General features: G+C 35.4%; 53 protein-coding genes and 1 pseudogene (2 of these 54 cut by a window edge). 17 read left to right on the top strand and 37 right to left on the bottom strand.

Going from position 1 to position 57,671, the window contains the following annotated elements; translation table 11 throughout:
- The 6 genes from LKACC16343_RS10175 to LKACC16343_RS10150 all read right to left on the bottom strand — a co-directional run.
- A protein-coding gene (locus tag LKACC16343_RS10175; protein ID WP_056953386.1) for a PTS sugar transporter subunit IIB crosses the window boundary here: on the bottom strand, positions 1 to 194 show its start. It extends 301 nt beyond the left edge of the window; the window shows 194 of its 495 coding nt (coding positions 1-194); its start codon is at positions 192 to 194; its stop codon lies off the left edge, out of view.
- Between the two features lie 15 nt (positions 195 to 209).
- Complete coding sequence (locus tag LKACC16343_RS10170) at positions 210 to 623, bottom strand: PTS sugar transporter subunit IIA (protein ID WP_056953384.1); 414 nt, start codon at positions 621 to 623, stop codon at positions 210 to 212.
- 132 nt (positions 624 to 755) lie between these two features.
- The gene (locus tag LKACC16343_RS10165; RefSeq protein WP_056953382.1) at positions 756 to 3,329 is read right to left on the bottom strand and encodes a sigma 54-interacting transcriptional regulator; all 2,574 of its coding nucleotides are present in this window, start codon (positions 3,327 to 3,329) and stop codon (positions 756 to 758) included.
- A gap of 138 nt (positions 3,330 to 3,467) precedes the next feature.
- Positions 3,468 to 4,895, bottom strand: a complete 1,428-nt coding sequence (locus LKACC16343_RS10160; RefSeq protein WP_056953380.1) for a hypothetical protein — start codon at positions 4,893 to 4,895, stop codon at positions 3,468 to 3,470.
- Positions 4,896 to 5,252: 357 nt separating this feature from the next.
- Positions 5,253 to 5,465, bottom strand: a complete 213-nt coding sequence (locus LKACC16343_RS10155; protein ID WP_025085390.1) for a DUF2922 domain-containing protein — start codon at positions 5,463 to 5,465, stop codon at positions 5,253 to 5,255.
- An 11-nt stretch (positions 5,466 to 5,476) separates the two neighbouring features.
- Complete coding sequence (locus LKACC16343_RS10150) at positions 5,477 to 5,680, bottom strand: hypothetical protein (RefSeq protein WP_056953378.1); 204 nt, start codon at positions 5,678 to 5,680, stop codon at positions 5,477 to 5,479.
- Positions 5,681 to 5,840: 160 nt separating this feature from the next.
- On the opposite strand from LKACC16343_RS10150, the gene LKACC16343_RS10145 reads away from it, so the two are divergent.
- From LKACC16343_RS10145 to LKACC16343_RS10135, 3 genes are all read left to right on the top strand, one after another.
- A complete protein-coding gene (locus LKACC16343_RS10145) occupies positions 5,841 to 6,743 on the top strand; it encodes a hypothetical protein (protein ID WP_056953377.1) in 903 nt (300 codons plus the stop codon).
- Between the two features lie 248 nt (positions 6,744 to 6,991).
- Positions 6,992 to 7,867, top strand: a complete 876-nt coding sequence (locus LKACC16343_RS10140) for an SLAP domain-containing protein (RefSeq protein ID WP_025086344.1) — start codon at positions 6,992 to 6,994, stop codon at positions 7,865 to 7,867.
- 477 nt (positions 7,868 to 8,344) lie between these two features.
- Entirely contained in the window at positions 8,345 to 8,983 is a 639-nt protein-coding gene (locus tag LKACC16343_RS10135; RefSeq protein ID WP_056953375.1) for a hypothetical protein, read from the top strand.
- A gap of 32 nt (positions 8,984 to 9,015) precedes the next feature.
- On the opposite strand, the gene LKACC16343_RS10130 is transcribed toward LKACC16343_RS10135, so the two are convergent.
- The gene (locus tag LKACC16343_RS10130) at positions 9,016 to 9,327 is read right to left on the bottom strand and encodes a helix-turn-helix domain-containing protein (protein WP_054643565.1); all 312 of its coding nucleotides are present in this window, start codon (positions 9,325 to 9,327) and stop codon (positions 9,016 to 9,018) included.
- Positions 9,328 to 10,074: 747 nt separating this feature from the next.
- On the opposite strand from LKACC16343_RS10130, the gene LKACC16343_RS10125 reads away from it, so the two are divergent.
- From LKACC16343_RS10125 to LKACC16343_RS10115, 3 genes are all read left to right on the top strand, one after another.
- Positions 10,075 to 10,857: a helix-turn-helix domain-containing protein gene (locus LKACC16343_RS10125; protein ID WP_158106626.1), complete on the top strand. Its 783-nt coding sequence runs from the start codon at positions 10,075 to 10,077 to the stop codon at positions 10,855 to 10,857.
- Between the two features lie 121 nt (positions 10,858 to 10,978).
- Entirely contained in the window at positions 10,979 to 11,380 is a 402-nt protein-coding gene (locus LKACC16343_RS10120; RefSeq protein WP_056953371.1) for a hypothetical protein, read from the top strand.
- Positions 11,381 to 11,569: 189 nt separating this feature from the next.
- Positions 11,570 to 12,886, top strand: coding sequence for a hypothetical protein (locus LKACC16343_RS10115; protein WP_056953369.1), 1,317 nt, complete (start codon positions 11,570 to 11,572; stop codon positions 12,884 to 12,886).
- Positions 12,887 to 13,027: 141 nt separating this feature from the next.
- Here LKACC16343_RS10115 and LKACC16343_RS10110 read toward each other — a convergent pair whose 3' ends face one another.
- Both LKACC16343_RS10110 and LKACC16343_RS10105 read right to left on the bottom strand, forming a co-directional pair.
- The gene (locus tag LKACC16343_RS10110; RefSeq protein WP_025086369.1) at positions 13,028 to 13,276 is read right to left on the bottom strand and encodes a P8 family protein; all 249 of its coding nucleotides are present in this window, start codon (positions 13,274 to 13,276) and stop codon (positions 13,028 to 13,030) included.
- A 305-nt stretch (positions 13,277 to 13,581) separates the two neighbouring features.
- Positions 13,582 to 15,042, bottom strand: a complete 1,461-nt coding sequence (locus tag LKACC16343_RS10105; protein WP_056953367.1) for an APC family permease — start codon at positions 15,040 to 15,042, stop codon at positions 13,582 to 13,584.
- Between the two features lie 394 nt (positions 15,043 to 15,436).
- On the opposite strand from LKACC16343_RS10105, the gene LKACC16343_RS10100 reads away from it, so the two are divergent.
- Entirely contained in the window at positions 15,437 to 21,433 is a 5,997-nt protein-coding gene (locus tag LKACC16343_RS10100; RefSeq protein ID WP_087721289.1) for a beta strand repeat-containing protein, read from the top strand.
- A 62-nt stretch (positions 21,434 to 21,495) separates the two neighbouring features.
- On the opposite strand, the gene LKACC16343_RS10095 is transcribed toward LKACC16343_RS10100, so the two are convergent.
- A complete protein-coding gene (locus tag LKACC16343_RS10095; protein WP_056953364.1) occupies positions 21,496 to 23,220 on the bottom strand; it encodes a pyruvate oxidase in 1,725 nt (574 codons plus the stop codon).
- A gap of 193 nt (positions 23,221 to 23,413) precedes the next feature.
- Between LKACC16343_RS10095 and LKACC16343_RS10090 the strand changes: the two genes are divergently transcribed.
- On the top strand, positions 23,414 to 23,935 hold the full coding sequence (locus tag LKACC16343_RS10090) for a DUF308 domain-containing protein (protein WP_056953362.1): 522 nt from the start codon (positions 23,414 to 23,416) through the stop codon (positions 23,933 to 23,935).
- Between the two features lies 1 nt (position 23,936).
- On the opposite strand, the gene LKACC16343_RS10085 is transcribed toward LKACC16343_RS10090, so the two are convergent.
- Positions 23,937 to 24,305, bottom strand: coding sequence for a PaaI family thioesterase (locus LKACC16343_RS10085; protein WP_054643558.1), 369 nt, complete (start codon positions 24,303 to 24,305; stop codon positions 23,937 to 23,939).
- A gap of 113 nt (positions 24,306 to 24,418) precedes the next feature.
- Here LKACC16343_RS10085 and LKACC16343_RS10080 point away from each other — a divergent pair, with 113 nt between their 5' ends.
- The 3 genes and pseudogenes from LKACC16343_RS10080 (at position 24,419) to LKACC16343_RS10070 (ending at position 27,875) form a co-directional block, all read left to right on the top strand.
- The gene (locus LKACC16343_RS10080; RefSeq protein ID WP_056953359.1) at positions 24,419 to 25,873 is read left to right on the top strand and encodes an AMP-binding protein; all 1,455 of its coding nucleotides are present in this window, start codon (positions 24,419 to 24,421) and stop codon (positions 25,871 to 25,873) included.
- Positions 25,874 to 26,062: 189 nt separating this feature from the next.
- Positions 26,063 to 26,488: a MarR family winged helix-turn-helix transcriptional regulator gene (locus LKACC16343_RS10075; RefSeq protein WP_056953357.1), complete on the top strand. Its 426-nt coding sequence runs from the start codon at positions 26,063 to 26,065 to the stop codon at positions 26,486 to 26,488.
- Positions 26,488 to 27,875 (top strand): annotated as a pseudogene (locus LKACC16343_RS10070) (MDR family MFS transporter). The gene LKACC16343_RS10075 and the pseudogene LKACC16343_RS10070 overlap by 1 nt, the downstream one beginning before the upstream one ends.
- On the opposite strand, the gene LKACC16343_RS10065 reads toward LKACC16343_RS10070, so the two are convergent.
- The 3 genes from LKACC16343_RS10065 to LKACC16343_RS10055 all read right to left on the bottom strand — a co-directional run bounded on the left by LKACC16343_RS10065 (position 27,863) and on the right by LKACC16343_RS10055 (position 30,415).
- Complete coding sequence (locus LKACC16343_RS10065; protein ID WP_056953355.1) at positions 27,863 to 28,615, bottom strand: alpha/beta fold hydrolase; 753 nt, start codon at positions 28,613 to 28,615, stop codon at positions 27,863 to 27,865. The pseudogene LKACC16343_RS10070 and the gene LKACC16343_RS10065 sit on opposite strands and share 13 nt — an antisense overlap.
- A 75-nt stretch (positions 28,616 to 28,690) precedes the next feature.
- The gene (locus LKACC16343_RS10060; protein WP_143444241.1) at positions 28,691 to 28,966 is read right to left on the bottom strand and encodes a hypothetical protein; all 276 of its coding nucleotides are present in this window, start codon (positions 28,964 to 28,966) and stop codon (positions 28,691 to 28,693) included.
- Positions 28,967 to 30,136: 1,170 nt separating this feature from the next.
- The gene (locus LKACC16343_RS10055) at positions 30,137 to 30,415 is read right to left on the bottom strand and encodes a hypothetical protein (protein ID WP_054643555.1); all 279 of its coding nucleotides are present in this window, start codon (positions 30,413 to 30,415) and stop codon (positions 30,137 to 30,139) included.
- A 102-nt stretch (positions 30,416 to 30,517) separates the two neighbouring features.
- Between LKACC16343_RS10055 and proB the strand changes: the two genes are divergently transcribed.
- From proB to LKACC16343_RS10035, 4 genes are all read left to right on the top strand, one after another.
- Positions 30,518 to 31,330, top strand: a complete 813-nt coding sequence (gene proB / locus LKACC16343_RS10050) for a glutamate 5-kinase (RefSeq protein ID WP_056953352.1) — start codon at positions 30,518 to 30,520, stop codon at positions 31,328 to 31,330.
- 16 nt (positions 31,331 to 31,346) lie between these two features.
- Positions 31,347 to 31,772, top strand: coding sequence for a MarR family winged helix-turn-helix transcriptional regulator (locus LKACC16343_RS10045; protein WP_056953350.1), 426 nt, complete (start codon positions 31,347 to 31,349; stop codon positions 31,770 to 31,772).
- A 184-nt stretch (positions 31,773 to 31,956) separates the two neighbouring features.
- On the top strand, positions 31,957 to 33,204 hold the full coding sequence (locus tag LKACC16343_RS10040; RefSeq protein ID WP_056953348.1) for a glutamate-5-semialdehyde dehydrogenase: 1,248 nt from the start codon (positions 31,957 to 31,959) through the stop codon (positions 33,202 to 33,204).
- Positions 33,185 to 33,655, top strand: a complete 471-nt coding sequence (locus LKACC16343_RS10035) for a GNAT family N-acetyltransferase (RefSeq protein WP_056953346.1) — start codon at positions 33,185 to 33,187, stop codon at positions 33,653 to 33,655. Before LKACC16343_RS10040 ends, LKACC16343_RS10035 begins: the two co-directional genes overlap by 20 nt.
- Positions 33,656 to 33,671: 16 nt before the next feature.
- On the opposite strand, the gene LKACC16343_RS10030 is transcribed toward LKACC16343_RS10035, so the two are convergent.
- From LKACC16343_RS10030 to LKACC16343_RS10020, 4 genes are all read right to left on the bottom strand, one after another.
- Positions 33,672 to 34,652, bottom strand: coding sequence for a hypothetical protein (locus tag LKACC16343_RS10030; RefSeq protein ID WP_156638763.1), 981 nt, complete (start codon positions 34,650 to 34,652; stop codon positions 33,672 to 33,674).
- A gap of 32 nt (positions 34,653 to 34,684) precedes the next feature.
- On the bottom strand, positions 34,685 to 34,822 hold the full coding sequence (locus tag LKACC16343_RS14340) for a hypothetical protein (RefSeq protein WP_156638762.1): 138 nt from the start codon (positions 34,820 to 34,822) through the stop codon (positions 34,685 to 34,687).
- A 105-nt stretch (positions 34,823 to 34,927) separates the two neighbouring features.
- Positions 34,928 to 35,350, bottom strand: a complete 423-nt coding sequence (locus LKACC16343_RS10025; protein WP_056953341.1) for a hypothetical protein — start codon at positions 35,348 to 35,350, stop codon at positions 34,928 to 34,930.
- Between the two features lie 70 nt (positions 35,351 to 35,420).
- A complete protein-coding gene (locus LKACC16343_RS10020; RefSeq protein ID WP_056953339.1) occupies positions 35,421 to 36,365 on the bottom strand; it encodes a D-2-hydroxyacid dehydrogenase in 945 nt (314 codons plus the stop codon).
- A gap of 329 nt (positions 36,366 to 36,694) precedes the next feature.
- Here LKACC16343_RS10020 and LKACC16343_RS10015 point away from each other — a divergent pair, with 329 nt between their 5' ends.
- Positions 36,695 to 37,414, top strand: coding sequence for an MIP/aquaporin family protein (locus LKACC16343_RS10015; RefSeq protein WP_025084767.1), 720 nt, complete (start codon positions 36,695 to 36,697; stop codon positions 37,412 to 37,414).
- A 334-nt stretch (positions 37,415 to 37,748) separates the two neighbouring features.
- On the opposite strand, the gene LKACC16343_RS10010 is transcribed toward LKACC16343_RS10015, so the two are convergent.
- Both LKACC16343_RS10010 and LKACC16343_RS10005 read right to left on the bottom strand, forming a co-directional pair.
- Entirely contained in the window at positions 37,749 to 38,969 is a 1,221-nt protein-coding gene (locus LKACC16343_RS10010; protein ID WP_056953337.1) for an ABC transporter permease, read from the bottom strand.
- Positions 38,962 to 39,858, bottom strand: a complete 897-nt coding sequence (locus tag LKACC16343_RS10005; RefSeq protein WP_056953335.1) for an ABC transporter ATP-binding protein — start codon at positions 39,856 to 39,858, stop codon at positions 38,962 to 38,964. Before LKACC16343_RS10005 ends, LKACC16343_RS10010 begins: the two co-directional genes overlap by 8 nt.
- 131 nt (positions 39,859 to 39,989) lie before the next feature.
- On the opposite strand from LKACC16343_RS10005, the gene LKACC16343_RS10000 reads away from it, so the two are divergent.
- Entirely contained in the window at positions 39,990 to 40,910 is a 921-nt protein-coding gene (locus tag LKACC16343_RS10000; RefSeq protein WP_056953333.1) for a DMT family transporter, read from the top strand.
- A gap of 46 nt (positions 40,911 to 40,956) precedes the next feature.
- On the opposite strand, the gene LKACC16343_RS09995 is transcribed toward LKACC16343_RS10000, so the two are convergent.
- The 17 genes from LKACC16343_RS09995 to LKACC16343_RS09915 form a co-directional block, all read right to left on the bottom strand.
- Complete coding sequence (locus LKACC16343_RS09995) at positions 40,957 to 42,315, bottom strand: ABC transporter substrate-binding protein (RefSeq protein ID WP_056953331.1); 1,359 nt, start codon at positions 42,313 to 42,315, stop codon at positions 40,957 to 40,959.
- A gap of 30 nt (positions 42,316 to 42,345) precedes the next feature.
- The gene (locus LKACC16343_RS09990; RefSeq protein ID WP_056953323.1) at positions 42,346 to 43,701 is read right to left on the bottom strand and encodes an ABC transporter substrate-binding protein; all 1,356 of its coding nucleotides are present in this window, start codon (positions 43,699 to 43,701) and stop codon (positions 42,346 to 42,348) included.
- On the bottom strand, positions 43,701 to 44,531 hold the full coding sequence (locus LKACC16343_RS09985) for a carbohydrate ABC transporter permease (protein ID WP_056953316.1): 831 nt from the start codon (positions 44,529 to 44,531) through the stop codon (positions 43,701 to 43,703). Before LKACC16343_RS09985 ends, LKACC16343_RS09990 begins: the two co-directional genes overlap by 1 nt.
- Positions 44,531 to 45,472: a carbohydrate ABC transporter permease gene (locus LKACC16343_RS09980; protein WP_056953310.1), complete on the bottom strand. Its 942-nt coding sequence runs from the start codon at positions 45,470 to 45,472 to the stop codon at positions 44,531 to 44,533. The genes LKACC16343_RS09985 and LKACC16343_RS09980 overlap by 1 nt, the downstream gene beginning before the upstream one ends.
- On the bottom strand, positions 45,465 to 46,547 hold the full coding sequence (locus tag LKACC16343_RS09975) for an ABC transporter ATP-binding protein (protein WP_056953304.1): 1,083 nt from the start codon (positions 46,545 to 46,547) through the stop codon (positions 45,465 to 45,467). Before LKACC16343_RS09975 ends, LKACC16343_RS09980 begins: the two co-directional genes overlap by 8 nt.
- Positions 46,548 to 46,679: 132 nt before the next feature.
- Positions 46,680 to 47,090 (bottom strand): cupin domain-containing protein, encoded by a 411-nt coding sequence (locus LKACC16343_RS09970; RefSeq protein ID WP_056953300.1) that lies wholly within the window; start codon positions 47,088 to 47,090, stop codon positions 46,680 to 46,682.
- A gap of 2 nt (positions 47,091 to 47,092) precedes the next feature.
- Positions 47,093 to 47,416 (bottom strand): carboxymuconolactone decarboxylase family protein, encoded by a 324-nt coding sequence (locus LKACC16343_RS09965; protein ID WP_025084757.1) that lies wholly within the window; start codon positions 47,414 to 47,416, stop codon positions 47,093 to 47,095.
- A gap of 218 nt (positions 47,417 to 47,634) precedes the next feature.
- The gene (locus tag LKACC16343_RS09960; protein WP_056953291.1) at positions 47,635 to 48,492 is read right to left on the bottom strand and encodes a 5-bromo-4-chloroindolyl phosphate hydrolysis family protein; all 858 of its coding nucleotides are present in this window, start codon (positions 48,490 to 48,492) and stop codon (positions 47,635 to 47,637) included.
- The gene (locus LKACC16343_RS09955; protein ID WP_056953282.1) at positions 48,482 to 49,060 is read right to left on the bottom strand and encodes a hypothetical protein; all 579 of its coding nucleotides are present in this window, start codon (positions 49,058 to 49,060) and stop codon (positions 48,482 to 48,484) included. Before LKACC16343_RS09955 ends, LKACC16343_RS09960 begins: the two co-directional genes overlap by 11 nt.
- Positions 49,057 to 50,238, bottom strand: a complete 1,182-nt coding sequence (locus LKACC16343_RS09950; RefSeq protein WP_056953277.1) for a hypothetical protein — start codon at positions 50,236 to 50,238, stop codon at positions 49,057 to 49,059. Before LKACC16343_RS09950 ends, LKACC16343_RS09955 begins: the two co-directional genes overlap by 4 nt.
- Complete coding sequence (locus LKACC16343_RS09945; RefSeq protein WP_056953269.1) at positions 50,238 to 51,086, bottom strand: 5-bromo-4-chloroindolyl phosphate hydrolysis family protein; 849 nt, start codon at positions 51,084 to 51,086, stop codon at positions 50,238 to 50,240. The genes LKACC16343_RS09950 and LKACC16343_RS09945 overlap by 1 nt, the downstream gene beginning before the upstream one ends.
- Positions 51,087 to 51,095: 9 nt before the next feature.
- Entirely contained in the window at positions 51,096 to 51,671 is a 576-nt protein-coding gene (locus LKACC16343_RS09940; protein ID WP_056953265.1) for a hypothetical protein, read from the bottom strand.
- A complete protein-coding gene (locus LKACC16343_RS09935) occupies positions 51,671 to 52,834 on the bottom strand; it encodes a G protein-coupled receptor family protein (RefSeq protein ID WP_056953263.1) in 1,164 nt (387 codons plus the stop codon). The genes LKACC16343_RS09940 and LKACC16343_RS09935 overlap by 1 nt, the downstream gene beginning before the upstream one ends.
- A gap of 67 nt (positions 52,835 to 52,901) precedes the next feature.
- Positions 52,902 to 54,014, bottom strand: a complete 1,113-nt coding sequence (locus tag LKACC16343_RS09930; protein WP_056953261.1) for a toxic anion resistance protein — start codon at positions 54,012 to 54,014, stop codon at positions 52,902 to 52,904.
- 222 nt (positions 54,015 to 54,236) lie between these two features.
- The gene (locus LKACC16343_RS09925; RefSeq protein ID WP_056953259.1) at positions 54,237 to 54,692 is read right to left on the bottom strand and encodes a MerR family transcriptional regulator; all 456 of its coding nucleotides are present in this window, start codon (positions 54,690 to 54,692) and stop codon (positions 54,237 to 54,239) included.
- Positions 54,693 to 54,735: 43 nt separating this feature from the next.
- Positions 54,736 to 55,440: an SDR family oxidoreductase gene (locus LKACC16343_RS09920; RefSeq protein WP_056953257.1), complete on the bottom strand. Its 705-nt coding sequence runs from the start codon at positions 55,438 to 55,440 to the stop codon at positions 54,736 to 54,738.
- Positions 55,441 to 55,454: 14 nt separating this feature from the next.
- Positions 55,455 to 57,671: the 3' portion of an ABC transporter permease gene (locus LKACC16343_RS09915; protein WP_056953255.1), read on the bottom strand. 306 nt of this gene lie beyond the right edge of the window; the window shows 2,217 of its 2,523 coding nt (coding positions 307-2,523); the start codon falls outside the window, past its right edge — the gene reads right to left on this strand; its stop codon occupies positions 55,455 to 55,457.

Raw genomic sequence — 57,671 nt, 5'->3', positions numbered from 1 at the left:
ATGGCATCATCAACTGATCTAATCAAAAGTTTTTTACCTGTTGGTGTAGCCATCTTCAAAGTCATTTGAACCATTTCGTTACTAGCTGCATTGTCGTTAGCAACGACGATTCCTGGTGTATCCAATTCTTTAGTCCAAACTAGGGCTACCTGTCCGTGAATTAAACGATCATCTACTCTTAATTGTGCAATCATAATTTCTTCCTCCAATTATTCTAAAAAACTGTCATCTGATAAATCTGTATCATCTTTTGGTTCTTCAACTAACTGTACTTGGCTAGCTGCAATCAATTCTTCCAGTTTTGTTTTGGTTATTGCCTCATTTTCCAAAACGACTGACAAAACAATTGGTAAATTTGTGCCAGTAATCACAAAAACATTTTCGTGGTCAGCAACTTCAAGCATGACCTTTTGATTTACACTTCCTCCAAATAAATCAGTGAAAATAATTCCCGTTTGACCATCTAGCCCGTCAATGAACTTTTTAATATCTGGTACATAGTCATGATCATCAACATAAGCATCGATTACTGTGACCTTATTTCCCATACCTGTTAATATTTCCAATGAACTCTGAACGCCACTGGCTAAATGACCATGACTCGCGATTAAAATTTTATTCATATCCCCTTACTCCTTGCATTGTCTTCACCTTTATATAAGCAAGTTTCATGCCAACTTTTAAAAAGCCTATTCTGACGACAAAAAGAGAGCTAGTGTTTAACGTTAAACACTAGCTCTCTTTTATTTTGAACACTAAAACAGTTGCTTGAACACTTCATACATCAGTGATAATTCATAGTCATTAACTTCCACATTGTACTTTAATTCCAAAGGTTGGAAGATACTCTTGGAAATCGAAATAAACTCTTGTTCATCTTCAGTTGGTTTAATCTCTGGCATTTTTTGTGATTTACGAATCATTAAACGTTCGATCATCAAAGCAATATGCATATAAAGATTAAGTTTAACTTTCCCATCCAATTTAAGATTGTAGTAACTCTCATACTTATAAATTACTGTTTCAACTTCTTTGATGATGATCTTAGGATTCAAGAAACTCAAACGCTCACTGACTCCTTCAATCGAGAAGAAACGTAATAACTCCTGATTCAAATCATCAATCGCATCGGCTTTTAAATAAGGCGTCAATAATTTAGTCAACTTCTGTTCACCTTTAGCATCCAACAAATCATAAATATTGATATTAGGAATAATGAAATCATCCGGCAAACTAGTCGTTGTCAAAACAAACAGAGTCGTATCAAAATAATGATTGTCATTTTGATGGATATTCTTCTTCAAATCGTAGTAATCAAGCGTATTGATTTGAATGTCCTTGGGAAAATAAGGCAACATTGTCTCTTTGATTTTCTCCGATATTCCCAAACCAGAGATACAAGAAATGATAATGTTCTTCTTATTCGAATAGCCAGAATAATACTGACTATGAATCTCGTATTCATTTTCAGCGGCGGCCGCGATTGCTTTAAATTTTTCCTTACTTTGAATTTTCAAAGCCACATCCAAAGCTGTTGCTGTGGTTAGATTATCAACCACCAATAAATCACCATTAAGATGATTCTTAATTTCCGAATAAAGCTGATTGAGTGAACCCATATCAACAATCATCACTGTACCGTTCGAAGTATCGTAAGAATCGAACAACGTCTTAGTTTTCTGAACAATATCAGCCAATCCCGTATCGATTGGCATATCGATTGCATCAAAAATATAATTGCCACAGAGCTGATTGACTACTGCTTGAATACTAGTAGCAGTATATTCCCCATGCGCCAATAACAAGCCTCTCAACTTTATCGATTCGTCAACGTGATCACTCAACAAAATTGACAATACAATACCTAATGAATGATACTTTGTCGTTAACCGATAATGAAGACTTCTAAAGAAACAATCAGCTACATGAACTGAACGTGGGCAAAGACTCTGTAATTTTTTATCAAGTTTATCCAAGTTTTCCACAGGCAAAGTAAAATTAGAACGATACAGCTTGAAAATAATTGAACTGATATCAGCAATCTCCTTAATACCAAAGCGACGTCCAATTACCTTCTCCATTTGTTTTTGAAATTTCAGAAAAGTTGGTTGATCCAATTCATTTATTTTCACCGACTGTTCCAGCTTTTCAATATCGTGAATGGCATTCTTACTTTGAAATTGGAATGAATTAACGTCTGAAGAACTCAAATCGTTGATAATCTTCTCTATTTTCTTCTGATACGAATCACCAATCGAAACTTCGGAAAAATTATATTGATGTGTTGGATCTATATCTACGAAATTACCTGTATCGGAGGATTTCTGTTTAAGAATAACCGAATCAGATTGAATCTTAATTTCATCGTTAAGCTTTTGATCTTTATAGGCATTGGCACAACTAACTCGGATAATATTCTTCAATCTTCCAATATTTCCATCTGACTTCAAATTGATCAGTGACTCAATTACCCCATCATCAATTCTTAATGGCTTTTGCATCTTTTGTGCTTCATGATAAAAAATAGAATAGATTAAACTTAAACGTTCATTTCTTGGTCGATTATGGTAATCCGGTAAATGAACCGCAATTGAAATTCGTCGACGGAAAGTTTCCAGTAAAACGTCGTCTGTTTTTTCCGTAGTGGCAAACAAGAAACGAACCTTTGAAGTCTTAGTCTGCTTATTTTCACCCATTCGCATGAAAGAACCACTATCGATAAAACTGAAAAGTTTCTCCTGGTTCTCACTTGATAAGCGATGGACTTCATCGAGGAAGAGATAACCACCATCAGCTTGTTCCAACAAACCACTTTTGTCATCATTAGCACCTGTGAAGGCTCCTCGGACATATCCAAATAGAATACTCGAAAGTAATTCCGGATTATTAGCATAATCAGCACAATTCAAAGTTAGAAATGGTGCATTGCTAGAGATTGATTTTGAAGTAACTGCATAATTATAGATTTGTTTGGCTAAGAAACTCTTTCCGACACCACTATTTCCCGTAATGATAATGCTCAATCCATTGGGCGGATAATTTACCGCTGCCTCACATTGAGAAACAACATTTTTCAAACTACCATTCGATCCGATAAAATCATTGAACGGTAAAATTTTTTTATTATTTTTCGATTCAGTTAAATTCCACAAAACCGGCCGACCTTCTAGTTTAACTACCAATCCATCTTCTAGTAATTGATTCAAGTAATGACTAGTAACCGAACGACTAAGATTAACCTGTTGAGATAGATCACTAGTATTAATTGGCAACGAGTGACTGTAATTCAAATCATTTAATTTCGTTAATACCTCATATTTCGATTCCACAATTATGCCCCCCATTGTCGATAAAATTGTTAATATATTAATTTTATAATACTGAGGAGTACATGCAACCGTTTTCTAAAAATGGCATAAAAAAAGAACTCGCATATGCGAGTTCTCTTAATATTCAATAATTAAAAATTATTTGAATGAAACGCCTTCACCGGCTTGTAGCCATTCGCTAGTAGCAACACGGTAGTAAGTATTACCATCGGCACCCTTAGCAGTTCTGTCTACTCTCCATGCTGAAGGTGAGCCAAGATATTTGTTATCATAAGCCTTTCCTTCATCGTTGAACAATGCCATGAAGTAACCCTTGGCTTTTGTCAAAGTAGCAACACCTGAAACAGTCTTGATATCTGTCAAGCCTGAACCATTGTTACTGTTGTTGTTGTCACCGTTTGAGTAAACAACATTGTCAGCATCGATCCATTCGCCAGTAGCAACACGGTATTGTTTTACACCGTCTTGGTTTGTACGAACTTTGTCAGTTCTCCAAGGTGTGTTTGCACCTAAAGCACGGTTAGCAATTGTAGCATTGTCATCGTTCTTTAGTGTGTAGTACTTGCTTGCAGATTTTGTTGTAACAACACCTGTAGTATCTGTTGTTGTCCAGTTATCAGTTGTGTTTGAAACGTTGATTGCACGAACAAATGTAAGTGTTGTGTTGTCAGTACTTGCCTTGAAGTCATAACCAGCTGATGCTTTAGCACCATTTACATATACAGTGTATGATGATGGGTCTTGTGTATAGTTACTAATAAATGTAGCTAATGATGAACCATTACCAGCAGTAAATGAAATTGCTTGGTAATATGTTCCAGCCTTAGTAAACTTGTTGTTTACAACAGTATTAGTAGCTGAAGTAGTGTTACCATTCATAGCATCTGCATATGTGTTGTAATAGTTAGTATCTGCCTTAACAGTACCTGCAACAACACCATCACCATTTTGGTCTGTCAAATGAATGTCAGTTGTAGCTGTCAATTGTGTACTTGTTGTTGTTGAGTCCAAAGCAACTGAAACAGGTGTTGTGAACTTAGCATTAACTGTCTTCAATTCGTTAGCATTGTTGTCAGTTGTTGTTCTAGTAGCTTTAACAGTATATGTCTTTGAAACAGCTTGATCATTCAAGTTGTTGTAGTTCAAAGTAATTGTAAATTCAACTGCTGGATATGTTTCATCAGCCAAGATCTTTGTAAGATCAGCTTGGTTAATTGATGTTGAACCATACTTAGCAGAAACAGTAACAGTAGCACCGCTACCAATTAGATCGTTCATATTTTCAAGAGTAGCAGCAGTCTTAATCAAATCAGCATTGTTAGTAGCAAAGTCTGATAACTTTTGTGAACCAAGAGTAATACTCTTGCCACCGTCAACGATACTCTTAGCAGTAACGTCAGCAAATTGGTTACCAAATGCTGTAACAGCATCATTTTGTTTTGATTGGTCTGTAGCAACTGATGTAACAGCAGCTTGTGCAGTAGTTGAAACAACAGGAGCAGCAACTGGTGCAACAGCTAGAAGTGTAGCAGCAGCGATTCCTGCATATTTAATAGATTTTTTCAATGTTAATCCTCCCCTGGACTACAAGAATTTATTATTTTTAATTGTCGTGGGCTATCCCACTGACAACCATTATATGAAACTCCGGCTTGTGAATCAACTGAAATTTAAAAAGTCACTGTTTTTGTAACATTTCTGTATTAAATATCACGATTTTGTAACATTCCATACACATTTACAGTCAAAATCAAATTTTTTCCAAGAAAAAAACTCTAATTGTCATGTAATTAACGTTTAAACAATGACTAGATTAATTTTGTTAACCCAAAAGAGCCTACTTTTATTCTATTCTAAATAAGACGTAGGCTCAAGGTTTATACCTTAAATATTTTAATAATTTTTACTAAAATCTGAAAAGGCTTAGAATACTTTGTTTTCAACACGTTCAACATATTTGGCACCAGTGATTTCTTGATAAAGTTGAATAGCACCTTTTTCAAATAGCTTACTGGCACTAATTTTGTCCATCGCTGTCTTGACTGTTTCTGGATCTAAATCAGCTTTAACATAACTCAAAACTAAATTCTTACTGTGGCCATCTGCTGTTTTAAATTTCAATTGTAATCTTTTCATAATTTACGCCCCTATTCTGCATCCATTGTATTGTGTTTAATTACTTCTGTTCCATAAAGTGCATCGCCATCTGATAGTAGAACTAGTCCTTGCGTGAGGAGATCAATTTGTTCTTGAGTTGGGTTTTCTACTATATTATTAAAGTTAATTGCTCTCTTACCTTTTGGATACTTTTCGTTTGCCATTGTTACGACGATTGCTGTTTTCTTCCACATTATTAATTACCTCTTTTTTATATTTTGTAAGAACTAATCGGCCGGTTTAAGTAACTTACACAGATAGTAACGGTTGAAAGTATCCAAAGCGGAAATTTTTTTTGAAATTTTTCTCAACATGTTATAATTCAACCAGCACTTATATGGAGGAATTTCAAAAATGAAAAAAGCTTTATTACTAGCAACAACAGGGGTAGCACTATTGCTAGCTGGCTGCAGTAACGGCAACTCTTCAGCATCTAAGTCTAATAATAGTAGTGATACTTACAAGACAGAAATGACTAAAGGTAACGATGCCGTAGACGATAAAGAATATTCAAAGGCCGCTGATCACTTTGATTCAGCAATTAAGGCGAAAAAAACTGACAAAGCACATGACTCAAAGATCCAAGCTCAAAACTTGGTCAAGGCGAAGAGATTTATGAACCAACGTAAGTTTGATTCTGCCAGATCAGCTTTGAATAAGGTTACGGATCAAGATAACGGAAACAAGAAGATGGTTTCCAGAGCTAAGAAATTGACTAAACAAGTAAAGAAGATTCAATTCAATCGTAGTAACTTCAAGGCTGATATCAAAAACGCTAAAGAATTAATCAAACAAGGTGCTAATGATCAAGCTAAAGCTTTACTAGAACAAATCACAACATTCAAGGGTATTAAGGGTAAGTATTATTCAGATCTTTACACACAAGCCAATACTCTGCTTAAGTCATTACCTACTGATACTAAAGATAGTACCGATACTGACAGTAATACTAATAATGATAGTTCTACAACAACTACAACTGACAACAACAATTCTACTGATAATAGTAGTGCTGACTCATCAAGCGACCAAAGCAATAATCCAGCTGCTAAAGGTGGCGACTTCGATGTTGAAAAGAAAGAAGTCGATGGTAAAACCATTACTGATTCCGACATCGCCAAAGCTAGACAACAATTAACTGACTCTGGTGTTAAGAACGTTGATGCCTGGAGTGACAATGATATTGTTCGTGCTATTAAGAACGCTGCTAAAGATGGACGTTCAACCGTTAAAGAATCTGATGGTAAGATTCAATAAAAAAGTTCTAGCACATTGATTTCCAAGAAATATGGTTATAAAAAAGGAGTGACACCGATATATCAAGTCGGCATCACTCTTTTTTTCTATATATAAATTCATTTATTTCAAATATATTACAAAAATATTGAGCTAATTCTAAAGAAAACGTAACGTTTCTCTTAACAGTTTTTTAAACGTATTGATTAAAATCTGATTGCATTATAGGTTTACTATGAACCGCAAAATAAGACGAGGAGGTTTAAAAGATGAAAAAGAATAAAGTTCTACTCGGCTCAGCACTGGCATTATTAATTGCCCCAACTGTTCTGTCTAATTTGTCGCCTCAAGACGTGAGTGCGGCAGAAACATCAACAGAAAGCGGATTGATTGGTACTGTTCGTCGTGGTAGCGGTATTCTGGTTAACAACCAGGGTCAAACTATTACAAGTACTTATCTTCCTAACTTCAGCTCTTGGAAACTTGGTCCTTCAACTCAAATCAATGGCATTACTTATTATCAAGTTGCTACTAACGAGTGGATTGCTGCTGATAGCATTGATATCAGTAATTCATCCCATCAAGTAACTAATCTTAGTTCAGACACTAGCAACCAAATTGATGTTAACGCCACTAAAGTTGGAACGACAAAGTGGGCTTCTGCTGTAGTTAACAGTCAAGGCCAAGCTATTACTGGGGTAACTTTACCAGCTGGAACTAATTGGAAACTTGGTGCATCCATAAATGTTAATGGAAATGTTTATTTGCAAGTTGCTACTAATGAATGGGTCGCTGCTAATGACTTGAACATTCAAGTGACTGAACCTAATCAAAGTTACACTACAAATAACGCTACAACCAATGCTGCTTCAACTACCACACAACAACAGCAACCAGTAGTTGGTACTGTTGTTAATGGTCCCGCTGATTTATATGATACTTCAATGGACTCTTTCTCAGACCGTCAATTACCTGAAGGATCTAACTGGAAAATTGGCCAAATGGTTCAAAATAAATACGGTCATACCTTCTATCAAGTATCAACTAATGAATGGGCACAAAGTTCAAATATGCATTTAAATCAAAATGACGCTGGAAATAATGTAAGTAGTGAGCCTGAATTTGCAACATCTGTTACACAATAATCGGAACAATTATATTAATATTTGTATATTTCACATTTTCTTCACATTTATAATCTAATATAGTACTTGGTAAACAAGAATATTGGATACTAACTTATAATATAAACTAAATATAATTACCTCCCTGATATAGTGGGCCTCCAAAAGAATGGAGGCCCTTTTTTTGCGTACAGAATTAATAATTTTTGATTTGATATTGCTAATTGTTACATAAATGCTACAATAATGTTACAGAATTATTACAAAGACGATATGAGTACTATTCATCTTTGCATATATCCAGACAGTCTCGTAGAGCTTCCAGCTAAGGGGCTTTTTATTAGATTTACATCGTGGCAATAAATCTATTAAAAATAGATTTTGTTGCTAATATTCTGTGTCGACTATAAAATAATGAATTGTACGGATTAAGGTGGTGATCAATGAAATCGGTATTAAGATTTATTTCAAAATTTGGATATAGGGAGAAATAACAACATGAAACATACTACCCTCAAAATATTGAGTAGTCTTTTATTGGTAGCATCCGTATTAGCACTTGGAGGTTGTTCTAACAATAGTCAAAATTCCGCTGGCTCAAAAGATTCAACTGTCAAAACAGAATCACATAAAAAAGCCAGGAAGAGTTCTTCTAAGAAAAAAGTTTCGAAAAAAAAGGCCTCATCAAAAAAGGAAGCATCTACTTCCAACAATGATGAGACACAACAAAATCAACAAACAAATTCTTCCACTAACAACCAAAATACAACATCAAATTCAAATAACCAGCAGAGTTCAAAACAAACTCAAAACACTAATCAGGGTCAAAGCCAAAGCACAGCTACTTCTAACAACAATCAACAAGCAACTACAAATCAGCAGGTAGCCGCAGTTATCACTACTGCAGATCAAGCTAGAAGTTTAGTTGCACATGCCAATGGTGGGGCTTCTCCCGCATCATTTAGTGTTGAGGCTAAGCCAGATGGTTATCACGTCTATTTGAACAATTTAAATAACCCAATTGTAACAGTGGTTAAACCCAATGGTGACTTTTACGATGTAAATGGAAATCTTACTGGTAAATATTCAAATATGGCTGCTCCTGATGGTGGCGATAATTCCCAATGGACTCCATAGCCAATAGATTAAAATATAAAAAAAGACTTGAATCAACTATTCAAGTCTATAATCTCCATAAAGACTTTTGCGTACTGCTTTTTCTTTTCACTATCCATTAAATAAAAAGCCTGTACAAATTGGTTACTCTGCTCATCTAGTTCAGTTTGATCAAAGACATCACCTAATTTTAGATTCAAAGCGTCTAAAATACTCTCTAAACGAGAAAGAGACACGTCATCTCTATTACCTCGTTCCAAACGTGATATCAAATCTGGAGATACATGAGCTCGATCAGCCAATTGTTCTATGGTTAACCCCATTTCATTACGTTTATCCCGAATAAACTTAAAGCGCTTAACCATAGGCATCACCTCTTAATTCAAATTATTCTAACTACTCACTGTTTATATGGCTATACGGCTAAAAATTGATACATATTATAAAAATATTGCGAATATTCTATACTAGTATTATCATAAAAAAGTACGTGATTATTATATTTCGAATTGAACGCACATAATAATCCTCATTTGCTAAAAATTACATCATTAATATATTTCTAGGGTGGAATCAGTCAAATATTAAAAAGTAATTTAAACAGCCTTCATGAATTCATGTATTTGTCACAGATGGACTCTTATACTCTTAATAAATGCGGTAGTTTATTAAGTAAGTTACTCCCTCAAATAACTAAACGTTGGTACATCTGACAAATCAATCCTATGATAATTGCGTACCGGGCTACGTTAACTCGTAGCCCTTTTATATAAAATCAAAGCTCAAAATTATTAGCATTAATCTACATCAAAGAATTGCTAACGCATGTGCCTGCGAGCCAAACTTTGCAACTAACATTTCTAATTAGTTATTACTAATAATAATGGAAGAAGCATTTCTTAGTCATGTGGGCTATGGAAATGCTTTTTTTTCCGCACTTTAATAAAATAATACTATTAATAATATTAGATATTAACTAATTGTACATTATATTATATACCACTTTATTATCCTTTTGTGCATTAGTTGTACTAATAATAGTACTAAATCAAAAATGATTGGTGATGTTAAATTATATGAATATTTCAAAATCCGATTTTGGTGTTCGCCTGATGAAATTACGAAAAAGTAAAAATCTAAGCATGCAAGGATTGGCCGACATTATCGGTGTCAGTGGTAAAAGTACTATTAATGAATGGGAAAAGGGTCGTGGACTCCCTAAGAAAACGACAATGGACCGTTTATCGACAGTACTTAATACCAGCAGTGACTACCTATACTATGGTGATCTTAAAGATGTCTTAGAAAGTAAAGTTTTAAAAATCATCAATAACTATGGTTACAAATCAAATGTCACCTTCAAAAAACTAATCGATGTAACCAATGGTGACTTTCATCCTGATGACGTCATTGTCAGACATATCACTAAATTGAAGGACCACGTTTTAAGAGACGATGAATCTAGCGTTGAGGATCGCATATTCAAAGAGATTTACCCAGGCTTATTTCAGATATTCACTTCTAAAGGTGTCAATTACGAAACCAATTTAGAAGAAATCGATCGCATCTCTAATCCATATTTTCAAAAAATCTATGTTGATCAAGTATTATCCTTTGAAGGACAGGCAATGGATGTGCTACATGAACTAGAAAAAAGGTCAACTCATACCAAAAATACTAAATGGACTCAAAAATCTTTTGATGAAGTTGCAAAAAAATTCGTAAAAGATGGTACATTAAATTGGGACGGTACTGACTACCAAATTGATTCTATGAAACAACTGGTACAACAATACTATCGCGATAAGTTAAATGATAAACTAGTTGAAACTCGACTTAGTATAAAAAGTTTATTATCCGAAGAAAATCAAATTGAGGAACGTTATTTAAAATAGATTTTTGATTTTGTACATTTAATGTACTAGGAATTCAGTATAGGGGGAAGATAACATAGTTAAAGCTAAAAAACATAATTTTCTGGATAAGGTCGTTCTATTCTTTTGTCTAATTTTACTTTTGGCAGCCTTTATTATTCCCCAGGTTCATCGCAGTTACTATTCAGCTCCCTACTTCTATTTCTCTGGCAAACAGATTGTTTTGGAAAATGACAAAACACATCATTTGAATGATTACCAAAAAAAACAGTTCACTAAGCTAGCGCGAAAGGCCATTGACCAAAAAGATGGCCCTTTTGATTGGGATAATTACCAAACGGTTTCCATCGATGTTTATAAAATGAAAAATCTACATGAATATGCTTTGATATATCGAATTAAACCCTATATTCGTACTGATAATCATATTATCAATAACACAATGGTTCTTACTTTAAAACATCGTAGTCTAGACAAGTATAAACAATTTACAATCAACAAATATTCATCCGATTTTTCTAATGTTTTTACATCTAGTAAATAAATTTTAAATAATTATAGATAGGATCTAATCAACCTCATGTCCAAAAAAATAAGTGGTAATAGTACACTCAAAAAAATCTTTACGATAATAATGTTTGGAGCATCATTTATATACTTTTGTGCCTTTCGATTCTTAGTGATCCCATCTGGCGATGATTACTTCTGGTTGGGTAAAATGGGGAAATACTTAATGAATCACATGTTCTATGGTCCCCAAGCCACGTATGGTGGTAGTAGTAATGGTCGCTACCTAGGAAATCTTTTGGAAATTGTCACCATGCACAAATTGCCAGTAGCCATTTTAGCTTACGGAATCTTTTGGACCCTGCTCTTGTGGTGTATCTGGTACTTATCTAAAAAGACCATCACATCACTTCTATTATCATTTCTCTTCATTTTCACCATGCAAGATGCTTTCATTAATAACATCTTAGGTTGGAATGCTGGGTTCGTAAATTATGTCCCACCTGTTGTTATGGGATTGATTTATATCATCGTCGTCGACAAAGGCGTTGCAAAGAAATTTGTTCCAATAGTTTCTGTTTTGTTGCTACTATTAGGTTTGGCAGGTGGTCTATTTAATGAAGTTTGGAACATCACCCAATTAGCCCTAGGATTATTAGTTTTGGGATATTTTTATTGGAAAAAAGGCCTCAAAAGTTACCATATCACCTATTTTTTAGGAACAATTGGTTCAGCAATTATCATGTTTACTCATAAGGGATATCACGAGGCCAGTACTTACCGTAAAACTTCATATACTCTAAGTACCATTTGGGATACTTATTCTAAAGTCACTCACTTTTGGTTGATTACTTTCAATCTTATTCTTTTGATAGCTATTCTCTTGGCCATCTTCGTCTTAGCAATCAAAACTAAGATTTCATCAGAAAATAAATTGGCCGTTTCTATCTTTTCAATTATCTTTTTGGTTTATTACATCGTTATCAACAATTTCTTCAGAAATAATTTTCATTTAAATCCGATGTATGGCTACAAAACAGTTCGTGCAAGCATTGCCGTACCGGAGAGTTTAGTCAGTATCGCACTAATGATTTTTATCGGTTATTGCATTTGGGTCTTCTTCAGAGATGATCCTAAAATGTGGCTCTATTACTTATTGACTGGTGTTATTGCTGGACAATTGTTATTCGTTTCTTCCCCCGTGAACAGCCGTGGCTATTTCTTATCTTATATTTTGATGTATTTAATCGGAATGAAATTCGTCCTATCCGCTTTAGATCAATTACCAATACAAAATTATTTGATCAATCTTGTATTGTTAGTGACACTAATTGTCTGTGGTTATACTTATCAGTCAATGATGTATGCTAATTATCACGCTAACCTAATACGTGTCAGTGACCCTGATTACTACAATGGTAAGAAAGAGTTAACAAAACATGTACCTTACGTAAAATTTGTTTGGTTCAACGATCTAATGAATCAACAAAATGCTCCTTACTGGAAGAATCACATTGATACCTACAAACACTTTTTGAAATAACACAAAACCCACTTCTGAAATCAGAGGCGGGCTTTTATATATCATGATAATTCTGTATTAATTTTTGCATAAAAAAATCCTTTAGAGAACGCTTCTCGTACTCTAAAGGAAGGTTGGTACTATTTAAATTTAAAGACTAGCTTATTTCTTGAGATTCTTCTCAATCCAGTCACGGACATCTGCATCTTTCATATCCAAGAATGGTTTTTCAGCTTCTTCGGCCTTAACTGTGTCGTGATCGTTGTTTTCCATGAAATAATCCCAAATAGCGTCACGAACGACTGTCTTATCGTCACTCCAGTCGAAAGCCTCACTCATCTTTAGGTTTAATACTTCTGGTTCTTTTGCAATGGCTGCATCAGCCATCTTTGATGGATCTACTTCTGCCATAATTCAACAACCTCCTTAGTTACGAGTTCATTATAGTTCTAATCTGAAAAAGTGACACACTAAATGTTTATTATTTTCGATAATTATTGCAATTGGCATAATTTTTTTAATTATAGATATTGATAACTATATGTTTCGAAAGATATATTTGAAATTATACATTTTGTATAACAAATTTGATTGAAATTTGACTTTATTTTTGCTTGGTCACTTGTTATACTGAGTATACAAAATTATTACTCGAACCCAGCGATGGATTGGATGATCGACAATCGTTCGGGCGAGAAACAAAAAGAAGTTGCCATTTACTTGGCAGCTTCTTTTTGTTTCTCTTGAGACTTTTTACCTAACGTTGAATGTCTCATTCCATAGGCAAAGTAAATAACTAAACCAATAGCAAACCAACCGCCAGCATAAAGTTTTGCTTGAATATCTAGTCCCCAAAAAACAATTAGTGAACCTAGAAAACCTAAAGCTGGCAAAATTGGATAGAACGGCATTTTAAAATCAGGATTCTGAATATCCTTACCTTCCCTTTTTCTCAATGGATAGATTCCCAAAGAAACGAACATGAAGGCTATCAAAGTACCAGCTGAAATCAATTGTGCTAAGAAAGCAAAGGGACAAACAGCACCTAAAACAATGGCAACAATTGATAAAACTAATAAGGCATTGTTAGGAAGTTTCTTCTGATTAAGTTTACCTAACCACTTAGGCAACATCCCATCACGACCAAAGGAATAAATTAGACGTGAACCTGCCAGCATCATACCAATCAACGCTGTAAACATACCGACAACCGCAATGGCTTGAATTACACTAGCTACCAACGGATGACCGGCTTGGCGTAATGCCCAACCAACTGGTTCCGCATTATTAATGTATGAAGAATATTTAAACATTCCTACTAAAACTAACGCTACAGCGATAAACAAAGTTACCGCAATCAACAATGAACCTAAAATACCACGTGGCATCGTCTTGCCTGGATCTTTGGCTTCAGCCGAATTGGCCGCAATCGAATCAAATCCAATATAGGATAAGAAAATCATTGAAACACCGGCATAGATTCCTTGCCAACCACCAAAAGCAGTTCCATCACTATTCAAATGGTACTTAGGAATAAATGGTACATAATTTTCAATATGAATTGCTGTTAGTCCAACAACAATAAAAGCTAAAATCGCTAAAACTTTTAAAACAACTAAAATATTTTCAACTCGAGCAGCACCACTAACTCCATGAGAAAGTAGCCATGCCACGGCCGCAATTACGATAACCGCGACTAAATCCAAAACTCCACCGTTACTACCTAAAGTATTAGCAATTGCATTGGGGAAGTGAATCCCAATCGGTTCCAGTAGTCCACGGAAATTAGCTGACAGCCCCGAACCAACAAATGCTAAAGCAATGAAATACTCCGCTAACAGTGCCCAACCAGCAATCCAGCCGAAGAATTCTCCGAACATAACATTAATCCATGAATAAGCTGAACCCGCAAATGGCATTGCTGCCGCCATTTCAGCATAGGCAAACGCTACTAATCCGGCTACAACAGCCGCAATTATAAATGAAAAAACAACTGATGGCCCTGTATGTTGAGCCGCAACAACCCCTGGCAAAGTAAAGATAGAAGTTGAAACAATCGTCCCCACTCCCAAAGCCAAGAAATCCTTAACAGTTAAAACTCTCACTAAATGTGAATCTTTATCTTCATAAATACTCGGATCTTCTTTTAGGGTCAAACGCCTAAAAAGGTTTCTCATATAAACATCCCTTCTTACAAGAAATCTTGTATTGAATAATTCAGATTACTATTTTATATAATTCGTCTTATTTTAATGTTTTTTTAATTTACTTGCAAGACTTTTATAAAGGCTGGAAGCACTATCAAGACTGGAAAGTTTGAATTTTCAATATATATCCTAGCCATATGTTTTTTCGATAAATTAGATCCGCATTAATCCTGTATATACCATTATATATAAATGATTTATTTTTATCACAAATATAATTTTTTCATTAATACTTTTGTTGACGATAAATGTTCCATTTTTGTTAAGAATTGTTTATCATTTCTGAAATATTATAAAAATAGTAGAGAACTATAATCAATACCGTGATGTTTTATATTCTTTATAGAATAAAGGGGTAATAATTATGAGATTTCAACAATTAAAGCACGATCCAAATACTATCGAGAAAAAGCGTCTCGTTAAATCAAAGAAGAACTGGGTTGTTCTTAGTAGCCTTTCAATCGCAGGGGGATTGTTTCTACTAAGCGCACCAAGTGTTTTGGTTAAAGCTGATACAACTAATGACCAAGTACAAACAACTTTGACTGCCAAAGCCCCTTCGACGGAAACTCAATCAGCCACAGATAAACTTGCTGCAGTTGCCAACACTACTACTGACAACACAGCCAAAAAAACAGCAACAGATCAAACCGCTGCTGTATCTAAGCCAACTGATACTCCGGTAAGTTCAACTACTGATACAAAAGAATCAGGAGCTGTTGAAACACAAACAGTTACTCCTGAAACAGGTACAACTTCAACTGATAGTACGCAGGCAGACACTTCAAATGCCGATACTACTAATGAAAATGTCAATTCTAAAACTAGTTCTGACACAACCACAACCGAATCCAAAGACACTCCTGTAGCTGAAAAAACTTTAGCTACTAATTTGGCGATTTCAAAAACCAAATTAGCCAATTTAGGTGTTAAGGCAGAACTTCTTTCAATTACACCAGAAGCTACCACCTTACCTGATGGAAATATCGCTGAAAGTACCCAAGGAACTACCCCTTGGTACATTTCTACTGATGGCGTTCTTCATCTTGGTACAGCATCATCCACAACTGCTTTAGCTGACAATACTGCAACTACAACTAACAAGACTAGTGAATCAACTGATAAAACATCTACCGGCAGTTCAACTACTGGTACTACAACTGAATCAACTACCCCAACTTCTCCATGGGCAACTAATGCTGACAGTATCAATACCATTATTTTTGATGGTAAAGTTACAGCCGCTACTGATATGAACCATATGTTTGCTAACCTTACTAATTTGAAGAGTATTAAAAACATCGATAATCTTGATGTTTCTGATACAGAAAATACTTCTGGTATGTTTGCTAATGATACTAATTTAGTTGATGCAACAAATGCAGGGGAAACACATACTGCCGACAATCAAAAACTGAATCTTTCATCTCTTAATTTGTTCTTTGTAAAAAATTCAAGCAAAATGTTTTTAAACGACAGCTCTGTCACTGAAATTGACCTACCTGCTGATCAATATTCAACTTTTGCTCAATCTACTGATGATTCCTATATGTTTAAAAATGATATTAATCTTAAAACTGTTAACCTTGCCAACTGGCAATTCCGTAACCACAAAGACTTAACTGGTATGTTTCAAAATGATGCTAATTTAACCAATCTTGATTTAAGTACATGGGATATGACCAGAAGCCCTGTTCCTAATGAAACTGGAGATTCTTCCATAGGTCAGGGAATGTTTGATGGTACTAACTTAAATAAAATCACATTATCCAAATACAATCGTTTTAAGAGTTATACTGATCTACCTTCTAAAGCTTCCAATCACTGGTACGACAGCAACAATAATATAAAATTTTCAACTTTAGCTGCCAATGATAACGGACAAACTCTTGGAACCCTATTTACTGATACAGTTCCCGCTGTTTCAAAAATCAATTTGGTTCCTAACCCAGATGAAACTGTCACAATTATTAACGCCACAATGTCAATTCCTTCTAACCTTGGTAATCAAAATGTTACTGTCCAGGGAACCCTTAACAGTGCAGTTACTGATGTCAAAGTTCCTCAATTACCCGGATACAAATCTGATATTTCTAAAGTTAATGGAACAATCATTAACGACACCACTGCCACAACTAACTATTACATTACTTATACAGGCAATCCTGTTAATACATGGACCGCTTCCGTAAAATTACCAGATGGTTCAACAAAGGAAATTACTGGTACTAAAAATGATGCTGGTGAAAATCCACGAGTCGGTGACAAAGTTACTTTTAATACTCCAACCGTTGCTGGATATGATGTCACTTCAAGCACTATAACTGGGACTATTAATTCCAAAGGTGATGTTGATGTTGATTTTGACAATCCAACTTATTCACGAAAACAATACACTAATACTGTAACCATAAAGTCTAATTTCCCTGATCAAACTGTCAGTGTCACTGGTCCTGTTGGGCCGGTTAAAATTGATGTTCCTAAGGCAGATGGTTACACAGCAAGTCCCTCTCAAATTACTGGTACTATTAATTCTGATGGAACTATTACCTTAGATCCAAATCAGGACATTACTTATACGGGTAACCCAGTAACTAGTGCTTCTGCAACAATCAAAGCAACTCAAAATGGCACTACGAAGCTACCAGATATTTCTGTTGCCGGAATTTCTGGTAATGTCGGCGACACTGTTGATGTCAAAGTTCCAACTAAAGAAGGTTATACTAGCCCCGAATCTGTTAAAGGTATTATCCAACCTGACGGTAAAACAGTTTTAGTTAAAGAACCAGTCAACTATGTTGGCGTTGCATATACAGACTCGCCAGCTACAATTAAATCTAATCTCGGTGATCAGCATGTTGATCATCTTAGCGGTAAAGTTGGTGAAACTGTGACTGTCAACGTTCCTAACGTTGAGGGATATACAGCAGACAAATCTACAGTTACTGGACTTATGAACCCAGGTGGTTCCATCACTTCTACGGATGTCGTAACTTACACCCCTAAAAAGATAGATACCGGTACTGCTACCATCAATACGTCTAAAGGTAATAAAGTTATTTCTGGTTTAACTGGTACCGTTGATGAAAAAGGCGGAGTAACTATCAAGGTCCCCGACGTTCAAGGATATACTCCTGATAAATCTACTATCACTGGTACTATGAATCCTAATGGAACCGTTACTCCTAACGAAACTGTTAATTACACTCCTAACAATATTAAAGATGTCACAACTACCATCAGTACATCAAAGGGTGATAAAACTGTTTCCGGCTTAACCGGTACCGTTGATGAAAAAGGTGGAGTAACTATCAAGGTCCCCGACGTTCAAGGATATACTCCTGATAAATCTACTATCACTGGTACTATGAATCCTAATGGAACCGTTACTCCTAATGAAACTGTTACCTACACTCCTAACGATATTAAGGATGTTTCAACTACCATCAGTACTTCCAAGGGTGATAAAACTGTTTCCGGCTTAACCGGTACTGTTGACAAAAAAGACGGGGTAACTATTACGGTGCCCGATGTTCAAGGTTATACTCCTGATAAGTCTACTATCACTGGTACTATGAACCCTGACGGAACTGTTACTACTAATGAAACCGTTAACTACACTCCTAACAATATTAAAGACGCTTCAACTACTATCAGCACATCCAAGGGTAATAAAACTGTTTCCGGCTTAACCGGTACCGTTGACAAAAAAGACGGAGTAACTATTAAAGTTCCTGATGTCCAAGGCTATACTCCTGATAAGTCTACTATCACTGGTACCATGAATCCTGATGGAACTGTTACTCCTAGCGAAACCGTCAACTACACTCCAAATACTGTTAATAATGGTAAAATCACTATCAGTACACCTAATGGGAATAAAACTATTTCTAACTTAACTGGTACTGTTGACGATAAGAATGGTGTAAATATCAAGGTTCCTGACGTTCAGGGCTATACTCCTGATAAATCTACTATCACTGGTACCATGAATCCTGATGGAACCGTTACTACTGATGAAAAAGTTAACTACACTCCAAAGGATATTAAAGGTGCCTCAACTACTATTAGCACACCTAAAGGTAGTCAAACAATTTCAGGTTTAACTGGTACTGTTGATGAAAAAGGTGGAGTAACTATCACGGTACCCGACGTTCAAGGTTATACCCCTGATAAATCTACTATCACTGGTACTATGAATCCTGATGGAACTGTCACACCTAACGAAACTGTTAATTACACACCAAACAATATTAAAGATGTCACAACTACCATCAGTACTTCCAAGGGTGATAAAACTGTTTCCGGCTTAACCGGTACCGTTGACAAAAAAGACGGGGTAACCATTAAAGTTCCCGATGTTCAAGGTTATACTCCTGATAAATCTACTATCACTGGTACTATGAATCCTGATGGAACCGTTACTACTAATGAAACTGTTAACTACACTCCTAACAATATTAAAGATGTCACAACCATCATCAGTACTTCCAAGGGTGATAAAACTGTTACAGGACTAAATGGAGTCGTTGATGCCAAAAACGGAGTAACTATTACGGTGCCCGACGTTCAAGGTTATACCCCTGATAAATCCACTATCACTGGTACTATGAATCCCGACGGAACTGTCACACCTAATGAAACTGTTAACTACATTCCTAATAATATTAAAGACGCCTCAACTACTATCAATACACCTAAAGGTAGTAAAACAATTTCAGGTTTAAACGGTACTGTTGATAAAAAAGGTGGCGTAAGTATTAAGGTACCTAACGTTCAAGGTTATACTCCTGATAAATCTACTATCACTGGCACCATGAATCCTGATGGAACTGTTACTCCTGATGAAAAAGTAAACTACACACCAAACGATATTAAAGATGTCACAGCTACTATTAGTACATCTAAAGGTAATAAAACTGTTTCTGGTTTAACTGGTATTGTCGATGATAAAAATGGAGTAACCATTAAAGTTCCCGACGTTCCAGGCTATACCCCTGACAAACCTACTATTACTGGTACTATGAATCCTGATGGAACTGTCACACCTAGCGAAACTGTCAATTACACTCCTAATGCTGTTAATAACGGTAAAATCACTATCAGTACACCCGATGGTGATAAAACTATCACTAATTTAACTGGTACAGTCGACAACAAGAATGGTGTAACTATCAAGGTTCCTGATGTTCAAGGCTATACTCCTGATAAATCTACTATCACTGGTACTATGAATCCTGATGGAACCGTCACTCCTAATGAAAAAGTTACTTACACTGGTAATCCAGTTAACAATCAATCCTTAAATATTCCTACAACCAAGGATTCTAAAGATGCTACCCAAACAATTACTGGCTTAAGCGGTAAGGTCGGAGATACCTTAGAAGTTGTCGTACCAAAAATTGATGGTTACAGCTCAAATGTCAGAACAGTTAAAGCCATTATCAATCCCGATGGCAGCATTACTACTGCTGATAAGGTCATTTACACAAAGATTCTTTCAAATAACAGTAATTCAAACGTTACTGGTAACGAAACCACTCTTGAAATGAAATATCAGACAATTTCTACCTACGCTGACAAACCAGATGTTCAAGTTTATGGACTTGATTCTGACAATACAATGACAGCAATCAAAGGTCGTATCCTCCCTCATCACACTAATTGGAAGAGCGATGCCGTTATCACAATCGACGGAACAACTTATTATCGCGTTGCTACTAACGAATTCGTCAAAACTATTCAAGCCTATCCATACGAAGCTTTGAATTTGTACATCAGAACTTACAATGACTCTGCTAAACCACTTTACAGAGCTGAAGAAGATTTGATTGCTAATAAGACATTAGCTCCAAGTTCAAGCTGGATCACTGATCGAAAGGCTTACTTCATTAATGGTGAAAAATATTATCGTGTTGCTACTAATGAATTTGTTAAGGCCACTGATGTTTATGTATATTCACCAGTTAAGATGACCGTGGCAGCTCATTCTGATTCAAGTAAGAAAGTTTATGATGCTAAAGGTCAATTAGTCGAAAACTACGTCCTCAATGCCAATTCTAATTGGAAAGCTGACAGTATTGCTTATATCAATGGTGATAAATACTATCGTGTCGCTACTAACAAGTTTGTCAAAGCCGATGACGTTTATGTTTACACACCAGCCAAGTTGGTTGTTACAACTCATGCCGATTCAGCTAAAAATGTTTATAACGACAAAGGTCAACTAGTTAAGGAACGCACTCTTGGTGCTAGTTCTAATTGGTTAGTCGATGCCACTACTTACATTAATGGTGTAAAGTACTATCGTGTCGCTACTGATGAATTTGTTAAAGCTGATGATGTTGATATCAGACGTTAATAACTAGATACACAAAAACCCGCGAATCTAAAAAAGATTGGCGGGTTTTTTGTATCTCAATTTTATAAGAATGAACGTAAAATTTCTTTCATTGGTGGTAATTCTGGCAAGCTCTTCTTATCAACAACGTGACCAAAACCAAATTTAGCATAGCCTTGGGCTTCATCCATCATAATTTTACCAGGAAGTGGAGCCTCATCATTAACTGCTACATCCAAAAGAACTGGTTTTTCAGGGTTACGATACTTGGCAATTGCTTCAGAGAACTGTTCATCAGTTGTGATTCTCTCACCGATACCGCCACAAGCTTCAGCAAACTTGGCAAAATCAATATTTGGCAAACTGATACCATAATTCTGTTGCCCAGCTGACTGTTGTTCATATTCGATAAAGGCTAGTAGTTTGTTATTCAAGACCACAAATAGCATTGGCAATTTATATCTCACTGCTGTTGCAAAGTCCTGCATTACCATTGAAAAGGCACCATCACCGGCAATCGCATAAACTGGTCGATCAGGCATATCCATCTTGGCGGCAATCGCGCCTGGCAAAGCACAGCCCATCGTCCCTAACCAAGCTGAAATAGTATACATCTGACTAGATTTAGCGGTTAAGAATCTAGCACCAAAAGCTGTCGAAGTACCAACATCAATCGACCATACAGTATCTCGAGGAGCACTCTTACTAAGATTATGGAACATTAATGACGGTAAGACACCATCGTGTTTCTTGGAATAAACATCATGCATCCAACTGTGCCACTGGCCAATCTTTGCAACTGCTAGATCCAAGAAATGACGTTCCTTAACTGGTTCACCTAATTCATTCCAGCGACTCAAGACTTCTTTGGTATCACCTTGAATAGCTAAATTGACGTGACGACGTTTACCTAAGCGATCGGCATTGATATCAACTTGAATAGCATCAACTTTCTTATTTAAATATGGTGCATAAGGATAGTCTGTACCCAGCATAATTACCAAATCAGCCTTTTGCATCATTTCAAAAGCCGGTTTAGTCCCCAATTTACCTAACTGACCTAAGTTATAAGGATGGTCATCGTCTACCATCCCTTTGGCAGGCATTGTCAAAATAATTGGCAGTTTATATTTTTCAATGAATTCTTTTGTTTCAGCTTTAGCATCTTTGATACCAACACCAGCTAAAACAATCGGATTAGAGTGAATTTTCATCATTTCCACGGCTTGCTTAATCTGATCATCATTAACTTTGTAGTCATCTAACTTGAAATTATCAACATTAGGAGTGAAATTATCCTTAATCATATGTGCTGGAATGTCATCTGGAATTGTCAAAACAGCAACACCCTTTTTAGCAATAGCTGTTCTAATAGCTTCATCCATGATTCTTGGCAGTGATTGTGGATCCATGATAATTTTGTTGTAAACGGCAACATCTTCAAACAAAACATGCGTATCAACTTCTTGGAAGAAATCAGTATTCAATAGTTTCGATTGAACTTGTCCTAAAATTGCTAGAACAGGCGCATGATCCATCTTAGCGTCATACAAACCATTTAACAGATGAATAGCTCCTGGTCCACCAATCGACAAACAAACACCTAACTTACCTGTTAATTTAGCATGTGCGGCAGCCGACAAGGCAGCCACTTCTTCATGCAAAACATGTGTAAATTTAATCTTATCCTGTGAACGATACAAAGCATCAATTGTCGTATCAACGGAATCACCTGGTATTCCGTAAATATTATCGACACCCCATTTTTCTAAAACTTCGACCATTTTATCAGATGCACGAACACTCATAGTTGTCCCTCCTAGTATCAGTTACTTATACCGTACCATAATAATTTCACAATAGAAGCAATATGCTCACGTCCTGATATATCAATTTATTTATATTTTGATAACTCAGATTGTGAACACATTATTTATGAGTAATTCTATTTTTTCTATTTTCTGTTATCATATATTTAGACATTTCTAGGGGGATCACAATATGGTTAAGCAATTCCAGCTTTATCGTTGGTTGCGTTTCATTTTTTTACTAGTGGCAGGTATTCTAATTGTCATTGCACCAATCAAGAGTTTTGATATCATCATCTACATCGTTTCTACTTACATCGCCATCTATGGTGTTCTATCAATTATCGACGGTTTAAGTATTCGTAAAAGTACAGGGGAAAACAATATTGCTATTGGATTAGGTGTCGGCGCTTTATTCTTGGCCTTAGGGGTTTTACTATTTGCACGTTTTTTTGTTAATTTGGTACCTCCCGTTTTAGGTATCATCTTGTTAGTGAATGGTATCAATCAATTCCGAGATTCTCACGAGATGACAAAAAGGGTTCAGATAACACCCTACTTGGACTATTTTTACTCAGCCCTTCTAATGCTTGCAGGTATTGTGTTTATTCTGAACCCTTCTAAAACAATTATATTCATTTATCAATTATTCGGATTAAGCCTAGTTGTATTGGCCTTTTTCGAAATTATAAATTCCAGAATCTATCGTCATTAAGTTAGATCTGGATTTTTTTTAAGGTAATAGTACTCAAACTATTTGTAATAGCGCTGTTGTCATAATGAATCGTGGCTTGCCACGTTTGAATATTACTACCATTTCTAATTGAGATTGCTTCTACTTGAATTTTGCCGATTTTCAATGAATTGAGGTTATGAAGCGATACACTCAAAATAGCAGCCGTATCATTGTTTTCCATATTCAAATTAGCCCCAATACTAGCAGCCGTTTCTGACAACATAGCATTGATACTGCCAGCCTTTTTTTCTTCCATTTGTAGATGTTCGTCGTTGATATCCATCTGCAAAACCACTTTATGTTTTCCTTCTTCAACTACTTCAATTCCCAAATCATTTAGCAAACTCATTTTTTACCTCAATTTTTTTCATAATTAGTTAAAATTTTATTCTTCAAATGTTTTACAATCAAGTTATAGCAATTTTAATAATATCAAATTACTAAAGGAAAAGAGGTCACATTTTGGAAAATTGGTTAGTCAAACGTGCAAAATTAGATCCAGATAAGGTGGCTTTAATCCTAGAACATGCGGATTTCACCTTCAAAGAACTAAATGTGTGTGTTCAATTATTTGCTAGCAAATTATTTACCAGCGGAATTCGCAAAAATGATCCCGTAGCATTATTTTCCGATAATTGTTTCAACGGTTACGTTGCCATTCTAGCACTTCAACAATTAGGTGCACGGACAATCATGCTTGATACCGAGCTTTCCTTTGATTCATTGAATTATCAAATTCACGATTGCAAGCCCAAAACTATCCTGATCAGTGACTCTGCTTCCACAGAAGAGATTACCAAAGTGGACTGGTCACAGACCTTAATGTCCGATATTTTGAGCCTTAACAAAAGTGCTGACTACACGCCGGTTTCCGAATTCGACGATAATCAGGTTGCTGTTATTCTCTATACTCCTAATGATAACAATGATATCGGTGTTATGCTGACTTATGGCAATTTTTTCTTCTCTGCTATGGGAACTTCTTTGAGTTTAGGCATTACCAAACAAGATATTTGGGTTCTAACACTACCAATTTTCAATGCTCCCGGTTTTTCAATCATTATGCGTTCATTGATTTATGGTATTGGCGTTTATTTAATTGATGGTTTTGATATTAGTCAGATAAATAAAGTTCTTATCAATGAAAGAGCCACAATAATCTCACTTACGCCACCAATGTTGCGAGATTTGTTAAACACTTTACCCAAAGGCAAAAGCTACAATTCTAAATTCCGTTGTGTTTTCCTAGGTTATGGTTTAGTCGATAACTGGACTATCTTGCGTTGTAACATGCTCGACATCCCCGTATTGCAATCATATGGCATGACTGACACCACTTCTAATATTGCCGCCTTAAGTTTCAACGATGCTGAGGCTAAAACTGGATCCTGTGGACAACCATTTTTCACGGAACAAATAAGAATTACCGATATCAATCAAGATAATATCGGCTGTATTGAGGTTAAATCACCCACTATTGCTATTGGTTATTTGAATAAACGTCAACTATACCAATCACGTTTCACCAAAGATGGCTTCTTCAAAACTGGCGATATGGGTTATTTGGACGAAGACAATTTTCTTTACCTCAAGGGTCGCAAGTCGGAATTGATCTATCGTGGTAACAAAATTATTTATCCACGTGAAATTGAAAATATTTATCGCAGTATCAACGGTATTGTCGATATTTGTATCGTCGGAATTGATAATAATTTAGAAAACCAAGTCCCAGTAGCCTACATCGAATTAAAGCAGAACGCCTATCTCAGTGGTGCTACCCTGGAAGAATTTGGTCGTCACAATTTAATCGACTATCAAGTCCCAACTGAATTCCGTTTAGTCGAGAAAATTCCTAAGACTACCAGTGGAAAGATTTTACATACTAAGCTATTCGAAATGAAGTATAAAATTTTATAGAAATTAATAACAAAATCCTGTTAAGGCCGATTATACATAAGCCTAACAGGATTTTTTCTTAATAGTATTCGTTCGAGACCAATCGTACTTGTTGTGTAAGATGGCATTTTTCATATTGCATTCAAAAAAACATCGTAGTAAGATAATTAATCGTTAGACATCTAACATTTATTTTAAAGAGGTTAACTTATGACGTCAAAAAATACCAATACATTACTAAAAATTGCATCCACTCAATTGTCCCGACGCTTCGATGCTTTTGCCAAAGACTACGATATGACTTGGGTTCAAATGTCGATCATTGACTTTCTCAGTCACAATAAAGACAGAGAACTATTTCAACGCGATATAGAGGAAGAATTCTTTATCCAACGTTCAACGGCCACGATTGCCTTACAACGAATGGAAAAAAAAGATTTGATTTATCGAAAACCTTCAACTCAAGATGCTCGCCAAAAATCAGTCTATCTAACTGACAAAGCACATGCACTCGAAAGGAAAATCAGTGACTACATGATTCATCAACAGCAAATATTAGAGAAAAATTTTACTACTGAGGAATTAACCATTGTTGAGAAATTTCTTAAATTCCAAGCTTTTCAGGAGGAAAAATAATGGAAAATCAAGAAAAGATACCACTAAAAGTTCTGCTGGCAGTCATTGCGGCAGGGCTAATGTCATTTTGTGGGGTTATCGTTGAAACTTCAATGAACATAGCCTTCCCTACTTTGATGAAAGAATTCAACATCAACACTTCAACTGTTCAATGGATGACTACCATCTATCTGTTAGTCGTTGCCATCATCGTTCCCTTATCTTCATTTTTTAAACGCAATTTTAAAACTAAAACTTTATTTATCTATGCAAACCTCTTCTTCATTCTTGGGGTTTTAATTGACGCCATAGCCCCTATCTTCCCTGCACTTCTTTTAGGACGTGTTATTCAAGGATTAGGAACAGGAATTGCTTTACCCTTAATGTTCAATATCATTTTAGAAAATGTTCCCGAAAGTAAAATCGGTCTGATGATGGGCTTAGGTACCTTAATCACAGCTGTAGCTCCCGCTATTGGTCCTACTTTCGGTGGCCTAGTCGTCAGTTCATTCGGTTGGCGTTATATTTTTGTCATCTTACTACCAGTATTAATTATTTCTTTCTTTTTAGGTATTAAAAACATTAATCAAAAGAGTCCTTTGCAAAAGTCTAAATTTGATTTGCCGAGTTTAATTGCTTTGATTCTAACTTTTACTGGCCTTATCTTTGGTTTCAGTAACATGAGCCAAATGAATTTAACTGTTATCTTAGCCTTTGTTATTGGAATTATCGGTTTAATTTGGTTCATCCTTCGCTCCAACAGTCTTAGTGAACCATTGTTGAATTTAGGTGTCCTCAAAAATCACATTTTTAGTGGTCACCTATTCAGTTCTTCCTATTTCAGATCTTGTCTCTAGGTTTTGCCTTTATACTGCCAAACTATATTCAGTTGGTTAACGGTAATAACGCCACCGTTGCCGGTTTAGCCGTTTTACCTGCCGGAGTTGTCGGCGCTATTTTAGCTCCTTTAGGTGGAAAAATTTTGGACGAGGTTGGCGCCAGAATTCCAATTTTATCCGGTGTAACTCTGGCTAATATTTCATTGATTATCTTTACAATTTTCAGTCTGAAGTTAAGTAACACAATGATTATTTGGTTCTACATTATCTACATGTTAGGTATGGGTATGTCGTTCGGTAACATTATGACTGACGGTCTCAAATATCTTTCCAACAACGATCAAGCTGACGGTAACGCCTTATTCAACACCTTACAACAGTTTGCTGGAGCTACTGGTACTTCAATTGTTTCCGCCATTATCGCTCAAAGTCAAAATAACACTCATTTGAGTACTGCAACATCAACTGCCATTGGTACTCAACATGCATTTATCGTTTTAGTCATCTTAGGACTAATCAATCTTGGTATCCTATTTATCTTCGTTCCTAAAGCAAATCACTCTAAATAGTACTCAAAAAAATTAGCAATCTTATCCATCAATCTTGGTTCCACTAAATGCCCTGCTCTGTACCCAGTAATAAAGGCTACTTGCTCACCATAAGTTTTTCCTTGCAAATTATCGAAGAAATCTTTTGACATCCGATATGGAATTCGTGGATCTTTAGTCCCATGCCAAAATAAGACTGGACGGCGATTGATTTTTTCAGGCCGACTATTGAGATCGTAATTACCGATCCAAGCTACCAATTTATCAAAATCAGCTGGCATATATAAATTACGTTTTTGGGCATCATCAATAATCAATTGAGCATAACCTTTTAAATTAGGTGTGCCCATGATTACTGTAGCAGCGGTGATTTCTGGATGTTGCGTCAATAAAGCCGCCGTAGTGATACCGCCCATCGAGTAACCACCAACACCGATCTTTTGATCTTTTATCAAATCACTTTTTTGATAGTACTGGCAAATTAGCGAGAATTCACTGAGATTGCCTTGAATACTGTTCCAGAAAGTCACTGAAGGTACCGAGGAAACATCCGCATGACGTTCTCCATGATTAGGTGCATCAGGTAAAACAACTCGAATATTTTTCTGCGCTAATTTTCTGGCCTGTGTCAAAACTTGTTCTTTGGCTGAACGCCAACCGTGATAAAAAACTACTAGTGGCAAAGGTTCATTAATTAGTTCTTCTTGTATGACTTCTAATGTTGGCACATCTTGGATAGATCTAGGAATTATTTTTAGCATTTTCACACCTCATGACCATAATATTATCGCATCAAGCACAAAAAAAGTAGGAATACAGAATATTCCTACTTTATATTATATATACGGTAAATTACGATTTTTAATTTTGAATAATAATTCCTCTACATCACGATTGTGACGATGACCCGTGTTGATATCATATTCAATCAAATCACGTCGAAAGTTATTTAACTCGTCTTCCAAACTGTCATTATACTCTAGTAATTCTAGGTGCTTGAACACTAGTCTTATTAATGATCCTTCACGACCCAAGTTAAAAGATCCAACAGACTCCTCTACTGATCGAATAAAGTTATCACGTTCCACGCTAGAAATGCGTACTTCTTTCAAAGTCATACCACCCTTCTCTATAAGATATCCTCAATATGCAATAATCTCTCTTTATCAATGTCCATTATGTATCACAATGTCACTGATGTGCTTCCAGTTTTATATAAAATACTTATACTTTTCTGAACAAGTTATATAATATCAGTATTCTACACGTACTTAGAGTATGACATTCAATGTATCCTCTGTCATTGATGTCATCAAATACAACAAAATAGTGTATTTAATTTATGAATCTTTTTAAAATCTTGTTTTTTTGCTCAAATTATTTTCCTGAATTGTAGAAATAAATTTATATCAGACTTATAATTAATTTGGTTATATAGGCGAGATGTATTAACCTAACAATGTTTCATTGTTATCCTTTTAGAGTAGTACTCCTTCTCAACTGCTTAGGAATCAGGGTTAGTGGTAGGCTCTGGTTTAAATTTCTCGCAAAAATAAAGGCTAGTGGTAGGCCTTTATTTTTTTTGCTCTAAAGCGCATGAACATTGGTTAATACCAATTCTCGAAAATAAAGTTTACAAATATAGACTTATCAGCTTCTATTTAAAACTAAAACCAAGAAATTGCAAGCCTACATTTGTAAATTACGTTTTTCTTATTAATTTTATGTGAAATATGCCGTCTTCCGCAACAAATCCAATTGGTCTGGAACGCTGTGGACACAGATTTGAGCTAATTGAAGTTCACAATTATCTCAAATACTGGTCTTGTCCTAAGTGGGAAACCCACTAAGGACAATTTCACAGCTGAGACCAATTGGATTTGTTACTCCAGACTAGTAAACGTATTCTATGTATTGTTTCTTTTCTAAATTTTTGAAATAACTGATAAAAAATAGCAGTATTTATTCATAGTTTTCAATACACTTAAGTGTACTAATCCCATAAAATAGATACTGCTTTTAATTCATCTAACGAATAGCTATTTATTATTTACCCCGAAATAAATAATAAGAATAGGATCTAGCCCGAAACAAAAATCGGAAATGCATTCAGCTATGAGATTATTGTTAACGGCTTTGCCGTTTACAATAAGGCCGGACTTGAAGATCCATTATTTTGCACGAAGTGTGAAATAATTAGCTTCAAGCCGTGCCCATAGCGTTCCAATGCATTCCCGATTTTTGTGGAGGGCGGCATCTTAAACTCACCCTTAAAATACTATTTAATTTTTATTATATTCAGGATCATCCAAATCCCGTTCAATATCTACACCATATAACTTATTAACAGCTGAATCCTTAGGAGCTGGATGAACAACTACTATTGCAATAGCGCCCTTACTACTTACATAACCAACAAAGGTGGTTACTTCTTCTACATAATAGGCCAAACCATCTGTATGAATGATATATTGTCCAGCAACGGGCATACTTTCAATGTAAACTTTATTCATGCGGATATAGTCGTCGCCTTCGTGAAGCACGATTAATACTTTATACAATTTAAATACACCCTTTTCTTATTTCACTTCTTGCCTTAGCATAATAATATTAGTGTTAAATAGTCAACAAACTTAATCAATTATTTTTAGAGGATGGAAAAAATGCAAAATAAGCGCCAAATTTATGGTGATCGAATCGTAGTCAAAGTTGGTACTAGTACTCTGATTCGTCAAAACAGCAAAATCAACTTAGAAGTTATTAAAGAACTAGCTCATGTACTTAGCACTTTAAAAAAAGATGGTAAAGATGTCGTTCTTGTTTCATCTGGAGCTATTGGTGTCGGTATGGGGGTACTGGGAATCGATAAGCGTCCTATCAAAATTTCCAAACAACAAGCTGTTGCCGCTGTTGGACAAGCAGAATTGATGCAGATTTACAATGAAGCCTTTCACGAATATGGAATGTCAGTCGCCCAAATGTTGATTACTCGTGATATAATCGATTATCCCGAAAGTCATACTAATGTGATGAACAGTTTCCAAGAATTGATGTCAATGGACAATGCCATCCCTATCGTCAACGAAAATGATACTGTAACTGTTTCTGAATTGGATCATCACACTAAATTTGGTGATAACGACCAATTGTCGGCTATCGTAACTAATTTAGTCGATGCTGATTTATTAATCATGTTATCAGATATTGATGGTTTCTATTCAGCTAATCCACTCAAAGTTCCTGATGCTCATTTAATCGACAGTATCAACAAAATCAATCCTGATATTATTGCCGCTGCTGGTGGTCACGGAACTAAATATGGAACTGGTGGTATGACAACTAAACTAAAAGCCGCAGAATTAATTTTGAAACATAATCAACAGATGGTTCTTACAAATGGTAAAAATCCTGATGTTATTTTCAATATTCTTTCCGGCGATGCAGTTGGGACTCTCTTCTCCAAAAACATTCAATGACCTACAGGAGGAAAATATGAACAACGAATACCCTATTGCCAAAGCTATCGTTACTTTGATTACTAGTTACAAGAATCTCGCTACTAAAAGAATTCGACCTTTGGGACTCTACCCTGGTCAGGATATGATTCTACTGGAATTATTCAAAAATAATAATGTTTCACAAAATAAATTAGTCACTACTTTATGTGTCGACCACTCAACTATTGCCAAATCAATCAACCGTATGACTAAAGCTGGCTTGGTAACAACTTCTAAATCTAAAGAAGATAAACGTATAACACTCGTTAGCTTAACTAACAGTGGTACTGAAATGGCAAAAAAACTACACGCTATTCTTTTGGAAGCTGAAAAAAGTACCACTGAAGGTTTAAGTACTGAGGAACAACGTCTCTTCTTAGAAATGATTGGCAAGATTAGTCAAAATATTAATAACAGTTAAATATGTTGACAGCCACATAAAATAGAGTAGAATACTAATTACGTTGACAACAACACAACGCAAAAAAATTAAAATTACTTAGACAAGAAAGTAGTGGACATTGGTCCACTATTTTTTTGCGTAACTACTTTTTCCAATAACTGATATACTTAAAACATTAGAAAGCGTTTTAGGAGTGAAAATAATGACTAATCTCGAAGAAATGGGCCAAAAAGCCCAAGATGCTGCCTTTGAATTAGGACAACTAGGTTCCAAAGAAAAAAATACAGCCCTTTTGACTATGGCCGACAGTCTAGTATTGAATACTAAGGAAATTGTCGCTGCTAACAAAGAGGACTATGACAAAGCTAAGGAGAACGGTACTAAAAAAGCGATGCTTGATCGTTTGTTGCTTACACCTGATCGTATCAATGATATGGCTAACGGCTTACGTCAAGTTGTCGAACTACCTGACCCCATTGGCAAAGTTGATCGTGGCTGGCAAACAACTAGCGGGCTCGACATTACTCAAGAGCGTGTCCCCTTAGGTGTTATTGGAATGATTTACGAAGCTCGTCCTAACGTTACCGTTGATGCCGCCGGCTTATGTTTTAAAGCCGGTAATGCTGTTATTTTGCGTGGTGGTAAGGAAGCTATCAATTCCAACATTGCTCTCTCAGAAACTTTACGTCATGCCCTTCAAAAAGTCGGTATTAACCAAGATGCTGTTCAATTGATCGATGATGTTAGTCATGAAACAGCTCAAAAAATGATGGAATTGAACCAATACATTGATGTCTTGATTCCTCGTGGTAGTGGTAAATTTATCAAGATGGTCGTCGACAAAGCTAAAGTTCCGATTATTGAAACCGGTGCTGGTAATTGCCATATCTATGTTGATAAGGATGCCGATTTGGACAAAGCTCTTAAGATTATCATCAATGCCAAAGTTCAGCGCCCTTCCGTTTGCAATGCCGCTGAAAAAGTAATTTTACATCGCGACATTGCTAATCAATTTTTGCCTGAACTTTTTGATGCTTTAAGAGCTAATAGTGTTGAAGTCCGTGGCGACACTTTATCTAAAGCTATCGTACCTGATATTGTGCCTGCTACTGAAGAAGATTGGGGTACCGAATACGACGACTATATTATTGCCATTAAAATTGTCGATTCAATTGACGATGCTATCAAACACATCAACAAATACAACACTAAGCATAGCGAATCAATTATTACCGAAAACTATAGTAGCAGTCGCCAATTCATGAAACAAATTGATGCCGCAGTTGTTTACACTAACGCCTCAACTCGTTTCACTGATGGGCAACAATTCGGTTTCGGTGCTGAAATTGGTATTAGTACTCAAAAGCTACACGCTAGAGGTCCCATGGGTGCCAACGAACTAACAACAACAAAGTATCTGGTACAAGGCGATGGACAAATCAGAAAATAAAATTCAACCTATCAAACAAATCACCGATAAACACAGGCAACTATTTTTAGAGGCCGATCCGTCTCAAGAAATAATTAAAAGCTATTTACCACGAGCCTATAAATTTGAATTAGTCTGTGGAAAAGATTTATTGGGCGTGGTTTTACTGTTAGACACTCACCCAAAAACAGTGGAAATTGTGAATATTGCTGTGGATGGAAAACATCGTAATCATGGTCTAGGCGAGTATCTAATTAACTTTACTTGTGATTGGGCTAAGAAACACAATTACAAGACAATTGAAATTGGAACTGGTAGCACTAGTTTTGCACAACTCTACCTTTATCAAAAATGCGGTTTTCGAGTTGTTAACATTGATAACAATTTTTTTGTTGATAACTATTCCGAACCAATCATCGAAAATAAATTAGTTTTAAAAGATATGATTAGACTCAAAAAGGTACTTCCGTGAACGGAAGTACCTTTTTTTAGTTACGATATTGTGCAGCTATAGTTTCAGTGTTCTTTCTGGTTTCGTTCATAACACTAATTTGATATGCTTCCATAGTAGTTTGAACAGTATTCCAGTAATTAATGGCATCGGTTTGACGATGTGTTTCTTGGGCTACGTTATTTAACATTTCATTATTCTTCTTAAGTTCTGATGTTACCTTACTTGTGGCACTTCTAATTTCTTGTGTAATTTCTGAAGTCGCATTTTTAATTGCATCAGTAAGAGTATCTTTCATTTCTTCAATTTTTTGATTTTGACCCACATATCTCAGGGCTTTTTCCCAAGTGGGAACTCCCTCTAATAGGGTTTTATATATTTCAAAAAAGTAATGCATATTATCAGTCGCCGTTTTAGGAAAATATACAATGTTTTGTCGAATAACTTCACTATAATAACTTAATTTATATTCTGCCTGGTTTTTATCAAGCTTGACTTGATCTGTAAAAGCCGAATAAATTGGTGTCAAACTTGAATCATATTTAAATTTTTCTTTCAAAGTAGTATCACTGCAGTCATGATCTTGACAATATTTCTTATCAGCATTTAGGATGCTATTCTTTTTTGAAACTATTAAATGATTTTTTAAACTTGCAATCGGTTGAGAAATTCTATATCCACGTTTGGCAAAAGAATGGAAAATAATTCCCAGAATTAAAAGAGGTATTCCCAGAATACGTGTAATTGGAATTATCCACATAATAATACCTAATACAATAGCTCTATTAGAAAATGTTCTTCGGAAATAATCAATCGGTTTAGTCTGTGGCAACATTCCATTATGCTTAGCACAATATGCTTCTTCATTAGGATGACGACATACATATGCAAAATCCTCATATCGACCATCAATTTGATCTACTTTTTGATTGAACGACTCTGTATATTGATTGACATCTTGAATAAATTCTTTGCCTAATTGTTCCAATTCTAATTTGGCTCCAATTAGAGATTTCATGTGTCCTACAAGTTCTTTCAAGGGCATTTGATTCAATCTTTCAGTGTCATCAAAAGACCAATCATAGTTGTAATTACCCATCTTCGATCATTTTCAAATGACTTAGCTTCATTCATGGCTGCCTCAGCATCCTCTATAGTACTAGCCGTATATTCAACATTTTCTTTCATATTTAAACCCTCCACTTAATATCTAGGGCAATTATATGAAATCAATGTGTCACCATATGACATTGAGACAAAATCAAACAAAAAAGCCCATAAAATTATGGACTTTTAATTTTTCTTAGATAGCGTAACTGAGTGCTTAATAAATTTATAGATATGTAAATCCTTAGCAATCAACAGTATGTCACCCACCATTACAGCTACAACAATGACGGATAAAAAGATAATCTGCCCAAATGATGATGCATCCAATTGAAAACCTTGGAATCTCAAATCGGTCAACACTGCATAGACGATATAACCGATAATCAAAAATTCAATAAATTCGAAGGGTCCTTGAAATCGGGCTCCAAAGCGCTGATCTAGTTTTCTATCTAACGTACTTAGTTTTTCATCAGAAAAGAAAGATAATTCTATTATCGTGTTCCTCATGTTTAAAATTATTTCCAAAAGTAAAAGTAAGAGCCAAAACAAGAAAATCGACATGAATCCTATAAAATAGTCACTAGATAACATTATTTTTCCTTTCATATATCTAACTCAATTTTAAATACTTCTGTCGAATTTCTCAAGTTACTTTCACTTTGTAAACGAAAACATATTAATAACCTAGTGAGTAATTGACCACATTTTCAACAACTTCACCATTTTCAACGTATGACTTAAGATTACGTTTGAAAATATCAAAGGCACGTTCTTCATAATGAACGCTCATTCCTGCATCATGTGGCGTGATAATAACGTTCTTCATATCCCAAAGTGGACTGTCACTTGGTAATGGCTCTGGTGTAGTTACATCCAAAGCAGCACCAGCAATAGCTTCATCATTCAAAGCCTCAACCAAATCATCCATATTAGTTGTCTTGCCACGACCAATATTAATGTAATAAGCCTTCTTAGACATAGCATCGAATAAATCTTTATTGAAGATACCTAAAGTTTCGTCTGTGTCTGGTAAGGCATTGATCACAAAGTGAACTTCATTGATTCTGTTAGAAAGTTCTGACATAGGAATCATTTCATCGATATATTCGGCTGGTTTATCACTGTGACGAACACCGATAGTCTTCATACCCAAAGCCTTGGCGTATTTAGCAATCAGAGTTCCAATATGACCAACACCGACAATCATGACAGTCTTGTTATAAACTTCGTCATAACCTTCATCATGCTTCCACTCTCTTGCATCTTGATGTCTTGCTGTCAAATTCATGCGACGAACAAACATTAACATATAAGCCAAAGTTTGTTCCGCAATATTAATTGCATTAGCACCTGATCCATTAGTTAAAATAACGCCTTTACTATTTAATTCAGGTAATGGCAGTGCATCAACACCTGCACGGACAACTTGAATCCAATTTAAAGTATCGCTTTTAACTACGGCGTCCTTCAAAGTATTGGACCAATCATAAAGTACTTCCACACCATCAAAATCTTCTGGTGTCACCTGTTTGGGAGATACAACTTGTAAATCAATATTAGAAATTGATTCGATCTTCTCTCGTTGTTTTTTGGTTAAATTAACTAAACTAAGAACTTTCATCTTTCTACCTCATTTTTAATTTTAGGTTATGCTCCTACTATATAGCAAAAACTACCCAATATTTAATTGTTTGTCAAAAAATATTCGGAATGTATGATACAATATTACACGTTGCTCATTATTTGATTTATTTTACTATTTGTGTTAGTGATGGTTGCCCCGTATTGGTGGGACAATTTTTTTATGTTAATTTGCACTCTTGAAAGACAAATTAGAGCGAATTACAAACGATTGACCCATTTTTGAGTGAATTTTAATATTCGTGTTTTACTAACTATAATATAAATCTAATGAGAAAATTTAAATTATATTTAGGGGTAGTATCTATTATGCACTATACGTTGTTAGTACGTTGTGTCGCTGAATTTATCGGAACAGCCATCATGGTTGCCCTCGGTAACGGTTCTGTTGCCAACGTTGAATTAAAAGGAACAAAAGGTTTCCACGGTGGGTGGATTTTGATTGGATTTGGTTATGGTATCGGTGTTATGATTCCAGCCATGATGTTTGGTCCCATCTCTGGTGGACAAATTAATCCGGCCATGACATTGGCACTTGCCTTCAACGGAGAATTCCCATGGGCTGAAGTCGGTCCATATATCATTTCTCAATTCTTAGGTGCCATCTTCGGTCAATTGATGATCGTTGCCGCCTACAAACCTTATTACAATCAGACTGAAAACGTCGAAAGTATCTTGGGAACATTCTCAACTATCGATGCTGAAAACAGTCGTATCAACGGATTTATTAACGAATTTATTGGAACATTTATTTTAGTCTTTGGTGCCGTTGCTTTGACATCAGATCACATTGATCCACGTGCCGACTTTATCGGATTAGGATTCTTAGTTATGTGTTTAGTTGTTTCATTTGGTGGACCAACAGGACCTGCCTTGAATCCAGCTCGTGACTTAGGACCACGTCTATTGCATGCATTATTACCTTTAAATCCAAAAGGTTCTTCTCAATGGAAATACAGCTGGGTTCCAGTTGTTGCTCCAATCTTAGGTGCGGTTTGTGCCGTTAAGTTATATGGAGCATTCTTCTAAAGAGAGCGTGTAACAGGGACGGTTAGCCTCCGAGGATTTGCCTAAGAAGTGGAATTATCCGTTGAACTTTGCGGATGATTTCACTTCTGTAGCAAACCGGAAAAGGTTGTCCCTGTGGAACGTATTTCAATAGAGCGTGGAACAAGCCGGTTAGATTCTGAGCATTTGCAGGACTTTGCGAATTGGCTGCGTAGCAGACAGTTCGTGAAGTCAGGCAAAGCACAGGAATCTGGCCTGTGGAACGCGTTTCCACTATAAAACATAGAACCATGGTTATTAATATAAAAGCAAAAATAAGAGCTATAACTTCGCAACAGAAGTTATAGCTCTTTTTCTATTTATATGACAATCCCCGTTTGAATCTCTTCCAAAAACTAGAATCATCTGTCTGCAACATCAAGCCTTGATAAATTTTACCAATATACATTGCTAACAAAATGATACTTGCTAAGAGAATTAATAGTGAAATCGTTATTTCCATGGTACTAGCGTTGTTATTGATCAAACGTAGCGGCATGAAATATGATGAAAAGAATGGAACGTAAGACAAAATTTTTACAACAATTGAATCCACGTTATTCTGGAATGGAAATGTAACGAAGAATGCCACCAAATTCAACATAATGACCGGTTGAGCTGCTTTCGACGCGTCTTCTACTTTCGCAACTAAAGCTCCACAAAAGGCCGCTAAGATGGTGTAAATAACTACTCCTAATAATAGGTAAATCAGGTTAACACTTAACAAATTATGCATAACTGAATTAATCAACGTTTGATACTCGTTAACAAACGACTTGGTCAGCGATGAATTCTCGGCAAAGATGTACGCACCCCAACCACCTACTAAGTAAACTAAAATTTGTGTCAAAATGACTAACAAAACACCAAAAATCTTACCTAAGAAATATTTCAAAGCGGTTGTACTGGAAAAAATAATTTCCATAACTTTAGTACCTTTTTCTGAAGCAATTTCTTGGGCTGTAATGCTAGTATAAGTAATCAAAATCATGTAGACCATAATAACTGTGATCCAGAAGGATATGATTTTGCCCAAATTAGCGGTTCCGGCCTTCTTTTGAATATGCTCTGTTAATTTAGGTTGTTGCTGTAAAGCTTGTGACTGTTGAGCCGACAACTTTGCTCGTGACATATTCAATTGTTGCTGAGTCTGAACTAAGAAAGAATTTACTTTTGATTTCATTGATGAGCTTAATGAGGTTGTTCCCACATACTTGGCCGTTACACACTTATTGTCGGCCTTTAAAACAATATAACCTGCTAAATTATCTTTCTTCATCTTCTTAGTAGCTACTTTTTCATCAGTAACCTTTTTATCAATGTCATCTGAATTCTCTTTAAAAAAACTCTTCCGTAATGTTGGCTGTGAACTGATAACCGCTACATTAGAACTATCAGCCCCACCAGCGGCTCCTAGATACCCTGCACCAATCGTAATACCTAACATTAAAAATGGTCCCAGAATCAACATGACGAAGCTCCATGACTTAACTTGTCTCAAAAAGGTTTCAAAAGTTACGATCCATAACTTATTCATCTTTCTCACCAGCCTTTCTTCTAAAGATCTCATTCAGAGTTGGAGCTTGTTGACTGAATTCTTCGATATATTGGCCTTGAGTTATTTCATCAAAAATAGCTTTACCTGAAGACTCTTCATCCAAATAAAGAACAAAGCGGCGTTTTTCTAATGGTTTAGCAGCGACCACATGTGGCAACATGGCTAATTCATCGATAGTTTTATCGGTTGTAACGTAAATTCTAGTTTTTCCAAAGGAATCACGTACTTCTTGGACGGTTCCATGCAAAACGACTTTTCCATTACGCAACATTACTAACTTATCGCACAGTTCTTCAACATTTTCCATATCATGGCTGGAAAAGATAATCGATGCACCACGCTTTTTAGCGTCCAGAATAGCTTGTTTCAATAAATCAGAATTAACAGGATCAAGACCACTAAATGGTTCATCCAAAATAATTAACTTAGGATCATGAATCAAAGTACAAATTAATTGTACTTTTTGTTGATTACCCTTAGATAAATCCTTAATCTTATCCTTTTTAGTCCCTTTAACCGCAAACTTTTTCAACCAGTCATCGATTACTGGTCTAATCTCCTTAGCTGATTTATTCTTCAATCGAGCTAAGTAAATAATTTGTTGCTCAATCGTCAACTTTGGCATTAGACTACGTTCTTCCGGAAGATAACCAATTTCATCGAAAACACTCTCTGTGATTGGTTTATCATTCCAAGAAATAGTACCTTGGTAATTCAGAAAGTTCAAAATACTATGAAAGGTAGTCGACTTCCCAGCTCCATTTTGACCGATCAACCCTAAAATTTCACCATCGGCAACATCAAAAGTTACTTGCTTTAAAGCTTGTAACTCGCCGAATTGTTTACTAATATGATCTATCTTTAGCATTGGCTTTCCCCCTTGTACTGTTACTAAATTAAATTATACAGAGTTTTATCTATATTGTGTTTAAGCAAGACCTTTCTTATGAAAATACTTATGTTACAGTAGGGATTAACATGTGTCTTGGGGGATTTTATATGACTGACAAACAAAAAGGATTCTTTTACGCAATTATGGGGCCAGTTCTATGGGGATTTTCTGGCAGTATTGCTCAATATCTCTTCACCGAAGAAAGCATCCCCACACAGTGGATCGTCGGTATTCGTTTAATTTTTGCTGGCTTGATGCTTGTCATCTGGTGTTATTTCGCCGATTCTAAGGAATTATTCGCTATCTTGAAAAAACCACGCTACGTTATTCAATTATTGGCCTTTGGATTATTAGGTATGCTTCCAGCTCAGTATACTTATTTCATGGCTATCAAATATGGTAATGCACCGACTGCTACGGTTCTACAATTCTTAGGACCACTTTTCATTATTCTCTATTTATCCTTACGAAAATTACAGTGGCCTCGACGAATCGATATTATTTCCATTGCTTTAGCCTTATTAGGAACTTTTCTTCTAGTAACACATGGCCACATTGGTCAATTGATGCTATCACCAGCAGCAATCTTTTGGGGAGTCTGTGCCGGTTTGAGTCAAGCTTCTTATACTCTTTTACCAAGAGAATTGTTGAAACGTTTTGACGCTCGAATTGTAACCGGCTGGTCTATGTTGTTGGGTGGTATCGTCTTTGCACCTTTTGCTGATCTAACTAACGTTCCTACTTTAACTGGTACAGCTTGGATTTCCATTATCTTTATTGTTACCGGAGGAACTATGTTCTCGTATTTATTTTACTTACAGAGTCTCAACTATTTAACACCTTCAACTACAGGGATGCTAAGTGCTTTTGAACCTTTGACAGCGACTGTTTTAGCTGTAACATTGTTGAATACCAAGGTAAGTGGTGCTGAATTAATTGGTGCTTTACTAATTCTAGGTATCACTTTCCTACAAGCCCTACCGCCTAATCTCTTTAGGCTAAAATTTCGTTATAAAAATCATAATTAAAACAAAAACACGTCACCAATTCTATTTGAATTGACGACGTGTTTTTTTATTTCTTTGTTAAACCATTGGCGCGATTTTGACTATAAACCAAATCATTAATAGCTTTTTCATCACTATTTAAAACTTGTTCAATGTCGCTACCACGGTAAATCTTTTCCATTGCATCTTCTTCTAACTTACGAATTGTCTGCATCCCTTCTAATAAGATTCCAGAGTTACCGTAATTAGGAACCGTGCTATCTAATTGTTGCCCCGGAATTTTACCCTCTGGATGTTTAGCATAGAATTTTTGCAAAATTGATGTTTTTTGCGAGTCTCTATTTAAAGCCATATACCCAGTTGATTTTTGCCATTCAGCCTGAACTTCTGGTCTAACTGTGTACTTGATGAATTCATAGGCACCTTTTTGAATTGCTTCAGATTTATCATTAGAAATCCAAAGTGCGGCTCCACCAATGGAAACACCGTTAGCTTTTTTCCCATCTGGATGTGGGAAATAAGTAATACCCAATTTGTTCTTATTTTTCTTATTCAATTGACTCATGCTAGCTGATGATTGAATATAAATACCTACTTTATTGGTCAAGAAGCCAGAAGTTTGGTTTGTACTTGCCATTGATCCGGAACCGTAATCTATAAAGTCGCCATCCTTAATATTCTCACGAATCCATTTGAAAAATTCAACGGATTCAGGAGTATTGATGTTAACTTTTGTTGGCGTTCCAGTATGTCCATCATTTTCATTAGCAAACATTCCGCCGGAATTAGCAATTGCCTCTTCTAATAACCAACCATAAATTTGAACCGTCATTCCCTTAACTTTATGATTGGATTTTTCATAAAGTTCTTTAGCAATCTTAGTGATTTCACTATATGAAGGCGAAACTGACGGCAGTGTAATTCCATACTTTTTTAATAGTGAGGCATTATAGTAAAGTACCGGTTGTGATGTGTTGAAAGGCATCGCTTGTTGCTTACCACCCTGAGCGTGAAAAGCTCGAGCAACTGGTGAAATCTTACTTAGATCATAATGATCTTGATCAACAAACTTTTGAATTGGCGTAGTGTAACCACTGTGAAGAACCTGAGCCGTAGAAACATTTGAAGATTGAAAAACAGCTGGAGATGTATTGGTTCCATGAGTTTGGAAAATCTTTTGAATTGCAGTGTCGTAAGAGCCTTGATACTTAGGTATTACTTGATATTTGTTCTGTGATTTATTGAAATCATTAACCAGTTTCAATAAAGTCTTCTCGGCAGGACCACCCATTTCATGCCAGAAAACAATTTGCGTGCGATTATCTTGCGGCTTAGATTGAGCCAAAACATTTTTACCGAAGAAACCTATCAAAATAATACCCAATATAGCAGTTACAGACACGATTATTTTTTTATACTTAGACATAAACTACCCCATCCCTATTAAACTAAGTATTTAGTGATAACCGTTAGCTCGATTAGTAGTTGTCAAATTATCATCAATTTTCCTGTCGGCATCCTTCAAGGCATTTGTGATATCGCCACCGTTATAAATACTTTCCATTGCAAATTGTTCAATTTGACGAGTCTTTTGCATTCCTTCCATCAAAATACCTGAGTTGAAGTGATTAGGAACAGCTTCTTGTAATTGTTGACTAGGTACTTTGGATTCTGGATGTTGCTTGTAAAGTCCCTTAAGAATTGATGTTTGTTGTGAATCCTTATTTAAAGCTAGGTATCCTGTATCCTTTTGCCATTGAGCTTGTACTTCTGGTTTTAGAGAATACTTGATGAACTCAAAGGCACCATTTTGAACCTCTTTAGGTTTGTCATTTGAGATCCAAAGAGCAGCACCACCGATAGCAACACCATTAGCTTTCTTGCCATCTGGATGTGGGAAGTATGTGATTCCCAATTTATTCTTATTCTTCTTGTTCAATTGACTAATACTTGCTGATGATTGAATATAAATACCGATCTTACCATTTAGGAAACCTGTTGTTTGGTTAGTTCCGGCCATTGCACCCGAACCATAGTTCATGAAGTCACCAGCTTTTTGATTCTCACGAATCCATTCAAAGAATTCCTTTGAAGCACCATTGTTAATTGTTGCCTTAGTTGGAATACCTGTATGACCATCATTGTTATTAGTAAGTCCTACACCAGCATTGGCCATAGCTTGTTCTAACAACCAACCATAGATTTGTACTGTCATACCTTTAACTTGATGATGTGATCTTTCATAAAGCTGTTTTGCCACACGTGTGATATCACTGTATGAAGGTGATACTGGCGGTGGTGTTATTCCATACTTTTCTAATAATGAAGCATTATAGTAAAGTACCGGTTGTGATGTGTTGAAAGGCATTGCTTGTTGTTTACCGTCATTAGAATAGAAAGAACGAGCAACTGGTGAAATTTTACTTACATCAAAACCATCTTTATCGATGAAATCTTGAACTGGTACTGTAAACTTACTGTGCATCATTTGAGCAGCTGAAATATCGAAAGCTTGGAAAACAGCTGGAGATGTTCCAGTACCATGAGTTTGAAGAATCTTTTGAATTGCAGCATCATATGAACCTTGATACTTAGGAACAACACGATACTTAGTTTGTGATTTATTAAAACCATCAACAATTTTCATTAATGATTTTTCAGCAGGACCACCCATTTCATGCCAAAAGACAACTTCTGTACGATTATCCTTTACTGCTGCCGACTTAGTCGACAATGTTTTTCCAAACATTGCTACTACGGCAACTGCCAAGACTAAAATCAAGGGCAGAACTAGTTTTTTATATTTCGACATTATTTGACAGCTCCTTCATTCAATCCTGACTTGAAGTAATGTTGTCCAATGAATAGAACAAGAATTGTTGGAATAACAATAATTGCGGCACTGGCTTGAATCATTCCCCAGTTGTTAAATGTTTCTTCTGATTGTAATTGTTTCAAACCATTTTGAATTACACGTGAATTGTTACTGAATGTAACCAAAATTGGCCATAGATATGAATTCCAAGCACCTAGAAAACTGTAAGCACCTAATGTGATCAAACTGATACGGTTATATGGTAGAACGACTTTCCAGAAAATTTGGAAATGATTCAAGCCTTCAATATCAGCAGCTTCTTTCAATTCTTTAGGAGTTTGCATGAAAGATTGACGCAACATGAATGTACCGAAAGCTGATGTTAAAGATGGAACAATCATTGCTGAATAATGATCCAATAATCCTAAGGCCTTTACTGTTTGGAAATTAGGAATAATAGCAGCCTCAGATGGTAGCATCATTGTAATCATAAATAGAGCAAAGAAGAATTTTTTATATTTGAAATCTAAGAAAACAAAGGCATAGGCGCTCATTGAACAGAAAAGTAAATGAGCAAACATCGTAATTGTTGCCACAACAATGGTATTACCTAGGTAACGTAGAATTGGTGTATTCGTAAAAGCATCGATATAGTTAGTAAGTGAAATATTAGTGCTGAAATAATTACCTTTTAAAATATCAGCTGTTGGCAAGAAACTTGTCCAAATACCAATGAAGAATGGTACTAAGATAACTACAGCCAATAGAATTAAAAGAAAATAACTAAAAATATTTTTCAAAACGTTACGTTCATCAATATTGGCCATTAGTAATTTACCTTCTTTTCTAGGAATTTGAATTGCAAGTAAGTAAAGAAGGCAATAATTACAGTTAAGATAATTGCTTCTGCACTTGATTTAGCATAGTTTCCGCCAAAGAAAGCATCATTATAAATACGGTAAACCAGCATGTTAGTTGCATTGGTTGGACCACCCTTAGTGATAAGATCAATCAAACCAAAACTCTTAAATGAACCAATAATCGTAATTGTAGAAATAAAGAATAATGTTGGAGAAATCATTGGCAAAGTAATGTGGAAAAATTGGTAATGTTTAGAAACCCCTTCAACATCAGCTGCTTCATAAAGTGTTGTTGGTACTGATTCAATAGCACCAAGAAAAACTAAGAAAACAAAGCCTAAATGCATCCAAACTGTTGTAATAATAATTGCCCACATCGCATTAGTTGGATTAGCCAACCAATTGATTGTTGGGAGATTCAACATCTTAGTTAACAAAGTGAAGAATCCTGCAGATGGATTAAAAATGAATAGCCAGAAAATAGCCGCAACTGAAACAGAAACTCCCATTGTCACTGAATAAAGTGTTCTAAAAATAGCGATTCCTGGTAACTTTTGACTAGCCAAATTGGCTAATAATAGACCCATGGCAATCGTAAAGAACGTTACTCCGACAACATAGACTAGTGTTACCCACATACTAGAAACAAAATCTGGTGAAGAAATTAGTTTTACATAATTTTCTAAACCTACAAAGAGTGTTGTGTCACCGAAAGTATTAGTTAAGAACAAACTGATATAAAGAGTTCTAAACATTGGATAAAAAACGAAAAGACCTAAAAGAAATAATGATGGACCAGCGAAAATGGAAGCATAGTATTTATCATTAGCAGTTAATTTGAATTTACTCTTTTGTTTTGCTTCAACTTTCTTTTCAGGTATGACATCAGTTGCTGAAGTCTTAAGCATTGATTAGATCCTCCTCATTTGCAGTTATATTGATTCCATCTTGATTAAATAATAAGACATTATTTGTTGAGGTAATTTTGATATTTTCAAACATATCGAAATGAGCATTACTTGGAACAATAGCTGATACTTCATTACCATTACTGAATGTTGCATAAACGATCTTTTCGTCCCCTAAGAATTCCACGTTTTGCACTGTTGCGTTAGCAGATAATTCGTCAGCCTTTTCAACAATTAATTCATTTGGTCTGATACCAACCTTTAATTCCTTTTCAGTAACTGGTTGATCAAGATCTACTTGGAAATCATTATTAACTCGGATAGCCTTGTCTGAAATCTTTGTTGCATAAAGAATATTGATTGGTGGAACTCCGAAGAATCCAGCAACAAACTCATTAGCTGGTGTCTTGTAGATTTCAGCCGGTGTACCGATTTGTTGAACTTTTGAATCATGTAAAACCATAATATGATCAGCCATTGTCATTGCTTCAACTTGATCATGAGTAACATAGATTAAAGTAATACCTAATTTTCTTTGTAGAGCATAAATTTCTTGACGCATCTTAATTCTTAATTGAGCATCCAAGTTTGATAATGGTTCATCCATCAAACAGATCTTAGCATCGCTGGCTACGGCACGAGCTAGAGCCACACGTTGTCTTTGACCACCAGATAATTCACGAGGTTTTCTATCTTTCAAATCTTCCAAGTTAACCATCTTCAAAGCATTGTTAACACGTTCTTCAACCTCAGATTGGTCATGCTTTCTAGCTTTTAAACCAAAAGCAACATTATCCCAAACGCTTAAAAATGGGAACAAAGCGTAACTTTGGAAAACCATTGTTAAGTTACGATCCTTGGGTGGTAAGTTGTTTACTACTTGACCATCAATACTGATCTCACCGTCACTAATTTGAGTTAGTCCGGCAATCATACGTAATAAAGTACTCTTACCACAACCAGATGGTCCAACGATTACGAAGAATTCACCCGTTTCAATTTCGGCGGTAACATTCTTTAGAACCGTCTTTCCTTGATCGTATTGTTTACAAACATTTGTTAATAATGTAGACATATTTAACCCTCCATATAAGTCATTAGCTATAGTATGTTGGAATTATGTATATATATAATCTATTTAATGTAAATTATGTGTAAAAAAAGAGGACTGTTTTCAGTCCTCTTTTTCAATCAATCATTTTAAGTTTTACAATTTGTTATATTCTTCGTCAGTAACCTTTTCAAGCCATTCTGACTTTCCTTTAGTAATAGCAACATGACTAAACCAACTATCCTTAGTTGCACCATGCCAATGCTTAACGCCTTCCTTAATAACAACGACGTCACCTTGTTTTAATAGTTGAGCAGGCTTGCCCCATTCTTGGTACCAACCTTCGCCACCAGTAACAAGTAAAATTTGGAAACCATCATGATGAATATGCCAATCATTACGACAACCTGGTTCAAAAGTTACATTTCCAACTCCAAAATCAATATTATCTTCTGGTTTTACTAAACTGTTCAAATAACTTTGACCAATAAAGTATTTAGCATAAGCTTCATTTTTATCTCCAACAGGAAAAACTCCATCTGTCTTTAATTCTTCATTTTTTGCCATAATTAATCTTCCTTCCAAATTTCTTTTGCACGATTGAAAGCACTCCAAGCCTTTGGCCATCCAGCATAAAATGCTAAGTGAGTGATTTCGGCAACAATTTCATCTTTTGTAATACCATTTTTCTTACCAATTTTTAAATGTGCATCTAACTGTTCAATATTTCCGGCAGAAATAATACTTGCAATAGTAATTAATGAACGATCATGGGCAGAAAGTTCATTTTCTTTACTCCAAACTTCTCCGAATAATACATCGTCATTCAATGCTGCAAATTGTGGGGCAAAATCTCCCAACATGTCACGTCCAGCAGTTTGTTTCTTTGCCATAATCAATTCCTCCTCGTATCAAGTTGATAAGTACATTAAACAACTTGAAGTTAACTTTAAGTCAAGAGAAAAACAAAAAAAGTCTTAAAAACAAGATTTATCTTGTTCTTAAGACTTTTAATGATTCTTTTGCCGTCTTCTGACCAAATAGATTTGAAGAATAAATAATATTCCCGTAAGAATAACTATTGTAAATACAAAAAAGATTTGATGAAATATTAATCTTTCCCCTCATTAACCCTTTCTCTAACACTCTTAGCCTGTTCTAGACTTTTGACCAATTCTTTTCGTTCATTATCCGTCACCTTTTTAAAGTCCGGTTCCAAGTTGCCAGAAAGTTTCTGCAATTCCACTTCAGCTTTTTCAATAACTGTTTCATCCTCTTTATCTTTGACCACATTATCTGAAAGGTTAACGAGACCTTTGACTATATTCAAATAATCAGGCAGATCTTGATATAGGAAATCAGAAGCCGCTAATAATTGTTCTGGTGCATTTAATAATTCATTAAATATTCCATTCATAATGGTCATATCTTTTTTATAGTTAGGAATAGTCAATTTCACTTTATTAGGTATATCGCACAAATATTCATATTTAGCATGATGTTTACGCATTTCTGACCGGAAAAAGTCTTGTTCCGCTTCCGTCATCCCTGAGTCTTTTAATGCTGATTCATTAAACATCAAAGCTTCTTTTTGAACTTTAGCTTCAGAAATCTCTTTAAAGTAATTTTTACTTTGATTAACACTATGAACATACATTACTAACTCAACAATTATTCCTATTATCAAAATAATGAACAAAGTTAGAGGAGCATAGTGATAGAATTCGCTATACTGAGTCCCCGGCAGATCAAACCTGTTTCTCCACAAACAAAATAAATCTACCAATGGACCATACAACAACCAACTACGACGGATTGAAAAGAATGCTGAGAAAGCTAAACTTGGTAGAATCAATAAAATGATTGCACTAAAATAACCATTCCCTAAGAAATATACCATTACTATTAAGGCGACAATTAAGCCCTTAAAAAGTAACTTCAAAAATCGATCCGACTCTCTACTTATCATCGCTATTCACCTTACTAGTTACCCCATTACTAGAAACATTATCCTCAACGGAAATGACTGAACTGTTATCTTGATAAGACCCACCTATTTCCAATTTAATCGGATCACCTGGATAAATGACGAAGAATATCTTAAAAGTTCTTTCCTCCCCTGGCTTCAATCTTTGTTCTTTGCCACCTTGCACAAGCGTCTCGCCCCAAGAATCTAAATCATAATAATCCAAAGGCTGTGTTTCAGCTATAACTTTATTCGGACCAGTCAGACACGAAAAGTCACTATAAGTGACAAGCTCCCCTGGATCATCTGAATCATCATCCGATTCCATATTTTTTACATCAATCTTAAAAGCAATATATCTTTCGACACCTTCTGTATCTTGAGCGTTCATGGTAGGAAGTGGATCATCTATAATTTTATAATCAAGTAATTTATAGCGTAATCCCTCTTGGTAAAAAGTAATCGGTTCACCTGTAAAGTTTTTATTTTCAACTTTTGCTTGGGCATTAGTTGATTTCAAACCAATAAAGAGTAAACCGATAAAAACTACGATCCATATTTTCCGTTTCATTTAATTGTCTCCAGATCCTTTTTGTTTATTGAAAGAACAAAGTCATTATCGTCATCTTTTGTTCTTTTATCACTATAAGCTTGATAAAGAATATCGGTATGATTTCCCTTGGCTAATTTAAGGACTATATTAAAACTCTTGGGATTATAACTATTATCAATTCCCCAGCCCTCTCTCAAAATATTAATAATTCGTTCTTTATTCCCATTAACATCCGCAACAAAGGTAGGATTGTTATCCGCTGAATCAATACTTTCATAATTTTGTTCCTTGTCTAAAGTCCACATACTGTAGGACTCAAACATGCCCGCATAAAAATCAACATAATCCTTATTAGTAATCAGTTTGGGATGAATATTCAAAACTACGAAATCCCCGTCTGTTTGGCTGTTCTTAACCAAGTAAGCATGTTCAATTTTAAACTTCCAAAAATCAGTTTTAATTGTCATTTTAGGACTGTAATTATACATTGCATGATAATTAATTACATCAGTCTTCTTTTTGGTAGATTGCTTAGAGGGAACGTAGTGCATATTATTTTCTACCACCGTCGTAAAAAGCACAGTAGGAATCGTCAATAATAAAATTATCCAAGAAAATACTTGCCCATTTTTCCAGAAATTCCATTTCCCAGTATTATATTGCTCTTGGGGTTCATACAAATCCAAACCGTTAATATTGAAATTAGTATCTTTTTGTACTTTTCCAATAATCTCAACGAAATTCTCTAATTCGGTTGGATCAAGATACTTATCATCCAATTTAATTTTATTCTTAGGAAAAACCTGTACTCGTCCACGAAATCCGAAATTAATAGATTTACTATATTTAAAAGTAAATTCCTGTTTCAAATCCGATTTTGTAACAGCTAACCATTCAAAGGGAATGTATATAGGTTCAAAGAAATTATTGCTTAGATATAAATTAATCCCTTTTCTGGTTTCAGATAATTCAGCAATCTTGTATTCTTGATCGACTAATTTCTTTGCTTTGAGAGCTTGAACAACTCCAATTACCAAAAGTACTATCCAAAAGAAAATATTCAACCATGTAATTTTTTTGAAATATGGTAAAAGGTTAATAATCACAGTACCTATTACTGCCCAAAGGAGATACTGCAAGAACCAGGCCTGCATATATCTATCAAACTTGGCCTTGGTTATACGTAATATCGCCATTACTTATTCCTATCTCTAATAGTTTGAACTTGTTTTAGCTGCTTTTTCAGAGCTTCTCGTTCACTATCAGTCACTTTCTCAAAATCCTTCTGTAGATTCTGGGATATTAATGCAATCTTATCTGGAACATCGGCCAAAACTTTTTTATCATCGTCACTTTTAACCACATTATCTAAAACATTCTCTGTTGCTTGAACTAGGCTTACATAGTCTGGCAAATCTTGATAAAGAAAATCTGAAGCCGATAGTAATTGTACTGGTGCGTTCAGTAATTCTCGGAAGATTCCATCCATAACTTTCATATCTTCTGAATAAGTCGGTAACATTAACTTTATCTCTGAATCGACGTCGCATAGATACTCATAGTTTTTATGATATTTTTTCATCTCTGAACGAAAGAATTCTTGCTCTGATTCAGTCATTTTAGAATCATGAAGCGCAATCTCATTAAAAACCAAAGGACCTGTTTGAAGTTTAGCTTCTGTAATCTCTTTAAAGTAAGGCTTTGTTGCTTTAGATCGGTCAATGAATAAGCCTACCTCGGATAAAGCATAAAGTGCCAACATGCCAATAGAAACTATTAATAAGAAAGTACCTAAACGCTGATTAGCAATTTCTTTTAAAAACATATTCTTCAAAGCTGTATAGAATACTAAATCTGTTACTGGACCTAATAATAACCAGCTAAGTCTAATTGAGAAAAACGCCGAATAACTTAACGGTGGCAAGACCATTAATAAAAGCATTTGCATATCACTATCTTCAGTAAAAAAAATTGCCGTCAAAGAAACAATGAATGCAATCCATATTAAAACCTTAAAAATTGGATTAGATTTTTTTTGTATCATTTTTTACTCCTAGTCTGCAACGATTCCATTATTTGAATTCGTTCTTTTAAGCGAAATATTCTCAATAGTTCCACTCAATCCGGTAACCGTAATATTTAAATTATCATCTGGATAAACAATATAGAAAAACGATAATGTCTTAGAGGATCCTGGACTCACTTTAAGTGTATCCGAGTTATTATGTGAATCAGAATCTGTTTCCAAAGTTACGGTCCCCTCTGGATTTTCATAATGTGCTGGTTTTCTTACGGCATACAAGGTATTAGGACCGGACCATCCCATAAAGTCATAGGCAATGACTTCTTCGGCCGAGGCCTCTTTGCCAGATGATTCATTAGTTATTTTGACAGTACATACGAGATACCTTTCCAATCCGTTATAATCTCCATCTGATGAAGGTGGTAAAGGATTGCTTAGAACTTTGTACCCTAAAATCTCATAATGTAGATCTTCCTGATCAAACTCCACAGTCTTGCCATTATAATTTCTATCAATTATTGGCTGCTTAACTGCTACGACATTAGTGCTATTGAATCCCAAAAATAAAAGTCCTAATAACAAAGTAATTAACATTTTACGTCTCATTATATTTTCTCCAAGTCGTTAGGATTTATTTTTAGTACAAAGGAAGTATCTTCATGCTTACTCTTACTCAAGATGGCCTGGAATCCGGCATAAACAATATCTGTCCGTCCTGACGCTTTTTTCAAAGCGACGTTAAAGGTATAGTTATCATTTCCTTCGGAGCCATCCCAGCCACTTCGAAGCATATTAATAACACCTTTTTTCCGCCCGTGAGTCTTAATAACGAGATCCTCATTATTATTTGCATCGTCTATTTCATTAGAATCTTTTTCAGCTTTCATACTCCAATTATCAAAGGACATAAAATTACCGTCACTTATCGTCGCATATTCCGAGGCCGTTTTTGCATTAATATTCAACACAATATAATCATCATCAGTATCTGCTTCTTGAACCTTGTACGCATGCAGAATTTTGAATTTGTAGAAATTAGTCGAAATAGTCATACCTTTGGAATAATCATAAATTCTATGATAGTTAGGTGAATTTAAACTGGTCTCCATTTGAAGCGTATACGGACTGGGTGAAAAGAATTCATCACTGATAATTGCCGTCAAAATGACACTTACTAAACTAGTCCCTAGAAGAATCCAAGGAAAGAATTTAGCCGTTCTCCACTTATCCTTAGTCACATTTTTTTCAACCGGATTCAATTTATCATAATCAATGACAACATTAGGATCTTTTTGCAGGTTAGCGATAACATCAAAGATATCTGACATTTCTTCAAAGACAAAGTATTTCTCGCTGAATTCAACCTGATTACCTGATACCAATAATGCTTTGCCAAATCTAAATTGAATAGCCTTATCGTAACTTAGGATAAAATCATTATTCTCATCGGATTGTTTAATTTTGAGCCATTTAAACGGCACATAAATAGGTCGCCAATAATTTCTTAAATAAAGATTTATCCCTCTACGGGTTTCGACTATTTCTACAGCCCTATATTCTGAATCTACGGCCAATTTAACTCTAATGGCCTTCAAACAGCCAATCACCATGGCCACAAACCAAAAGAATAAATAGAGTGGATTCCGATTATCTAATAATAATGGCAATCTATTTATTAATAATGTCCCTATAACAACCAAGACAAAATACAGTTCAAACCAAATTCGAACTGATTTATCAAATACTGCACTTTTCATTTTTAATGTCATTATTTAATCCCACTAACTTGATATAGAAAAAAGGCCACAATCTAACATGATAGTGACTCTATCCTTTTTATTTAGTATCCCCTGGTGTTACGTCTTTAGGATCTTCTTTTGACTTACCACTTAACTTCACTTGTAAATCAGTTTCCATTTGTCTTAATTGGTTTTCAACATCTCTACGTTTAGCACTACCATCTTGCTGAATCTTAATTGTTTCTTCCACGGCACCAATCAAATTGTTTTGAGTTTCCTTCAAAGTATCAATATCGACTACACCACGTTCACTGGCCTTGGCAGTATCAATCGTTGATTGTTTTAACATTGCACTATTTTTCTTCAATAAGTCATTCGTTGCATCTGTAATTGCCATCTGTGTAGACACGGCATCTTTTTGACGCAATAGAGTTAACGCAATCGTAACTTGGTTTTTCCAAAGTGGAATAGCAGTATTAATAGATGATTGAATCTTTTCAGCCAAAACTTCATTAGTATTTTGAATTAGACGAATTTGTGGAGCCTGTTGAATAGAGATTTGACGTGTCAAAGCTAGGTCGTTAACTCGCTTATCTAATCTACTTTGCATTGCCATCAAATCCTGAATACGTTGAACACCCATTTGATCGCTAGCACTAGTATTAGTTTGCGCATCAGCAATTTCTTGGCCTAATTCCTTTAATCTGATTTTTCCGCCAGCAATTAAAACATTTAAGGATTGGTAATAATCAAAATTAGCCTTATACATTTCATCCAGCGTTTTGTTGTCATTGATCAAAGATTCTTCTTGGGTCTTCAACTGCGCTGCTGATCGATCAATCTGAACACTAACTTGCTGATACTTAGCCGTCATTTCAAAGATAGATGATTTAACACGATTAAAGAAACGCATAATTTTAGATTGATTAGTTAATCCTAATTTATCAGGATCGGTTTCATTCAAATTAGTAACTAATTCCCGCAAACTATCACCAATTTCACCTAAGTCCTTATTTTGAACCTTTACCAATACTCCGTCTGAAAAAGAACTCAATTTATCTTCAACATCTTTCCCATAGTCGAGAACTGAAGTTTGATTATCAACTGTTAGTTGTTTTGATAATGTTTTTGCCCGTTCCAATTCCTCATCAGTTAGTTTTGGTTCATTATCGTCAGTAATACTTACTGCTGATTCATTAATTTCACCCATAAAATCCACCCTAAAAATATATTTATAGTATATATACTAACGGAAATTCATTCTTAATTCATTACTATAGGTAATAAATATTCTTTATTGCTATAAATAATAAATGAAATTTAAATATATTGATACTATAAAGAAAAAAATAGCAGCATCCATTTAGAAACGTAATCATACGTTTATTCTAAATGGACGCTGCTTTAAATTTGAAGCAAACAATAAAAAATATTATCTATCTTCTAAATAACCATGATTCAAATTCTGTAAATACTCAGAAAAGCTTTCACTATCTTCGATGTGGCCGCCTTCCTTGCCTTTGTACCAATCTAACTTATCATTGAGAATCGTCCAGCCATCTTGTAGTCTTTGATATTCGACTTCAAAATTACGACGAACTTCTTCTAGCAATTCGATTCGTTGATTGATGGTTGAATCACCTTGCGCACGTAATGTAACGTAACGTTTTAATTGTTCAATTGACATCCCGGTACTTTTGAGATGTAAAAGAAAGTTGACCCAGCGAATATCCTGATCGGTATAGTAACGAATGCCACTATCAGTTCGATGAGGGTTAATCAGGCCTTCCTTTTCATAGTAACGCAACGTAGGACTGTTCAATCCTACCATTTTGGCAAAGTCACTGATCCGATATTTAGCTGTCTCTTCTACTTCATTTACTGGCATTATTTCACCTTCTGCTTAAAGTTGACTTCAAGTATAACATCTTCTACAAATCAACTCCACCATCGACTCTTAGAATCTGACCCGTAATAAAATCATTTTCCATTAGGTAAATATATGCTGAAGCCACTTCTTCAACCGTAGCGACACGATTCAACGGTACTGCCTCTTCAAAACTATGCTTTTGCTTAGCGAGTTGTTTTGAACTCAAATCCCGCCACAAACCTGTTGGTGTCCAAGTTGGTGACACAGCATTCACTCGGTATTCTGGAGCCATTTCTACTGCTAAACCGTCAACCATCGTATTAATAGCCTGATTTCCCACAATGGCACCTGAGGCATCGTAAGGATGACCACCTGAACCTGAAGTTAAAATGATTGAACCATTCTTATTCAAATGTTTACTAACAATTTGCACCAGTTGCAAGTTGGCAAAAAATTTATCATCAATTGCCTTTTTAATAGTGGCAACTGAACTATCTAGAAAACCACCACTCATAGCGCCACCTAACATAGATACCACATGATCAAAGGAACCATACTTTTCAAAGAATCGTTTCAACTGTCTTTCATCTTGTGCATCTAACGAACTACCTTGAATATTCTCTTCATAACGTAACTGATTTACACGTTCCTGATCACGGCCAATGACATATACGTCAGCGTCCTTATGTTGAGCCATGATAGCTACTTCTTTACCAAACCCCGAAGTTCCCCCAATAACGAGAACTTTATCATTTTCTAAAGACATAAATTTACCTTCAATCATTCATTAGATTTCAATGCACCGATCATATCGATGTGTTTTAATTTCCGATGTGTAACTAGCATAACAATTGCTGTGAAAATTATCATCAACAATGTGGCGACGATATAACCGAACCAGTGAATCGTTAATGGGAAAATAACCTGTTCTGTCGCGGCTTGATTCAAGATATAAGCGGTCAATAAATTACCCACTCCATATCCAATAATAATACCAACTATCGTTAAAATTATATTTTCCCGAACAACATACATTGTAACTTCATTATTATAGAACCCTAAAACTTTAATAGTAGAAAGTTCTCTGATTCGTTCTGAAACATTGATATTCGTTAAGTTATAAAGTACAACAAATGACAATATTCCTGATAGGAGAATCAGAATTAAAATAATTGGACGTAATAGACTCGACATCTTAGAAACCGTATCAAAGACATCATGCGTATAACTAGTTCCCATTACCTCTTTAGAATCTAGCAATTGATTAGCCAAATGTTTTCTTTGTGCACTAGTCTGCTTCTTCAAACCAAGCAACAAGGTATTAGGTTTCAAAGTACCAATTTTATCTTGATAAATTTGTGGACTCAAATATAAGAAGTGACCGACATAATTCTCGGTAATAGCACCAACTTTCAAATTGAGCTTCTTACCATTGGTCATTGTTACATGAATTTGATCACCCTTCTGAACGTTAAGAAGTTTGGCCGTTTTCTTAGTCAATATGACTTTATTTTTATCTAAATTAGCAGTCAAATGAACGTACTTCTTAAAGTTTTTCACAGACTGTGGTGTATAGACGTTAACGTCATTGACTTGTTTTTCTCCAGCTTTCAATTTAGCCGTTGTAGAATTGATCTTAGTGTCATTCTGATAAGTTTTATCTTGATTCAAAATTTTATCGACTTTACTATAATTAGCATCCTCGTTCATTTTTACAACTGCTTGATAACTGAAAATATTCTTATACTGCAAGTTACCACTGGCTGTAATTGAATTCTGAATTCCAAAGCCAGTTAAGATCAAAGCCGTTCCGCCAGCAATTCCGATAATAGTCATAAACATTCTGGATTTGAAACGGAAAAGATTCCGATAACTAACTTTTCGATTGAAACTTAAATGATTCCAAAGTGGTTTGATTCTTTCCAATAAAATCTTTTTAGCCGACTTAGGAGATTTAGGTAACATCAACGAAGCTGGACCTTCATCCAATTCTCTTCTAACCACAATAACGGCAGCACCGACAGTCGCTAGTAGGGAGAAAATTAAGGCAATCAATAACGTTTGCCAAGTTGAACCGATGACCCAATCTAAAGCAATGTACTGTTTATACATCGACAATACAATTCGAGGCAAGGTCTCCGTTCCAATCACAGCACCTAATACTGCTCCAATTAGACCAGCCGACAAAGCATAATAAATATAGTTTCGAGCAATCGCCCATTTACTGTATCCTAAAGCCTTGAAGGTACCAATTTCTCCACGTGCTTCTTCAACCATTCTTGTGATTGTTGTGAAAGTAATCAAAGCCGCAATTAGGAAAAAGAAGACTGGGAAGACATTGGCAATGGCCGCGATTCGATCAGAACTTTCACCATAAGCTGAAAATCCAGTCAAATCCTGGCGAGTCTGCCAAGTATACGTCGTCTTGGATTGTTTCATAATCTTCTTTTTAGCAGCATCTAATTTCTGTTGTTGTACAGCTGCTGCTGTAGAATTAACTGCTTTTAATTGATCTAGAGCTGTTTGTTGTTGATTCAAAGTGGCTAGATAACTCCCAGCTACTTCTTTTGTTCTTTGCTGAGGGCGTGACTTGAATTCACGTTTTAAAGCCTTAACCTTTTTGTCCACAGCATCTTTATAGCTACTACTAAAAGTATTCTTATCCTTTAAAGAATTGAAATGAATATTCAACAAAGTAGCTGTTGAAAGGTTCATTTGACTCTTAGGAATGTAGGCAAACAAACTGACCTGTCCATCAGCAATATTAGTTACACCACGGGACTGATTATCAATATACTGTGGCGAATCGACGAAACCAACAATTTTATAAGAACGTTGCTTCAAATCGGCACTTTTAGAAAATTTAAAAGTATCGCCTATTTTATAATCATATTTATTACGAGCATTCTTATCTAAAACAATCTCATGATCATTTTTAGGCAAGCGTCCATTTCGAATGATCAATTGATTCTGTTTAGCATTTTTATCATAGCCATA

The organism is Companilactobacillus bobalius (assembly GCF_002179915.1).
Taxonomy (GTDB): domain Bacteria; phylum Bacillota; class Bacilli; order Lactobacillales; family Lactobacillaceae; genus Companilactobacillus; species Companilactobacillus bobalius.
Note: the sequence above shows the minus strand (reverse complement) of the source record. Positions and strands in the feature narration are given on the sequence as shown.

Excerpts from the sequence above, each read along its gene's own strand:
- proB (WP_056953352.1), top strand. The coding sequence starts at position 30,518 with ATGCAAAATAAGCGCCAAATTTATGGTGATCGAATCGTAGTCAAAGTT.
- LKACC16343_RS10105 (WP_056953367.1), bottom strand. The coding sequence starts at position 15,042 with ATGAGAAACCTTTTTAGGCGTTTGACCCTAAAAGAAGATCCGAGTATT.
- LKACC16343_RS10125 (WP_158106626.1), top strand. The coding sequence starts at position 10,075 with ATGAAATTACGAAAAAGTAAAAATCTAAGCATGCAAGGATTGGCCGAC.
- LKACC16343_RS09935 (WP_056953263.1), bottom strand. The coding sequence starts at position 52,834 with ATGACATTAAAAATGAAAAGTGCAGTATTTGATAAATCAGTTCGAATT.
- LKACC16343_RS10095 (WP_056953364.1), bottom strand. The coding sequence starts at position 23,220 with ATGAGTGTTCGTGCATCTGATAAAATGGTCGAAGTTTTAGAAAAATGG.
- LKACC16343_RS09990 (WP_056953323.1), bottom strand. The coding sequence starts at position 43,701 with ATGTCGAAATATAAAAAACTAGTTCTGCCCTTGATTTTAGTCTTGGCA.
- LKACC16343_RS10085 (WP_054643558.1), bottom strand. The coding sequence starts at position 24,305 with ATGAGTTTGCTAAATGATTTGGGAATTGAAGTAGTTGAAGAAGGAAAA.
- LKACC16343_RS10110 (WP_025086369.1), bottom strand. The coding sequence starts at position 13,276 with ATGGCAGAAGTAGATCCATCAAAGATGGCTGATGCAGCCATTGCAAAA.
- LKACC16343_RS10135 (WP_056953375.1), top strand. The coding sequence starts at position 8,345 with ATGAAACATACTACCCTCAAAATATTGAGTAGTCTTTTATTGGTAGCA.
- LKACC16343_RS10020 (WP_056953339.1), bottom strand. The coding sequence starts at position 36,365 with ATGAAAGTTCTTAGTTTAGTTAATTTAACCAAAAAACAACGAGAGAAG.
- LKACC16343_RS09940 (WP_056953265.1), bottom strand. The coding sequence starts at position 51,671 with ATGAGACGTAAAATGTTAATTACTTTGTTATTAGGACTTTTATTTTTG.
- LKACC16343_RS09995 (WP_056953331.1), bottom strand. The coding sequence starts at position 42,315 with ATGTCTAAGTATAAAAAAATAATCGTGTCTGTAACTGCTATATTGGGT.
- LKACC16343_RS10155 (WP_025085390.1), bottom strand. The coding sequence starts at position 5,465 with ATGAAAAGATTACAATTGAAATTTAAAACAGCAGATGGCCACAGTAAG.
- LKACC16343_RS09930 (WP_056953261.1), bottom strand. The coding sequence starts at position 54,014 with ATGGGTGAAATTAATGAATCAGCAGTAAGTATTACTGACGATAATGAA.
- LKACC16343_RS10030 (WP_156638763.1), bottom strand. The coding sequence starts at position 34,652 with ATGAAATCTCTAATTGGAGCCAAATTAGAATTGGAACAATTAGGCAAA.
- LKACC16343_RS10170 (WP_056953384.1), bottom strand. The coding sequence starts at position 623 with ATGAATAAAATTTTAATCGCGAGTCATGGTCATTTAGCCAGTGGCGTT.
- LKACC16343_RS10025 (WP_056953341.1), bottom strand. The coding sequence starts at position 35,350 with ATGAAAGGAAAAATAATGTTATCTAGTGACTATTTTATAGGATTCATG.
- LKACC16343_RS09960 (WP_056953291.1), bottom strand. The coding sequence starts at position 48,492 with ATGATAAGTAGAGAGTCGGATCGATTTTTGAAGTTACTTTTTAAGGGC.
- LKACC16343_RS09985 (WP_056953316.1), bottom strand. The coding sequence starts at position 44,531 with ATGGCCAATATTGATGAACGTAACGTTTTGAAAAATATTTTTAGTTAT.
- LKACC16343_RS10115 (WP_056953369.1), top strand. The coding sequence starts at position 11,570 with ATGAATCACATGTTCTATGGTCCCCAAGCCACGTATGGTGGTAGTAGT.
- LKACC16343_RS10145 (WP_056953377.1), top strand. The coding sequence starts at position 5,841 with ATGAAAAAAGCTTTATTACTAGCAACAACAGGGGTAGCACTATTGCTA.
- LKACC16343_RS10010 (WP_056953337.1), bottom strand. The coding sequence starts at position 38,969 with ATGAATAAGTTATGGATCGTAACTTTTGAAACCTTTTTGAGACAAGTT.
- LKACC16343_RS10005 (WP_056953335.1), bottom strand. The coding sequence starts at position 39,858 with ATGCTAAAGATAGATCATATTAGTAAACAATTCGGCGAGTTACAAGCT.
- LKACC16343_RS10065 (WP_056953355.1), bottom strand. The coding sequence starts at position 28,615 with ATGCTAAAAATAATTCCTAGATCTATCCAAGATGTGCCAACATTAGAA.
- LKACC16343_RS09955 (WP_056953282.1), bottom strand. The coding sequence starts at position 49,060 with ATGAAACGGAAAATATGGATCGTAGTTTTTATCGGTTTACTCTTTATT.
- LKACC16343_RS10035 (WP_056953346.1), top strand. The coding sequence starts at position 33,185 with ATGGACAAATCAGAAAATAAAATTCAACCTATCAAACAAATCACCGAT.
- LKACC16343_RS09925 (WP_056953259.1), bottom strand. The coding sequence starts at position 54,692 with ATGCCAGTAAATGAAGTAGAAGAGACAGCTAAATATCGGATCAGTGAC.
- LKACC16343_RS10045 (WP_056953350.1), top strand. The coding sequence starts at position 31,347 with ATGAACAACGAATACCCTATTGCCAAAGCTATCGTTACTTTGATTACT.
- LKACC16343_RS10040 (WP_056953348.1), top strand. The coding sequence starts at position 31,957 with ATGACTAATCTCGAAGAAATGGGCCAAAAAGCCCAAGATGCTGCCTTT.
- LKACC16343_RS10015 (WP_025084767.1), top strand. The coding sequence starts at position 36,695 with ATGCACTATACGTTGTTAGTACGTTGTGTCGCTGAATTTATCGGAACA.
- LKACC16343_RS10130 (WP_054643565.1), bottom strand. The coding sequence starts at position 9,327 with ATGGTTAAGCGCTTTAAGTTTATTCGGGATAAACGTAATGAAATGGGG.
- LKACC16343_RS09975 (WP_056953304.1), bottom strand. The coding sequence starts at position 46,547 with ATGTCTACATTATTAACAAATGTTTGTAAACAATACGATCAAGGAAAG.
- LKACC16343_RS09965 (WP_025084757.1), bottom strand. The coding sequence starts at position 47,416 with ATGGCAAAGAAACAAACTGCTGGACGTGACATGTTGGGAGATTTTGCC.
- LKACC16343_RS10090 (WP_056953362.1), top strand. The coding sequence starts at position 23,414 with ATGGTTAAGCAATTCCAGCTTTATCGTTGGTTGCGTTTCATTTTTTTA.
- LKACC16343_RS09920 (WP_056953257.1), bottom strand. The coding sequence starts at position 55,440 with ATGTCTTTAGAAAATGATAAAGTTCTCGTTATTGGGGGAACTTCGGGG.
- LKACC16343_RS09970 (WP_056953300.1), bottom strand. The coding sequence starts at position 47,090 with ATGGCAAAAAATGAAGAATTAAAGACAGATGGAGTTTTTCCTGTTGGA.
- LKACC16343_RS10100 (WP_087721289.1), top strand. The coding sequence starts at position 15,437 with ATGAGATTTCAACAATTAAAGCACGATCCAAATACTATCGAGAAAAAG.
- LKACC16343_RS10000 (WP_056953333.1), top strand. The coding sequence starts at position 39,990 with ATGACTGACAAACAAAAAGGATTCTTTTACGCAATTATGGGGCCAGTT.
- LKACC16343_RS10075 (WP_056953357.1), top strand. The coding sequence starts at position 26,063 with ATGACGTCAAAAAATACCAATACATTACTAAAAATTGCATCCACTCAA.
- LKACC16343_RS10140 (WP_025086344.1), top strand. The coding sequence starts at position 6,992 with ATGAAAAAGAATAAAGTTCTACTCGGCTCAGCACTGGCATTATTAATT.
- LKACC16343_RS09950 (WP_056953277.1), bottom strand. The coding sequence starts at position 50,238 with ATGGCGATATTACGTATAACCAAGGCCAAGTTTGATAGATATATGCAG.
- LKACC16343_RS10150 (WP_056953378.1), bottom strand. The coding sequence starts at position 5,680 with ATGTGGAAGAAAACAGCAATCGTCGTAACAATGGCAAACGAAAAGTAT.
- LKACC16343_RS14340 (WP_156638762.1), bottom strand. The coding sequence starts at position 34,822 with ATGAAAGAAAATGTTGAATATACGGCTAGTACTATAGAGGATGCTGAG.
- LKACC16343_RS09980 (WP_056953310.1), bottom strand. The coding sequence starts at position 45,472 with ATGCTTAAGACTTCAGCAACTGATGTCATACCTGAAAAGAAAGTTGAA.
- LKACC16343_RS09945 (WP_056953269.1), bottom strand. The coding sequence starts at position 51,086 with ATGATACAAAAAAAATCTAATCCAATTTTTAAGGTTTTAATATGGATT.